Origin of the sequence: Nocardioides jiangxiensis (assembly GCF_030580915.1) — a bacterium.
Classification (GTDB): Bacteria; Actinomycetota; Actinomycetes; order Propionibacteriales; family Nocardioidaceae; genus Nocardioides; species Nocardioides jiangxiensis.
Map to the genome: position 1 here is coordinate 2,254,534 of NZ_JAUQTA010000001.1, position 41,890 is coordinate 2,296,423.

The 41,890-nt window shown below is 69.8% G+C and carries 44 protein-coding genes and 3 rRNA genes; 32 read left to right on the plus strand and 15 right to left on the minus strand.

The window, feature by feature from the left end; translation table 11 throughout:
* Positions 1-32: 32 nt before the first annotated feature.
* Positions 33-320 (plus strand): DUF1905 domain-containing protein, encoded by a 288-nt coding sequence (locus Q5722_RS11050; RefSeq protein ID WP_305028260.1) that lies wholly within the window; start codon positions 33-35, stop codon positions 318-320.
* Positions 321-460: 140 nt separating this feature from the next.
* Here the strand turns inward: Q5722_RS11050 and Q5722_RS11055 are convergent, their stop codons facing one another.
* Positions 461-1,102 (minus strand): dihydrofolate reductase family protein, encoded by a 642-nt coding sequence (locus Q5722_RS11055; protein WP_305028261.1) that lies wholly within the window; start codon positions 1,100-1,102, stop codon positions 461-463.
* Between the two features lie 9 nt (positions 1,103-1,111).
* Between Q5722_RS11055 and Q5722_RS11060 the strand changes: the two genes are divergently transcribed.
* Complete coding sequence (locus Q5722_RS11060) at positions 1,112-1,441, plus strand: TfoX/Sxy family protein (RefSeq protein WP_305028262.1); 330 nt, start codon at positions 1,112-1,114, stop codon at positions 1,439-1,441.
* A gap of 4 nt (positions 1,442-1,445) precedes the next feature.
* On the opposite strand, the gene Q5722_RS11065 is transcribed toward Q5722_RS11060, so the two are convergent.
* Both Q5722_RS11065 and Q5722_RS11070 read right to left on the minus strand, forming a co-directional pair.
* Positions 1,446-1,922: an SRPBCC family protein gene (locus Q5722_RS11065; protein WP_305028263.1), complete on the minus strand. Its 477-nt coding sequence runs from the start codon at positions 1,920-1,922 to the stop codon at positions 1,446-1,448.
* Between the two features lie 24 nt (positions 1,923-1,946).
* The gene (locus Q5722_RS11070; protein WP_305028264.1) at positions 1,947-2,150 is read right to left on the minus strand and encodes a hypothetical protein; all 204 of its coding nucleotides are present in this window, start codon (positions 2,148-2,150) and stop codon (positions 1,947-1,949) included.
* Between the two features lie 112 nt (positions 2,151-2,262).
* On the opposite strand from Q5722_RS11070, the gene Q5722_RS11075 reads away from it, so the two are divergent.
* Complete coding sequence (locus Q5722_RS11075; RefSeq protein ID WP_305028265.1) at positions 2,263-2,475, plus strand: PLDc N-terminal domain-containing protein; 213 nt, start codon at positions 2,263-2,265, stop codon at positions 2,473-2,475.
* Positions 2,476-2,502: 27 nt separating this feature from the next.
* On the opposite strand, the gene Q5722_RS11080 is transcribed toward Q5722_RS11075, so the two are convergent.
* Entirely contained in the window at positions 2,503-3,621 is a 1,119-nt protein-coding gene (locus Q5722_RS11080; protein ID WP_305028266.1) for an MFS transporter, read from the minus strand.
* A 119-nt stretch (positions 3,622-3,740) separates the two neighbouring features.
* Here Q5722_RS11080 and Q5722_RS11085 point away from each other — a divergent pair, with 119 nt between their 5' ends.
* Together Q5722_RS11085 and Q5722_RS11090 are read left to right on the plus strand one after the other, a co-directional pair.
* A complete protein-coding gene (locus Q5722_RS11085) occupies positions 3,741-4,019 on the plus strand; it encodes a hypothetical protein (protein WP_305028267.1) in 279 nt (92 codons plus the stop codon).
* A gap of 19 nt (positions 4,020-4,038) precedes the next feature.
* The gene (locus tag Q5722_RS11090) at positions 4,039-4,476 is read left to right on the plus strand and encodes a methyltransferase family protein (protein WP_305028268.1); all 438 of its coding nucleotides are present in this window, start codon (positions 4,039-4,041) and stop codon (positions 4,474-4,476) included.
* Between the two features lie 16 nt (positions 4,477-4,492).
* Here the strand turns inward: Q5722_RS11090 and Q5722_RS11095 are convergent, their stop codons facing one another.
* The 3 genes from Q5722_RS11095 to Q5722_RS11105 form a co-directional block, all read right to left on the minus strand.
* Entirely contained in the window at positions 4,493-4,999 is a 507-nt protein-coding gene (locus tag Q5722_RS11095) for a hypothetical protein (protein WP_305028270.1), read from the minus strand.
* 67 nt (positions 5,000-5,066) lie between these two features.
* Positions 5,067-6,563 carry an alkaline phosphatase gene (locus Q5722_RS11100; protein ID WP_305028271.1) on the minus strand — a complete coding sequence of 499 codons (1,497 nt, stop codon included), beginning with the start codon at positions 6,561-6,563 and terminating at the stop codon, positions 5,067-5,069.
* Between the two features lie 130 nt (positions 6,564-6,693).
* Entirely contained in the window at positions 6,694-7,797 is a 1,104-nt protein-coding gene (locus Q5722_RS11105) for a hypothetical protein (protein ID WP_305028272.1), read from the minus strand.
* Positions 7,798-7,816: 19 nt separating this feature from the next.
* On the opposite strand from Q5722_RS11105, the gene Q5722_RS11110 reads away from it, so the two are divergent.
* Genes Q5722_RS11110 through Q5722_RS11120 form a run of 3 tightly spaced genes read left to right on the plus strand, consistent with a single transcriptional unit; the run spans position 7,817 to position 10,746 of the window.
* On the plus strand, positions 7,817-8,110 hold the full coding sequence (locus tag Q5722_RS11110; RefSeq protein ID WP_305028274.1) for a hypothetical protein: 294 nt from the start codon (positions 7,817-7,819) through the stop codon (positions 8,108-8,110).
* A 30-nt stretch (positions 8,111-8,140) separates the two neighbouring features.
* On the plus strand, positions 8,141-9,058 hold the full coding sequence (mshB, locus tag Q5722_RS11115) for an N-acetyl-1-D-myo-inositol-2-amino-2-deoxy-alpha-D-glucopyranoside deacetylase (RefSeq protein ID WP_305028275.1): 918 nt from the start codon (positions 8,141-8,143) through the stop codon (positions 9,056-9,058).
* Entirely contained in the window at positions 9,058-10,746 is a 1,689-nt protein-coding gene (locus Q5722_RS11120) for a VanW family protein (protein WP_305028276.1), read from the plus strand. The genes mshB and Q5722_RS11120 overlap by 1 nt, the downstream gene beginning before the upstream one ends.
* A 25-nt stretch (positions 10,747-10,771) precedes the next feature.
* Here Q5722_RS11120 and Q5722_RS11125 read toward each other — a convergent pair whose 3' ends face one another.
* Both Q5722_RS11125 and Q5722_RS11130 read right to left on the minus strand, forming a co-directional pair.
* Positions 10,772-11,833 (minus strand): acyltransferase family protein, encoded by a 1,062-nt coding sequence (locus Q5722_RS11125; RefSeq protein WP_305028277.1) that lies wholly within the window; start codon positions 11,831-11,833, stop codon positions 10,772-10,774.
* 72 nt (positions 11,834-11,905) lie between these two features.
* Positions 11,906-12,799: a GNAT family N-acetyltransferase gene (locus Q5722_RS11130; protein WP_305028278.1), complete on the minus strand. Its 894-nt coding sequence runs from the start codon at positions 12,797-12,799 to the stop codon at positions 11,906-11,908.
* Between the two features lie 56 nt (positions 12,800-12,855).
* Here Q5722_RS11130 and fdxA point away from each other — a divergent pair, with 56 nt between their 5' ends.
* Together fdxA and dapC are read left to right on the plus strand one after the other, a co-directional pair.
* Positions 12,856-13,176 (plus strand): ferredoxin, encoded by a 321-nt coding sequence (gene fdxA / locus Q5722_RS11135; RefSeq protein WP_305028279.1) that lies wholly within the window; start codon positions 12,856-12,858, stop codon positions 13,174-13,176.
* On the plus strand, positions 13,173-14,279 hold the full coding sequence (gene dapC, locus Q5722_RS11140) for a succinyldiaminopimelate transaminase (RefSeq protein WP_305028280.1): 1,107 nt from the start codon (positions 13,173-13,175) through the stop codon (positions 14,277-14,279). Before fdxA ends, dapC begins: the two co-directional genes overlap by 4 nt.
* Positions 14,280-14,288: 9 nt before the next feature.
* Here the strand turns inward: dapC and Q5722_RS11145 are convergent, their stop codons facing one another.
* Complete coding sequence (locus tag Q5722_RS11145; protein WP_305028281.1) at positions 14,289-15,137, minus strand: hypothetical protein; 849 nt, start codon at positions 15,135-15,137, stop codon at positions 14,289-14,291.
* A gap of 33 nt (positions 15,138-15,170) precedes the next feature.
* On the minus strand, positions 15,171-16,115 hold the full coding sequence (dapD, locus tag Q5722_RS11150; RefSeq protein WP_305028282.1) for a 2,3,4,5-tetrahydropyridine-2,6-dicarboxylate N-succinyltransferase: 945 nt from the start codon (positions 16,113-16,115) through the stop codon (positions 15,171-15,173).
* Positions 16,116-16,180: 65 nt separating this feature from the next.
* On the opposite strand from dapD, the gene Q5722_RS11155 reads away from it, so the two are divergent.
* Positions 16,181-16,795, plus strand: a complete 615-nt coding sequence (locus Q5722_RS11155) for a TetR/AcrR family transcriptional regulator (protein WP_305028283.1) — start codon at positions 16,181-16,183, stop codon at positions 16,793-16,795.
* 26 nt (positions 16,796-16,821) lie between these two features.
* On the opposite strand, the gene Q5722_RS11160 is transcribed toward Q5722_RS11155, so the two are convergent.
* Complete coding sequence (locus Q5722_RS11160) at positions 16,822-17,616, minus strand: acyl-CoA thioesterase (protein WP_305028284.1); 795 nt, start codon at positions 17,614-17,616, stop codon at positions 16,822-16,824.
* 295 nt (positions 17,617-17,911) lie between these two features.
* Here Q5722_RS11160 and ileS point away from each other — a divergent pair, with 295 nt between their 5' ends.
* The 10 genes from ileS to Q5722_RS11210 all read left to right on the plus strand — a co-directional run bounded on the left by ileS (position 17,912) and on the right by Q5722_RS11210 (position 27,060).
* Positions 17,912-21,085: an isoleucine--tRNA ligase gene (ileS, locus tag Q5722_RS11165; protein WP_305028285.1), complete on the plus strand. Its 3,174-nt coding sequence runs from the start codon at positions 17,912-17,914 to the stop codon at positions 21,083-21,085.
* 86 nt (positions 21,086-21,171) lie between these two features.
* A complete protein-coding gene (locus Q5722_RS11170; RefSeq protein WP_305028286.1) occupies positions 21,172-21,294 on the plus strand; it encodes a hypothetical protein in 123 nt (40 codons plus the stop codon).
* 66 nt (positions 21,295-21,360) lie between these two features.
* Positions 21,361-22,269 (plus strand): TauD/TfdA dioxygenase family protein, encoded by a 909-nt coding sequence (locus Q5722_RS11175; RefSeq protein ID WP_305028287.1) that lies wholly within the window; start codon positions 21,361-21,363, stop codon positions 22,267-22,269.
* A gap of 91 nt (positions 22,270-22,360) precedes the next feature.
* Positions 22,361-23,431: a succinyl-diaminopimelate desuccinylase gene (gene dapE / locus Q5722_RS11180; RefSeq protein ID WP_305028288.1), complete on the plus strand. Its 1,071-nt coding sequence runs from the start codon at positions 22,361-22,363 to the stop codon at positions 23,429-23,431.
* Entirely contained in the window at positions 23,428-24,189 is a 762-nt protein-coding gene (locus tag Q5722_RS11185) for an LOG family protein (RefSeq protein ID WP_305028289.1), read from the plus strand. The genes dapE and Q5722_RS11185 overlap by 4 nt, the downstream gene beginning before the upstream one ends.
* Positions 24,186-24,452, plus strand: a complete 267-nt coding sequence (locus Q5722_RS11190) for a DivIVA domain-containing protein (RefSeq protein WP_305028290.1) — start codon at positions 24,186-24,188, stop codon at positions 24,450-24,452. Before Q5722_RS11185 ends, Q5722_RS11190 begins: the two co-directional genes overlap by 4 nt.
* A gap of 14 nt (positions 24,453-24,466) precedes the next feature.
* Positions 24,467-24,898, plus strand: a complete 432-nt coding sequence (locus Q5722_RS11195) for a hypothetical protein (protein WP_305028291.1) — start codon at positions 24,467-24,469, stop codon at positions 24,896-24,898.
* 115 nt (positions 24,899-25,013) lie between these two features.
* Positions 25,014-25,187 (plus strand): DUF3117 domain-containing protein, encoded by a 174-nt coding sequence (locus Q5722_RS11200; RefSeq protein WP_131585754.1) that lies wholly within the window; start codon positions 25,014-25,016, stop codon positions 25,185-25,187.
* A complete protein-coding gene (locus Q5722_RS11205) occupies positions 25,184-26,716 on the plus strand; it encodes a leucyl aminopeptidase family protein (RefSeq protein WP_305028292.1) in 1,533 nt (510 codons plus the stop codon). The genes Q5722_RS11200 and Q5722_RS11205 overlap by 4 nt, the downstream gene beginning before the upstream one ends.
* Positions 26,713-27,060 carry a hypothetical protein gene (locus Q5722_RS11210; RefSeq protein WP_305028293.1) on the plus strand — a complete coding sequence of 116 codons (348 nt, stop codon included), beginning with the start codon at positions 26,713-26,715 and terminating at the stop codon, positions 27,058-27,060. Before Q5722_RS11205 ends, Q5722_RS11210 begins: the two co-directional genes overlap by 4 nt.
* Before the next feature lie 132 nt (positions 27,061-27,192).
* On the opposite strand, the gene Q5722_RS11215 is transcribed toward Q5722_RS11210, so the two are convergent.
* Positions 27,193-27,846, minus strand: a complete 654-nt coding sequence (locus tag Q5722_RS11215) for an O-methyltransferase (RefSeq protein ID WP_305028370.1) — start codon at positions 27,844-27,846, stop codon at positions 27,193-27,195.
* Between the two features lie 141 nt (positions 27,847-27,987).
* Here Q5722_RS11215 and sigE point away from each other — a divergent pair, with 141 nt between their 5' ends.
* The 3 genes from sigE to Q5722_RS11230 are packed head-to-tail and all read left to right on the plus strand — an operon-like array spanning position 27,988 to position 30,280.
* Complete coding sequence (sigE, locus tag Q5722_RS11220; protein WP_305028294.1) at positions 27,988-28,578, plus strand: RNA polymerase sigma factor SigE; 591 nt, start codon at positions 27,988-27,990, stop codon at positions 28,576-28,578.
* Positions 28,575-29,009, plus strand: a complete 435-nt coding sequence (locus tag Q5722_RS11225) for a hypothetical protein (protein ID WP_305028295.1) — start codon at positions 28,575-28,577, stop codon at positions 29,007-29,009. The genes sigE and Q5722_RS11225 overlap by 4 nt, the downstream gene beginning before the upstream one ends.
* An 11-nt stretch (positions 29,010-29,020) precedes the next feature.
* A complete protein-coding gene (locus Q5722_RS11230) occupies positions 29,021-30,280 on the plus strand; it encodes a S1C family serine protease (protein ID WP_305028296.1) in 1,260 nt (419 codons plus the stop codon).
* Between the two features lie 11 nt (positions 30,281-30,291).
* On the opposite strand, the gene Q5722_RS11235 is transcribed toward Q5722_RS11230, so the two are convergent.
* On the minus strand, positions 30,292-30,537 hold the full coding sequence (locus tag Q5722_RS11235; RefSeq protein WP_305028297.1) for a helix-turn-helix domain-containing protein: 246 nt from the start codon (positions 30,535-30,537) through the stop codon (positions 30,292-30,294).
* Positions 30,538-30,642: 105 nt separating this feature from the next.
* On the opposite strand from Q5722_RS11235, the gene Q5722_RS11240 reads away from it, so the two are divergent.
* Entirely contained in the window at positions 30,643-31,284 is a 642-nt protein-coding gene (locus Q5722_RS11240; protein WP_305028298.1) for a hypothetical protein, read from the plus strand.
* A gap of 1 nt (position 31,285) precedes the next feature.
* Positions 31,286-32,554 (plus strand): CpaE/TadZ family protein, encoded by a 1,269-nt coding sequence (locus Q5722_RS11245; RefSeq protein WP_305028299.1) that lies wholly within the window; start codon positions 31,286-31,288, stop codon positions 32,552-32,554.
* Here Q5722_RS11245 and Q5722_RS11250 read toward each other — a convergent pair.
* Positions 32,517-33,821: a hypothetical protein gene (locus tag Q5722_RS11250; protein WP_305028300.1), complete on the minus strand. Its 1,305-nt coding sequence runs from the start codon at positions 33,819-33,821 to the stop codon at positions 32,517-32,519. The genes Q5722_RS11245 and Q5722_RS11250 overlap by 38 nt on opposite strands.
* Positions 33,822-33,954: 133 nt before the next feature.
* Between Q5722_RS11250 and Q5722_RS11255 the strand changes: the two genes are divergently transcribed.
* The 6 genes from Q5722_RS11255 to rrf all read left to right on the plus strand — a co-directional run bounded on the left by Q5722_RS11255 (position 33,955) and on the right by rrf (position 41,882).
* Complete coding sequence (locus tag Q5722_RS11255; protein WP_305028301.1) at positions 33,955-34,368, plus strand: DUF6912 family protein; 414 nt, start codon at positions 33,955-33,957, stop codon at positions 34,366-34,368.
* 23 nt (positions 34,369-34,391) lie between these two features.
* Positions 34,392-36,023 (plus strand): L-glutamate gamma-semialdehyde dehydrogenase, encoded by a 1,632-nt coding sequence (gene pruA / locus Q5722_RS11260; protein ID WP_305028302.1) that lies wholly within the window; start codon positions 34,392-34,394, stop codon positions 36,021-36,023.
* Positions 36,024-36,040: 17 nt separating this feature from the next.
* Positions 36,041-36,178: a hypothetical protein gene (locus tag Q5722_RS11265; RefSeq protein WP_305028303.1), complete on the plus strand. Its 138-nt coding sequence runs from the start codon at positions 36,041-36,043 to the stop codon at positions 36,176-36,178.
* Positions 36,179-36,699: 521 nt separating this feature from the next.
* Positions 36,700-38,214 (plus strand): 16S ribosomal RNA (locus Q5722_RS11270).
* Positions 38,215-38,563: 349 nt separating this feature from the next.
* Positions 38,564-41,664: ribosomal RNA gene (locus Q5722_RS11275) — 23S ribosomal RNA — on the plus strand.
* Between the two features lie 101 nt (positions 41,665-41,765).
* Positions 41,766-41,882, plus strand: a 5S ribosomal RNA gene (rrf, locus tag Q5722_RS11280).
* The 16S, 23S and 5S rRNA genes sit together here, the layout of an rRNA operon.
* Positions 41,883-41,890: the final 8 nt, after the last annotated feature.

A 41,890-nucleotide genomic window follows, 5' to 3' on the forward strand; every position in this document is an offset into this window, starting at 1 on the left:
TGCACGCGTCACGAGCGACTACCGTCGATGGCGTGGAGTGGGAGTTCGAGGGCGAGGTCATCGAGTGGCGCGGGCCGTCGCCGTACTTCTTCGTGGCGATCCCGCTCGACGAGAGTGACGAGCTGCGGGAGGCCGGGCGGGAGCTCGTCTACTGGGGCCAGGTGCCGGTCCGGGCGCGCATCGGCGAGACCGAGTTCCGCACCGCGACCTTCCCGTACGGCGAGCAGTACGCGCTGCCGCTGCGTGTGGCGATCCGGCGGGCAGAGGCACTCGAGGTGGGTGACCTCGTGCGGGTGTCGCTCCGGTTGGGGAGCCGCTGAGCCCCACGCGCAGGGCCGGTCCAGCGTGAGGAGCGTGGCGCTGCGGGCTGTCGCCGCCGGCGGCGCGCTGGCCGTGGCGGCGTCCACGTGGGTGGCCGCGGTGGCGGCGCCGCTGCTCGTGGTGGCGCGGCCGGGGCGCCCTAGCGGCTGAAGGTGAGGTGGACGGTGCCGCTCTCGGCGGTCTCGGCGGTCACCTCGTAGCCCGACTCCAGGCCGCGCAGGTCGTCCCAGAGACGGATGCCGCGGCCCAGGAGGATCGGTGCGATCGCCACGTGCAGCCGGTCGACCAGGCCCGCTGCCAGGAACTCGCGGGCCACCGTCGCGCCGCCGCCGACACGCACGTCCTTGCCGCCGGCCGCCTCGGTGGCCAGCGCCAGCGCCTGCTGCGGCGACGCGCTGACGAAGTGGAAGACCGTGCCGTTGGCGAAGCTGATCGACTCCCGCGGAGTGTGCGTCAGCACGAAGACCGGGCAGCGGAACGGCGGCTCGTCACCCCACCAGCCCCGCCAGTCGGGGTCGTCGGGGAAGGTGTGCAGGCCGAACATGCCGGCGCCCATGACCTCCGCGCCGATCTCCTCGAAGTACGTCGCGGCATAGCGGTCGTCGACGCCGGTGGTGCCCGACCCCGAGGTGTCGCCCAGGACCCGCTCACGGAAGGTCCGTGTGGCGACGTAGGCGCCGGTCAGGCGGGGCCAGTCGTCGCCGAAGGGCTTCTCCGGGGTCTGGTCGGTCGTCGTGGCGAACCCGTCCAGGGAGATGTTGAGGTCGACGCGGACTGCCATGCTCTGATCATGGCGTACGACGAGGTGCTGGCGGACCGGATCCGCGACGTGGTCGCGGGGACTCCGGACGTGTCGGAGAAGAAGATGTTCGGCGGTCTGGCGTTCCTCGTCGGGGGCACCATGGCGGTCGCCGCCAGTGGCCAGGGCGGGCTCATGCTGCGCTGCTCGCCGGAGGAGAGCGACGCCCTCGTCGCCCGCGGCGCCGAGCGCGTCGTCATGCGCGGCCGCGAGATGGCCAACTGGCTCCGCGTGGTCGAGGCCGTCGACCTGGACGAGGACACGTTCGGAGACTGGGTCGAGACCGGCCTGGCGTTCGCCCGGTCCCAGCCGCCGAAGTAGGTCCTCAGGACTTCTCGGCTGCTGCCTTGATCCGCTCGAGGGTCTCGGCCATGCCGGCGCGCATGGTCTCGCTGAACTGCTCGGTGCCACCCATGAAGCCGTCGGTCAGCTGCTGCGAGAGGTCGGAGATCCCGTCCGGGGCCTCGCGCTGCTGGTGCAGGAGGGTGCCGACCTCCGACGGCTCGAGCACGAAGCGCCAGGTCACCCAGTTCTCCTCGATCCGGAAGGCGACCTCGCGCGGCGCGTCGTACGCCGTGATGGTGGCGTGGGTCGTCCAGTCGAGGCCGTTGCCCAGCGTGTTGCGGTTGGTGAACTCTGCTCCGAGCGCGACCTCGTCGAACCCGCTGCGGAGCCGGACGGAGGTGACCTGAGGGCTCCACTCCGGCATGCGGATCACATCGCTGACGAGCCGCCAGACATCGTCGACGGGTGCGGCGATCTCGATCGCGGCGGACAGCTCGGGAACGTCGTTGCGGGTCACACGAGCACTGTAGGGAACCGGCGCTCAGGCAGATGACGGATCGAGCCACTCCGTGGGCGCGAACTCGCGGCCGTAGTCGGCGCACGCCTCGTTCTCGCAGCGTCCCTGCGTCTCGAAGGTGATGCCGGCGTTGCCCGTGCGGGCGACGAGGGCGGCGTCGTCGTCGGTGAGGTGTCCGCCGCGGCGCAGCGGCTGCCCACAGGTCGGGCAGAGGGGGTCGTCAGCCATGCCTCGACGGTACGCCGACAGCCGCCGGCGCGCATGACTGGCCAGCAGATCCAGGGGCCATCCGGTTCAGCGGCCACGCGTGGCGCTTGGGCCGCGGCGGCAGGATGGCCGCATGGCCAAGAAGACGTGGAACGACCTGAGCCCGACCCAGCAGAAGCTCGTCATCGCGGCGGGTGTGGTGGAGACGTTGCTGACCGGCTACGTGCTGCGCGACCTCGGCAAGCGGTCGAAGGAGCAGGTCCGCGGCCCGAAGCTGCTGTGGCGCGCAGGGTCGGTGGTCCAGCCGGTGGGGCCGCTGGCCTACCTGGCCTTCGGTCGTCGCTGACCGTCCCCTGCGTGCCGCGGCGGGCCGTCAGTCGCGCACCCGGCCGCGTCCCGGCGCCGGACGCCAGGGCGCGCGCGGCTCGGAGGGCCACCGGCGCGGCCCGGTCCACATCGACGGCGGTGCGTCGAGCTCGCGGCACAGCGCGAGGGCGGCGGCGTCGTAGTTGACCCGCCATCCGCGGAAGTGGGGCCAGGCCTCCTCGTCGGTCACGGTGACCGGGTAGTCGACCGAGCGCAGGGCTGCCGTCGCTGCGACGAACTGCTCGTAGGTCACCGAGACCGGCGTCGCCTCGGCGTCGATCGAGCGCTGCGACGGAACGGGGAGCTTGAGCGTGCGCGCCATGTCGTCCAGCGTCGTGAAGCCCATGCGGAGGGCCAGGCGCGCGTTGATCTTCGGCTCCGCGTCGGGCGAGAGGGCGAGGTGCAGCGCCGCTGCGTCCATGACGGCGATGAGGGAGGTCAGCCAGTGCGAGTCGACCCGGGGCGACCGCAGCCGCAGCAGTGCCGGGTAGGTGGCGTGCGACTCGGCGACCTCGGCAGCCCAGCGCTCCCAGCGCACGAAGAGGTCGTCCAGCACCTGTGCCGTGTCGCCGCCGCCCATGCCCCAGTGCGTGCGCAGCAGGATCTCCGGTCCCCACGCGGGCAGGCCGGCCCGGGAGACCAGCAGGCTCACCTCGGTCTCGCGCCGGTTGAACCCGGAGTAGAGCGTGGGCAGGTAGCCGATCTGGAGGCCGACGACGACCATGCCGGTGAAGCCCGCGAGGTAGGCGAGCACCTGGCCGTCGCCGCCGTGCGGGACGGCGAAGCCGAGCGTGAACATCGACGAACCGGCGTCGCGCAGGGCGTCACCGACGTGTCCGTCCGTGTCCGGCAGCATCATCAGCGCGTAGCCGAGGACGAGGAGCCCCATCCACACCGTCAGCCGTACGACGAGCGCGAGCGGCGCCTGCCAGCCGAGCACGCGGTCGCGTCGTTCGAACGAGCGGACCGGACCGAGCGCGGCCAGGAAGGCCCGGTCGAGGAGCCCGTCGACGGCCGAGGTGATCCAGGAGTCGACGCGCCGGGGCACGACGAGGGCGCCGATGATGCTGATCGACGTCCCCGCCACGAGCACGAGCCCCGCTGCGAAGCAGATCCAGACGGTCATGTCCGTATTCAACCGGAGGTGCAGCGTCCACCGGGCCGGGTCCGGCCGCCGCCGACCGGTGGGACGTCGCGCGGGGATTCGCTGTGGCGCCGGTCACGTCGCGTGCTTTGATGGCCGCCATGACCGTGCAGCACGAATCGACGGACGTCATCGAGGTCCGTCACATGCTCAGTGACTGGGATCCGATCGGCTACTTCGCCGCCAACGGCATCTACCCCGACGAGTACGAGGCCCTCATCCAGCCGCTCCTGACCCGGCTGTCGCACACCGCCAGGCGCGACGACATCGTGGCCTACCTCGACCACGAGCTGCACCACCACTTCGGCGCCTTCCCCGACGAGGCCCGTGTCGTGGAGTTCGCCGAGCGCCTCCTGCGCTGGTACGCCGCGCGCGGTTGACCGCGCTACCGTCGGATCCATGCCCGTCGTGCCCCCTCCGGTCATCGCCCTCGGCTTCGCCGGCGTCCAGCGCCTCCTCGCCCCGAAGGAGGACGCCGGAACGGCGCGCAAGCTCGCGGCCTCCGTGCTCGCGGCCGGCAGCGTGGCGCTGGCCGGCGCCGCGGCGCAGCGGTTCCGTGCGGCGCAGACGACGGTCCACCCGCTGCACCCGGAGCGGGCGACGACCCTGGTGACCGACGGCCCCTACCGGCGCACCCGCAACCCGATGTACGTCGGCATGGCCGGTGCCCTCGCGGCGCACGCGCTCGGCAGGGGCGGGCTGGCCACCTGGCTGCCGGTGGCGGCGTTCGTGGTGACGATCGACGAGCTCCAGGTCCAGCCCGAGGAGCGTGCGATGGAGCGCAACTTCGGCGCGGAGTGGGACGACTACGCGCTCCGCACCAAGCGTTGGCTCTGACCGGCGGAGCCAGCCCTCACTCGTTGACGAGCACCGTCACGCCGGCAGCGGCGGCGACGGCCTTCCCGGCGTACGCCGCCGGCACGCGGACGGTGAACCGGACGCGCTCGTCGGGGGAGCCGCTGTGGGGTGCTTCCTCCTCCTCGACGGTGTGCTCTGTCCAGCGTCCCTCGCCGAGGTAGGCGCCCTTCGCGTCGTAGAAGGCGGCGAGCACCTGGAGCTCGAGGATCTCGCTGACGTCGCTCGTGACGTCGAGCTCGCCGCTGGCCGCCCTGCCGTCGAAGCGCAGGTGGTGGGTGGCGAAGCGGTCGTCGAAGCGTCCTGCGACCCAGGCCAGGGTGCCGTGCGCCGGGTGGGCCTCCCGGAGGCCGGCCAGGTCCGGCTCGCCCGAGGGCGCCGGGAGACCGGGGAACGACGTCTGCACGGTCGGCGTGGTCTCCTCCGGTGCGCCGTCGGCCGAGGAGCAGGCGGTGGCACCTGTGGCGAGGGCGAGGACCAGGACGGTGGTGGCGAGCTTCTTCATGGTGTCCTCCGGGGGAAGCGCAGGTCCCGGGCCGGTGTGCGCCGGCCCGGGACCCATGGGTGCCTGGTCAGGGCTTGACCTTCAGGCCGGCCGCCTTGGCCATGATCGGGAAGAGGTCGGTGTTGTCGATCTCAGCCGCGATCGCCTTGCTGCCGGGGCCGTAGGCGAAGATCGGCACGTCCGCGCCGGTGTGGTTGCCCGAGAGGTAGGTCAGCCACAGGCTCGCGGCCGCCGACCCGTCGGTGACTCCGGCCGCGTCGTCCGGCGTGCGGAAGGTGGCGGGGGCGAAGTTGTTGGCGTTGGTCGCGCCGGGGGCGTTGAGGATCCCGGTCGAGCGCGTGGCGTCCTTCGAGCCGCCGGTCGGGCGGGCCAGCAGTGAGCTGTTGGCGGTGTTGCCGCCGTCGGCGTTGGCCGGCGGGGTGGTCGCCTCGGCGTTGGTGAAGGTGCCCTTCTCGATGATGTTGAAGCCGGCGCACTCGTGGTCGGCGGTGACGATCACGGTGGTGTTGCCGTCCGCCTTCGCGAAGTCGTACGCCGCCTTGACCGCGTCGTCGAACGCCTTGATCTCCTCGAGGGTCTGCGCGGCGTCGTTGGCGTGCGAGCGCTTGTCGATCAGTGCGCCCTCGACCTGCAGGAAGAAGCCCTTGCCGCCGGTGGCGGCACTCTTCGCCTGCAGCAGGTCGATCGCCTTGCGGGTCATGTCGGCGACGGTCGGCTCCTCGGCCTGGACCGAGGCCGGGTTGTCCTGCTTGAACTTCTCGATGGTCATGTTGCCCTTGTTGAACAGGCCGAACACCTTGCTCCCCGTCGCGCCGGCCAGGTCCGACTTCGTCGCGACGGTCTGCGACGCCGGCGACCCGAGGACGGAGTAGCCCGACGCCTTCAGCGCATCCTCGTCCGCTGCGTCGAAGCGGGCCAGGCCGCCACCGAGGATGACGTCGGCGGTGTTGTTGCGCGCGATCTGGTCGGCGATCGGGGTCACCCGTACGTCGCTGGTGGGCAGCGCGGTGCCGGTGATCGTGGTGTCCTGGCACGCCGCCGCGGAGTACGCCGGTCCCTGGCAGCCGCGGGCGAGGGCGTGGCTCATCTGGCCGGCCGGCGTGGCGTCGGTGACCTCCGCGGTGGAGACGTTGCCGGTGGCGAGCCCGGCCTGGTGCGCGGCCTCCATCAGGGTGGCCTTCACGGCGCCCTTGGCATCGACGCCGAGCGCGGCGTTGTAGGTCTTCACGCCCGAGGACCAGGCGGTGGCGGCCGATGCCGAGTCGGTCACGAGGTTGGGCGCGAAGTCGGCGGAGCCGGGCTGGCCCGAGTTCTTCTCGACCGAGTACGTCGACACCTGGCCGACGACCGGGAGCTTCTCCATGTTCAGCTTGCCGTGGGCGCCGTAGAAGCGCTCGCGGCCTGCGGTCACGTGGGTGCGGCCCATGCCGTCACCCAGCAGGTAGATCACGTTGTGCGGACGCGGCGTGGCCGCGTCGGCGCTGCCCACGGCGGCGAGGCCGGCGCCCGTGGTTCCCGCGACGAGCGCGAGCGAGGCCGAGGCGATGCGGAACGGGACGTGCATGTCGGTTCTCCCGGGATCACAGCCCGACCCGGATCTCGGGGCGGGACGTCCGGGACGTTAAGGATCGTGTGCAGGGTGCAGGTGCCCGCGGGGTGTCGCCTGCGGAAGAGGTTCGTGAACGGACGGTGGCCTACGCCGTCGGGCGCCGCAGCTTGTAGATCCAGCGGCGTCCGGGGTGCTCGGTGACCGACCAGAGCGAGTCCGTGGCCGGCACGTAGGCGATGTCCTCGGGGCCGATGGGGAGCGCCCAGCGCAGGGCGCGCCAGGCGCCCGGCCGACCGACGTACAGCGTGCCGAGGCCCCAGGGTCCGTGCGACGCGGTGAGGTACCAGGTGTCGCCGACGACGCAGGCACCCTGCATGCCACGCTGCCCGTCGCCCTCGAGCAGGAGTGGCCGGGAGAGGCCGTGCTCGTCCGCCGGGAGCAGGTACGTCGACGGGTCCAGGCCGAAGCGGGCCAGCCGGGTGGTCTGCTTGCGGCGCCCGTACTCGCCGACGACCAGCGCCGGCCCCGCCGCGCCTCGGTCGAGCGAGAGGAAGGAGTAGCGCAGCGGCTCCTCGCCCTCGTCCGCAGCGGCCCGGTAGGAGAAGCGCAGCGGCAGGACGTAGCGGTGGCCGAAGGTCGCCAGCCGGTCGCCGTGGCGCCCGATCCGGTCGGCGTCCTCGTCGTGGAGGTGGTCGGGCACGGCGACGATGTCGTCGAGCCGGAAGACGTGGATGCCCTTGGCGGTGCCGGCGACGTACAGCCACGGCCCGACCCACACGATGCCGCCGGCGTGCGCCTTGAGCGGAGCGAGGGTGACCTCGCCGTCGACGAGCTTCGGCACGACGAGGAGCACGTGCCGGTAGCGCCGGGCGTTGACGTCGACGAAGGAGATCCGCACACCCTTGGCGATGCCCGCGACCTGGTGGGCGTACCAGCTGGTGGCGACGACCTCGCGCCCGGCGACGAGCCCGCGCTGCGTACCCGTCGCATCGACCGAGGTGGTGATGCCCTGCGGCCACCAGCGCTCGCTGAACGCGTCGGCCCGGTCCCAGGCCCACTGGCGCCAGACCCGCAGTCCCGTCGGGACCGCGCGCCGCAGCCGGCGGTCGAGGTGGTCGAGCACGCCGGCCACGCCGACTGAGCCGCCGCACGCCGCGGTGAGGGCGGCCACCTCGTCGACCCGTTCCTCGGTGCGCCGCAGGTGCACGCCGTGGACGGCCTGCGTCCCGGGGGTGGTGCTGTCCGACATGTCTGGCACCGTAGCGTCCATGAGAGGGATCTTCTTCGAGGAGGACGACGCCCGCGCGGTCGTCGCCCGGCTGCGCAACGACGGCTTCGACGCCGACGTGGCCCGCGAGCACCTCGCCGGCGAGGACGACGACGAGGACCACCCCTGGTGCGTCACCACCGACGCCCCGCTGATCGCGCTCGAGCTCCTGGTCGACGAGTACGACGGCTGGCTCGACGTGGACGAGGCCGCGGCGGAGCCCACGCGGGTCGACCTGCCGCCGCTCAACCTCCCGGCCGCTCCGATCCGCGTGAAGCGTCCTGACCTCCAGTGAGCGTCGGCGCCGCTGGCTAGGGTTGCCGGCATGAGCCTCGTGCCCGCTGACATGCGCCTCCTGCTGGTCCACGCCCACCCCGACGACGAGACGATCCAGAACGGCGCGACCATGGCGCGCTACGTCGCCGAGGGTCGCCAGGTCACGCTCGTGACCTGCACCGCCGGTGAGCTCGGAGAAGTGCTGGTGCCGGAGCTGGCGCACATCGCCGCCGACCGGGACGACACCCTCGGCGAGCACCGCCGCGAGGAGCTCGCCGCCGCGATGGCGATCCTCGGAGTCACCGACCACAGGTTCCTCGGTGGCTTCGGCGCGTTCCGCGACTCCGGCATGAAGTGGCACGAGAAGGGCTACGCGATCGCGGCCGACGAGACCGACGACCGGGCCTTCGCCAACGCCGACCTCACGCAGGCGGCCGACGAGCTGGTGAAGGTGATCCGCGAGGTGCGTCCGCAGGTGCTGGTCACCTACGACGAGTTCGGCAACTACGGCCACCCCGACCACATCCAGGCCCACCGCGTGGCGATGTACGCCGCCCAGCTCGCCGCGGTGCCGTCGTACAAGCGCGACCTGGGCGAGCCCCACGACATCGCCAAGATCTACTGGTGTGCGATGAGCGAGGCGCGCATGCGGGAGAGCCTCCGGGCGCTGCGGGCCAGCGGCGACACCGAGACGTTCGCGGGCATGGATCCCGAGGGAGACATGGGGCCGTTCACCACACCCGATGCCTGGCTCGCCGCGGCGATCGACGGCGGGGAGTTCGGTGAGAAGAAGATCGACGCGATGAAGGCGCACCGCACCCAGATCGACCCCGACGGGCCGTTCTTCGCGATGGGCGGCTCCGTCGGCACGGCGTTCTGGAGCACGGAGTTCTACCGCCTCGCCAAGGGCGAGCAGGGCCCCGTGGGCGCTGACGGCTTCGAGACCGATCTCTTCGCGGGTCTCTGATGGGTCGCCGGCTCGGCGGCGGCGCTGTCGTCCTCTCGGTCCTCCTGGTGGGCCTGCTCGCCGGCGGTCTCTACGCGGTCGCGTGGGCCTTCGCAGCCGACCGCCTGCCGCGCGGCACGACAGTCGCGGGAGTGCCGCTCGGCGGCCTCGCGCCCGCGGCCGCCCGGGACAGGCTCGAGAAGGAGTTCGCCGGTCACGACCGCGTCGCGGTGACCGTGGCCGGCGCGACCGAGACCTTCACCGCCGCGCAGCTGGGCCTCCACTTCGACGCCGCCGCGACGGTCGAGGAGGCCGGGGGTGGGCGCTCGCTCGACCCGCGCCGGCTGTGGGACTACTACGCGGGTGCGGACGAGGTCGCCCCGGTGGTGGAGGTCGACGAGTCGGCGCTCGACCAGGTCGTGGACGGGCTCGAGGAGCGCCACGGCCGTGCGCCGGGCGAGGGGGCGGTCCGCTTCGTCGGCGGCCGGGCGAAGGCCGTCCCGGCCCGGGTCGGCCTCGGCCTCGACCGGGACGCGACCCGTGCGGCGATCGAGGCGGCGTACGTCGCGGGGGAGGGCGCGACCCTCCCGCTGACCGACGTGCAGCCCACGATCGGCGACGAGGAGGTCACAGCTGCCCTCGCCGAGTTCGCCAGGCCCGCGATGAGCGCACCGGTCACGCTGGTCTTCGACACGCAGGAGGTGCGGCTCCGTCCGGCGCAGTTCGCGCCGGCACTCGCCCTGGTCCCCAAGGACGGCGCGCTGGTCCCCCAGGTCGACGCGACGCGCCTGAAGGCGGCCGTCGACGCGCGGCTCGGGGACGCCGGCACGCCGGTCGACGCCACGGTGCGGCTGGTCCACGGGGTGCCGAGGGTGGTTCCCGGCAAGCCGGGGGTGGGCTACGACCCGAAGGACGTGACAGGCCCGTTCCTCGACGTGCTCACGAAGTCCGGCGCCGAGCGGCGGCTGGCGGTGCAGGCCACCGTGGCGAAGCCGCAGGTCACGACGGCCGAGGCACGGAAGTGGGGGATCCGGGAGAAGGTCTCGACCTTCACCACCTACTACCCGCACACCGACTACCGCAACATCAACATCCCGCGCGCGCTGAGCCTCATCGACGGCACCGTCCTGGCCCCCGGCGAGACGTTCTCGCTCAACGACACGGTCGGCGAGCGCACGAAGGCGAACGGCTTCGTCGAGGGCTACGTCATCGACGGCGGCGAGATCACCACCGCGCTCGGTGGCGGCGTCTCGCAGGTGGCGACGACGACCTTCAACGCGGCCTTCTTCGCCGGGCTGAAGGACGTGCAGCACAAGCCGCACAGCCTCTACTTCGACCGCTACCCGGTGGGGCGCGAGGCGACCGTCGCCTGGCCGTACGTCGACCTGAAGTTCCAGAACGACACGCCCTACGGGATCTTGATCGAGACCCACGTGCAGAAGTCCACCCCGTCGAGCTCCGGCGTCGTCACGGTCAGCATGTGGTCGACGAAGTTCTGGGACATCAGCGCCACCACGAGCGGCCGCTACAACGTCGTCGAGCCCGGCTCGCGCGTGTCGAAGGCGCCCGACTGTGAGCCCCAGGAGCCCAACACCGGCTTCGACATCGACGTCTACCGGCACTTTCGCCGCAACGGCGAGGAGGTGCGGGTCGAGAAGATGCACACGCACTACGACTCGGCGGACAAGGTGACCTGCACGTCGCCCTGAGGACGCCATCCCACAGTGGCGCCGGTCAGCCGGTGACCCAGCGTGGTGCCCGGAAGAGCGCGCCCAGGCGCGCTGCGCCGAGCGCCCGGTGGAGGACCAGGCAGATCGCGGTGACGGCCAGTGCGCCCACGATCGGGTACGCCGCGACGACGACGCCGTCGAGGGGCCCGGGGTCCGCTGCCATCCGCAGCGGCAGCGAAGCCAGGGCGCCGATCACGACGAGGTGCAGCACGTAGACCGGCAGCGTCCGGCTCCCGAGCCAGGCCAGCGGCCGCGCGGCGGCGGTCTGGCTCAGCCGGCGGGATGCGACCAGGCCGAGCGGAAGCCCCAGGAGGCTGAGGCCGGTGACGCTCACGCTCAGCGGCACCTCGAGCGCGGAGACGGCGAACGCGGCCAGGGCGAAGGTCGCCGCCAGCGGGAGGAGCGGGATGCGGGCATCGGCCACGCGACGGACGAGGTGGGGGTAGTGAGCGCCCGCGGCGAAGTAGACGAAGTGGCTGAGAACGGCGACCCGGTTGTTGGCGTCGATGCCCCACCACGAGACCGACGCGGAGATCGCGAACGCGGCCGCGACGACGAGGGCGGGCGGCAGGCCGCGCAGCGCGCGGGCGAGCAGCAGGTAGGCGGTCATCGCGTAGAGGAACCACAGGGAGGTCGACGGCAGCAGCAGCTCCGTCGCGAGCTCGCCGGGGGAGTGGACCCGGTTGGCCGGTGTGCGGGTCTCGACGAGGTAGAACGCCGAGAGCAGCAGCAGCCACACGACGTACAGCCAGGCAGGGGAGAGGACGCGCTTGCGGACCCGTGGCCAGGGCCGGTGCACCGCTCCGGCGGCGAACATGCCGCTGATCAGGAAGAAGAGCGGCATGCGGATCGGCTTCAGCGCCCAGGTGACCTCGGCCCAGGCGGCCTGCCAGTGCTCGTGCCCGGGAGGGACGACGAGGTGGAGCTGCTTGTGGACCAGGTGGTGCAGCACCACGAGCAGGATGCAGACGCCCTTGGCGACGTCGGCCCAGACCTGCCGGCCTGCGCCGGAGGTCGCCGGACCTCCCGACCCGGTCGGGTGGCGCTCGAGGACCTGCGACGTCACGGGAGCACTCAACGCGATGGGGAGCGTCGGGTGACGGGAAGGTGACCGAGCCGACAGGTGCCTCGCACGCGCTCAGGCGGGGAGTGTGAGGTAGCGCATGCGGTGGTGGGTGACGAACCCCAGCGACTCGTAGAGCGTCCGCGCCGGCACGTTGTCCGCCTCGACGTGCAGCCAGGCGGTCGAGGCACCCTGCTCGACGCCCCACTCCAGCAGGGCCGCGACGGTGGCCCGTGCCAGGCCCTGGCGACGGCGCGCCGGATCGACCAGCAGGTCGTGGATCCCGATCCAGTCGCCGTCGACGGCAGCCAGGCCCTCCGCGACCGCGTCGCAGGCGCTGCTGACCTCGGCGCTCGCGCGGCTGCCCGCGACCGAGAGCTCCACCGGTGCGGACGGGCGACCGGCGGCGCGCAGGGCGCGGGTGGCCCCGGCGAGCAGGAAGTCGGCCTCGCCGCCTGCAGGGGTGCAGCCGAGTGCGCCCAGATCGGCCTCCAGGTCGGAGCCGACCTCCACGTGCAGCAGCGCAGGACGGTCCTCGTACGCCGCCCGGACGGCCTCGACGGCTGCGGGCAGCGGGATCCCCGGGTCCGTGACCGCGAGGCAGGAGTTCGCCCGCCTGCGGCCCACCGTCGCCGATGTGCGGACCTGCCAGGCACCCACCCTCGTCGTCCGCACCGAGGACCAGAGTGAGGCGACGTGCGACTCGCACTCCTCGACCGTGGCGCGCAGCCGGACCGAGGGGCGCGGGGGCACGGGCTTGCCGGAGACGATCAGGTCGACCGGGATCTCGACGCGCTCGCCCGCGGCCGTGACGACGACACACGGGTCCCAGGCGATGCACTCCCCGAGCACGTCGGTGAACGCCGGACCTCCCGTCGGGCCGGTCTCGCCGGGCACCAGGCGACGTACGACGACGCGCTGGCCGACGACATGGGGGCCCAGATAGGGAGAGCGGATGCCGTCGGACATGGCGGGGATACTAGGCTGGCCCCGCAGGTTTCCGTTAAGCCCCTCTGGAGGACCAGATGACCTACGTCATCGCCCAGCCGTGTGTCGACGTCAAGGACCGCGCGTGCGTGGACGAGTGCCCCGTCGACTGCATCTACGAGGGCAAGCGGATGCTCTACATCCACCCCGACGAGTGCGTCGACTGCGGCGCCTGCGAGCCGGTGTGCCCGGTCGAGGCGATCTACTACGAGGACGACGTCCCGGCGGACCAGAAGTCCTTCTACGACGCCAACGTCCACTTCTTCGACGACCTCGGTTCGCCGGGTGGCGCTGCCAAGATGGGTGAGATCGACAAGGACCACCCGATCGTCGCCGCGCTCCCGCCGCAGGGCGAGTGACTCTCTCCTTCACGCCGGTCTCCGGGCGTCTTCCCGACTTCCCGTGGGACAAGCTGACGTCGTACGCCGCGATGGCGCGCGCGCACGCTGACGGCATCGTCGACCTGTCGATCGGCACGCCGGTCGACCCGACGCCGCAGGTCGCGGTCGACGCGCTGGTCGCGGCTGCCAACTGGCCGGGCTACCCGACCACGATCGGCCTTCCCGCGACCCGCCAGGCGATCAGCGACTGGTTCGCGCGCGTCCACGGAGTGGTGGGCCTGGGCCTGGACCAGATCCTCCCGGTCGTCGGCACGAAGGAGCTCATCGCGCAGCTGGCGCTCCACCTCGGGGTCGGCGAGGGCGACCTCGTCGCGTTCCCCGAGGCGGCCTACCCGACCTACGAGGTGGGAGCGGCGCTCGCCGGTGCGACGCCGATGGCGTCGGACTCGCTGACCGCGTTCGGTCCGCAGACGCCGAAGATCCTCTGGCTCAACTCACCCTCCAACCCGACGGGCCGCGTGCTGCCGCCGGAGCACCTGAAGAAGGTCGTCGACTGGTGCCGCGAGCGCGGGGTCCTGCTGGTCTCCGACGAGTGCTACCTCGACTGCGTCTGGGAGGGCGAGGCGGTCTCCGTCCTGCACCCGTCCATCAGCGGGGGCTCGGCCGACGGCATCCTCGTCGTCCACTCGCTCTCGAAGCGCTCCAACCTGGCGGGCTATCGCGCCGGCTTCGTCGCCGGTGACACGGCTGTCATCAAGGAGCTGCTGGCGGTCCGCAAGAACCTCGGCCTGATCGTCCCCGGTCCGGTGCAGGAGGTCATGACCGCCGTCTACGCCGACGACGCCCATGCCGAGGAGCAGCGCGAGCGGTACGCCGCCCGGCGTACCCGTCTCAAGGCGGCGCTGGAGGCAGCCGGCTTCACGGTCGACCACTCGCAGGCGGCGCTGTACCTCTGGTCCACCCGCGGCGAGGGATGCTGGGAGACCGTGGACTGGCTCGCGGAGCGCGGCATCCTCGTGGCACCGGGCGACTTCTACGGGCCGGCCGGCAAGGAGCACGTGCGCATCGCGATCACCGCGACCGACGAGCGCATCGACGCCGCGATCGCCCGCCTCGCCTGACGCGCGCCGTCAGCGGACCGTGATCCGCACGGCGTCACCCGGCGCGGTCGTGCTCCCCGCCGTGCGCCAGCCGGCCTCGCTGGCATCGCCGTCGTGCCAGGTCCGCCCGTCGTAGCTGACCTGGCTGATGCCCAGACGCTTGGCCTGCGCGACGGCGTACGACGCGATCGCCCAGCCGCGACGATGCGCGGAGGCCCCTACGCCGATCGTGACCGCGACGCGGCGGCTGTCGAGGTTCGACGGCGTCGCCCCGAAGACGTTGCCGAGCTCCTCGCGCAGCACGCTGCGGCGCTGGTCGTCGTAGGTCTTGTCGGGGCGGACGACGCAGCTGAAGGTGTGCGCGGACCAGCCGGTCAGCGCCGAGGCGAGGGCTCGGCCGTCCTCCGCGTGGTCCTCGTAGGCCTCCGGGTACGCCGAGCGCTGCACCTTCTGCGCGGCCTCGGTGATCCGCATCGACTCGTAGCCGTCGATCTTCACCAGCGCGTCGTAGAAGGCGTTGGTGGCGTGCACGGGGTCGAGGATCTGTGCCTCCGTGCCCCAGCCCTGGGACGGACGTTGCTGGAAGAGGCCGAGCGAGTCACGGTCACCGTGCTCCACGTTGATCATCTTCGACTCCTGGTACGCCGTGGCCAGCGCGATGCTGACGGCACGGGCGGGGAGCCGGCGGTGCACGCCGATGGCGGCGATCAGGGCGGCGTTCTCCGCCTGCTCGGTGTCGAGGGAGACCGTGTGGCGCTCGACGACCGCCGTGCAGCCCTCGGGGTCGGGGAGCGGGCCCGTGCCGCGGACGACCGCGACGACCCCGGCTCCTGCCGCTCCGAGGACGACGAGGGTCGTCACAGCGCTGCGGACCCGCACGCCAGCCTCCTCGTCGTCCTCGTGTGGGCCGGGTCAGTCGTTGGCGTGCAGCGCCGCGTTGAGGGCGATGCCCTCGCCCTTCCACGCGACGGCCTCGAGGGCGCCGGAGATGGAGTTGCGGCGGAACAGCACGTTGGAGGCCCCCGAGAGCTCGCCGGCCTTCACGACCGAGCCGTCGGCCAGGGTGACCTTGGAGCCGGCGGTGATGTAGGTGCCCGCCTCGACGACGCAGTCGTCACCGAGGGAGATGCCGAGGCCCGAGTTGGCGCCGAGGAGGCAGCGCTGGCCGACCGAGATGACCTGCTTGCCGCCGCCCGACAGGGTGCCCATGATCGAGGCACCGCCGCCGATGTCGGAGCCGTCGCCGACGACGACGCCTGCGGAGATGCGGCCCTCGACCATCGAGGTGCCGAGCGTGCCGGCGTTGAAGTTCACGAACCCCTCGTGCATGACGGTGGTCCCGGAGGCGAGGTGCGCGCCCAGTCGGACGCGGTCGGCGTCGGCGATGCGGACGCCGGACGGCACGACGTAGTCGACCATGCGCGGGAACTTGTCCACGCCGTAGACGGCGACCGGGCGCCCGGCGGCCTTGAGGCGGGCACGGGTCAGCTCGAAGCCCTCGACCGCGCACGGGCCCTGCGAGGTCCACACGACGTTGGCGAGCAGGCCGAAGATGCCGTCCAGCGAGAGGCCGTGCGGCTGCACGAGGCGGGTCGAGAGCAGGTGCAGGCGCAGCCAGGCGTCGGCGGCGGAGGCCGGGCCGGCGGCCAGGTCGGCGATCTCGACCGTGACGACCTCACGGGTCACCGCTCGCGCGCCGTCGGCGACCGCGAGCTCGGACAGGGTGGCGAACACCTCGGAGGCCTCGGCGTCGGCGGGCTTCGCTCCGAGCGCGGGGGCCGGGAACCAGGCGTCCAGGAGCGAACCGTCAGCGGCGTACGTCGCGAGGCCGTGGCCCCAGGCAGAAGTCTCAGTCACGTCGGCGGATTCTACGGGTCCGCGTTGGAGAGGTGCGCTCGCGGCCGAGGACCTACACTGCGTGCATGAGCGCGGTCACCCTTCCCGTTCCCCGCGCCGTCGCGAAGTCCGATGCTCGCCGGGCGGAGCTGGCTGCGTCGGCGCTGCAGACCCTGGGTGAGCTCGGCTACGCGCGCACCTCGCTGCGCGAGATCGCGCAGAACTCGCCGTTCTCCCACGGTGTCGTGCACTACTACTTCGACTCCAAGGTCGAGCTGATCATCCACGCCGTCCGGGAGTACAAGAAGGTCTGCGTCACCCGCTACGACGACGCCGTCATCGAGTCGCAGAGCGCCGAGGAGCTGGGGCGGCGCTTCAGCGAGCGCCTCGTCGAGACGCTCCACGACGACATCGCCATGCACCGGCTCTGGTACGACCTGCGCACGGCGGCGATGTACGAGCCCGAGCTGCGCGACGACGTCGCCGAGATCGACCTGACGCTCGAGGCGATGGTCTGGCGGATCGTCACCCGGTTCGCCGAGCTGGCCGGGGCGAAGCCGGCGTTCGACGAGCCGACCACGTACGCCCTGATCGACGGCCTCTTCGAGAAGGCCGTCTTCGCCCACCTGGCGGGCGACCCGAAGGCCGGAGCGGACCTCCAGTCCCGTGTCGCCGGCCTGGTGCCTGCGTTGCTCGGCTGACCCGTCCGGCGCGTACCGACGAACGCTCAGCCGGCGAGGATCGCCAGCTGGCGCGACTGCGCGATCAGGCGGCCCTGCTCGTCCCAGAGCTCGACGTCCTCGTCGGCGTACCCGTCGATGACATGACGGGTCACGACGTGGCCGAGCGCCCACGTGGTCTCGGGGCGCCGACGGAAGTGCACGGTGAGCTGGATCGTCGCCGACGCCAGGTGCCCGATCTCGGCCGTCACCGGAGGGAACGCGTCGGTCATCGCACCCGCGAGCATGGCGTCGACGGGCCGGGCGTCGCTGGTGCGGATCCAGCACAGCGACTCCGTGGTGCCGCTGGGGGAGCCCTCGAGCCACCCCGGGATGGCGGCCGCGCGGTAGGTGTAGCGCTCCAGGATCGGCACCATCCCCGCCGGGATGACGGTGCTCAGGTCGGCGCAGGCCTCCGGGCTCGGCATGGCCGGGGCGGGGTGGGGTGTGTTGGTCACCGACCCGGCGTGGTCCCAGTCGTGCGTCGACACCACCGCGTGCGCGACCTCCTTGTCGCCCTGCACCACGAGGGCGTCGTACGTGGAGACCCGGCGGCCTGCGCGCACCTGTCGCACCTGGATCACGGCCTCGCCGGCCTGGGCCGGACGGAAGTAGGTGATGGCGATGCTGAGCGGGTCCGGCTCGCTCGCCTCCTGCATCACCGCGTGGAGGACGAGGGCCAGGATGTAGCCGCCGTTGGGGGTGCCGTTCGCGGTGTTCCAGTCGGTCGTCACGATGACCCGGTGGGCGCCGCCCCCGAGCGGGGTGGAGGCGACGGCGGTGTCGAGGGCGTAGGTGCTCACGCCCGCCATCCTCGCGCCCGGTGAATCCGATTGCCACGAGACGCGCACCACGCCGTACGATTGCGCCCAAGGCGTCTGAGCCGTCATCAGCGGCGAGCCTCCGGAAGAACATGGAATGTTCGCGGCCCAGCTTGCGAGGTCGCCGAGCGTTTCACCAGTAGAACCGGACGGGTGGCCCGTCACAGCCAGAACGAAGCGGCCGGCGCAGCCGGCAAGCGAGGTGGTACCGCGGTTCCCGCCAGGGAGTCGTCCTCGTGGAGAGAGACCCGAGACGACGTACCCCGCAGGAGCCGAGATGACCTATCCGAAGGTCAGCCACACCGACGCGACGAGCGTGCCCGCGAGCCCGCGCTTCCCCTCGATCGAGGAGGCCGTGCTGGCCTACTGGGAGCAGGACGGCACCTTCCAGGCCTCCATCGACCAGCGCCCGACGCGCGCCGACGGCGGTGACGAGTTCGTCTTCTACGACGGTCCGCCGTTCGCCAACGGCCTGCCGCACTACGGCCACCTCCTGACCGGCTACGTCAAGGACCTCATCCCGCGCTACCAGACGATGCGCGGCAAGCGCGTCGAGCGCCGCTTCGGCTGGGACACCCACGGCCTGCCCGCCGAGCTCGAGGCGATGCGCCAGCTCGGCCTCAAGACGACCGACGAGATCCACGAGCTCGGCATCGAGAAGTTCAACGAGGCCTGCCGCGCCTCGGTCCTGAAGTACGCCGACGAGTGGCGTCGCTACGTCACCCGCCAGGCGCGCTGGGTCGACTTCGACAACGACTACCGCACCATGAACCCCGAGTTCATGGAGTCGGTCATCTGGGCCTTCAAGCAGCTGCACGAGAAGGGCCTGGTCTACGAGGGCTTCCGGATCCTGCCCTACTGCTGGAACGACGAGACGCCCCTCTCCAACCACGAGCTGCGGATGGACGACGACGTCTACAAGATGCGCCAGGACCCGGCGCTGACGGTCGGCTTCCGGTTCGGCGACGCCGGCGACGCCCTGGACGGTGCCAACGTCCTGATCTGGACGACGACCCCGTGGACGCTGCCGTCGAACATGGGCGTCGCGGTCGGTCCTGACGTCACCTACCTGCTGGTCGAGTCCACGGGTGCGGTCGAGGGCCGCTACCTCGTGGCGCAGTCGCGGGTCGCGGCGTACAAGAAGGAGCTGGGCGAGGAGCCCACGGTGGTGGCCACCTTCGCGGGCTCCGAGCTGGCCGGTCGCCGCTACCTGGCGCCGTTCGACTACTACGCGGGGGCGGACAACGCGCACCAGGTGCTGGTCGCGGACTTCGTCACGACCGAGGACGGCACGGGCATCGTGCACCTCGCCCCGGGCTTCGGTGAGGATGACAAGGCCGTCCTCGACGCCGCCGGTGTCGAGACGGTCGTGCCGGTCGGCAAGGACGGCAAGTTCACCTTCCCCGTCGAGGAGTACGCCGGCCTGCAGGTGTTCGAGGCCAACAAGCCGGTCATCGCCGACCTGAAGGCGGGCACCGGTCGTGTCACGGCCGGCACCGTGCTGCTGCGCCAGGAGACCTACGACCACAGCTACCCGCACTGCTGGCGCTGCCGGCAGCCGCTGCTCTACATGGCGGTCTCGTCGTGGTTCGTCGAGGTCACGAAGTTCAAGGGCCGCATGGGCGAGCTCAACGAGCAGATCTCGTGGACCCCGGACCACATCAAGCACGGCCAGTTCGGCAAGTGGGTCGAAAACGCCCGCGACTGGTCGATCACCCGCAACCGTTTCTGGGGCTCGCCGGTCCCGGTGTGGAAGTCCGACAACCCGGAGTACCCCCGCGTCGACGTCTACGGCTCCTTCGCCGAGCTCGAGGCGGACTTCGGCGTCGAGGTCACCGACCTGCACCGCCCGTACGTCGACGAGCTGACCCGCCCCAACCCGGACGACCCGACGGGCCAGTCCACGATGCGCCGCGTGACCGACGTCCTCGACGTGTGGTTCGACTCCGGCTCGATGTCGTTCGCGCAGAACCACTATCCGTTCGAGAACGCCGACTGGTTCGAGGCGAACTTCCCGGCCGACTTCATCGTCGAGTACATCGGCCAGACCCGCGGCTGGTTCTACACGCTGCACATCCTGGCCACCGCGCTCTTCGACCGCCCGGCGTTCAAGAGCTGCGTGAGCCACGGCATCGTGCTCGGTTCGGATGGCCAGAAGATGTCGAAGTCCCTGCGCAACTACCCCGACGTCGCCGAAGTCTTCGACCGTGACGGCGCCGATGCGATGCGCTGGTTCCTCATGTCCAGCCCGATCCTGCGCGGCGGCAACCTCGTCGTCACCGAGCAGGGCATCCGCGACTCGGTCCGCCAGGTGCTGATCCCGCTGTGGTCGTCCTGGTACTTCTTCTCGCTCTACGCCAACGCCGCAGGCTACGAGGCGAAGCGACGTACCGACTCCACCGACCCGCTCGACCGCTACCTGCTCGCCAAGGTCCGCGACTTCGTCGGCGAGGTCACCGAGCAGCTCGACTCCTACGACGTGGCCAACGCCTGCGAGTCGACGCGCGGCTTCATCGACGTGCTGACCAACTGGTACATCCGCCGTTCGCGCGAGCGGTTCTGGGTGGCCGACGGCGTCGTCACGGCCGACAACGAGGCCGCTTTCGACACGCTCTACACCGTGCTCGAGACGGTCTGCCGCGTGCTCGCCCCGCTCGCTCCGCTGACCGTGGAGGAGATCTGGCGCGGCCTGACCGGCGAGCGTTCGGTGCACCTCGCGGACTGGCCGTCGGTCGACGAGCTGCCCGCAGACGACGACCTCGTCGCCGCGATGGACGTGGTCCGTGACGTCTGTTCCGCCACCTCCGCGCTGCGCAAGGCCAACAACCTGCGCAACCGCCTGCCGCTGGCCGGCCTGACCGTGGTCTCCGACCTCGACCTCAGTGCCTTCGCGGGCATCGTGGCCGACGAGGTCAACGTGAAGTCGGTGCGGCTGGTCGCTGCCGACAGCGACGAGGCCTCGGCGTACGGCGTCGAGCAGAAGCTCACCGTGAACGCCCGCGCTGCGGGCCCGCGCCTGGGCAAGGACGTGCAGCTCGCCATCAAGGGCTCCAAGACCGGGGACTGGTCCGTCGACGCCGCCGGGGTCGTGACGGCCGGTGGCCTCGCGCTGGTCGAGGGCGAGTACACGCTCGAGACGGTCGCGGGCGACGCCGACGGCGGCACCGCGACGGGCGTCCTTCCGGGCGGTGGCTTCGTCGTCCTCGACACCGTGCTGACCGACGAGCTCGAGGCCGAGGGTGCGGCCCGCGACCTGATCCGCACCATCCAGCAGGCGCGCAAGGACGCGGGTCTCGAGGTCTCCGACCGGATCCTGCTCTCCATCACCGCTCCGCTCCCGCTCCTCGAGGCCGCGCAGGCCCACCAGGAGCTGGTGGCGGGGGAGACGCTCGCGCTCGCCACCGAGTACGCCGAGGGGCCCACCCTCGCGGTCATGGTCGCGAAGGCCTGATCCCCCGGAGTACGCCGAGACGGGCCTCGTGCCGCGCCGAGACGGGCCTCGTGCCGCGACTTCCGCGGCACGAGGCCCGTCTCGCCATGTCAGCAGGGCGTTGCAATACAAAAGTAATACAACTAAGTTACTCAACAATTATGAACGTCCTCCTGACCCAGCGCGTGCACGTCGACCTGATGCGCGTGCACAGCTCCCTCTGTCGCTGACGCCGCCCCGCGCCCACGTACCCGGGCAGCAGCCCGTCATCCGAGACAGACCCAGGAGAAGCACCCATGTCCCTCGACATCCAGAAGATCAGTTCCCACATCGGCGCACGCGTCACCGGCGTCCAGGCGAAGCCCGACCTCGACGCTGCGACCGTCGCCGAGCTCCGCGCCGCGCTCCTCGCGCACAAGGCGATCGTGCTCGACGCCCCCGACCTCGACGCGGAGGGTCACGCCCGGTTCGCCGGCCTCTTCGGCGACCTGACCACTGCGCACCCGACCGTCCCCGGTCTCGAGGGCGCGCCCCACGTCCTCGACGTCGACAGTGAGCGCGGCACCGCCAACGTGTGGCACACCGACGTCACCTTCGTGGTCAACCCGCCGGCGATCAGCACGCTGCGCAGCATCACCATCCCGCCGTACGGCGGCGAGACGCTCGTCGCCGACACCGCGGCGGCGTACGCGAGCCTGCCGGAGCCGCTGCGCGCCTGGGCGGACACCCTCTGGGCGGTCCACACCAACGTCTACGACTACGCCCGTGCCGAGGAGGACACCCCTCGGCAGAAGGAGTACCGCGACATCTTCCAGTCCACGGTCTTCGAGAGCCTGCACCCGGTCGTCCGGGTGCACCCGGAGACGGGGGAGAGGGGGCTCTTCATCGGTGGCTTCACGCGCCGCATCCAGGGCCTCTCGGAGACCGAGTCGCGCGACGTGATCCGCCTCCTCCAGGCCCACGTCACCAAGCCGGAGCACATCCTGCGCTGGTCGTGGCAGCCCGGCCAGGTGCTCGTCTTCGACAACCGGATCACGCAGCACTACGCGATCGACAACTACGACCAGCAGCCGCGCAAGCTCGCCCGGATCACCGTCGCCGGTGACGTCCCGGTGGCCACGAACGGCGACCGGAGCCGGTCGATCACCGGCGACGCGAGCCACTACACGCCGTCCGGGGACGCGACGGCCCACCGGGCCGCCTGACCCCCAGGGGTACGCCGGTGCAGGCGCGACGCACCGGCGTACCCCTCAGCCCTGCCGCCGTGGTGTGACCACACCTGATTGGATGGGCGGCATGAGCCTCGACCTCGCCGCCGACGTCGTGGAGCTGACCCGTCAGCTCGTCGACTTCCCGTCCGAGAGCCTCCAGGAGGAGGCCCTCGCCGACGCCGTCGAGGCGGCGCTGCGCGGGCACGCCCATCTCGAGCTCACTCGCGTCGGCAACACCGTGGTCGCCCGCACGGACCTGGGCCGCCCCGAGCGGGTCGTCATCGCCGGCCACCTCGACACGGTCCCGGAGAACGGCAACCTGCCGAGCCGCCTCGAGGACGGTGTCCTGCACGGCCTCGGCAGCGTCGACATGAAGGGCGGCGTGGCGGTCGGCCTCAAGCTCGCGGCCTCCCTGACGCAGCCGGTCCGCGACGTCACCTACGTCTTCTACGACGCTGAGGAGATCGCCGCGATCCACAACGGGCTGGGCAAGCTCAGCGTGACCCACCCGCACCTGCTGGAGGCTGACTTCGCCATCCTCATGGAGCCGTCCAACGCGCTGGTCGAGGCGGGCTGCCAGGGCACGATGCGCATCGAGGTGACGACCACCGGCGAGCGCGCCCACACGGCGCGCGCCTGGATGGGCTCCAACGCCATCCACAAGGCCGCCGGCATCCTCGACCGCCTCAACGCCTACCAGCCGCGCAAGCCGGTGATCGACGGCCTGGAGTACCACGAGGGGCTCAACGCGGTCTTCGTCAGCGGCGGTGTTGCCGGCAACGTGCTGCCCGACGCCTGCACCGTCACGGTCAACTACCGCTTCGCTCCCGACCGCAGCGTCGAGGAGGCCGAGGCCTGGCTCCGCTCCTTCTTCGACGGGTACGCCGTCACGGTCACCGACGCCAGCCCCGGAGCCCTCCCCGGGCTGACCCGGCCCGCCGCCCAGGCGTTCCTCGAGGCCGTCGGCGGCGAGCCGGCGCCGAAGTTCGGCTGGACCGACGTCTCCCGCTTCAGCGCCCTCGGCGTGCCCGCGGTGAACTTCGGCCCCGGCGACCCGCTGCTCGCGCACAAGGCCGAGGAGCACGTGCGGGTGGAGGAGATCGTGCGCTGCGAGCAGCAGCTCGTCGCGTGGCTCAGCGAGGAGGACGCGGGATGACCGAGATCCTGAAGGGCCAGCCGGAGAAGCAGAAGGGTCCGGTCCGGCTGCGGCGCAGCCAGGTCGACCACTCGACCACCGACCAGCGCCTGCTCGACTCGCGGGGGCCCAGTGACTGGGTGCACACCGATCCCTGGCGCGTGCTCCGGATCCAGGCCGAGTTCGTCGAGGGCTTCGGGTCGCTCGCCGAGCTGGGGCCGGCGGTCGCCGTGTTCGGCTCGGCGCGCACGAAGCCCGAGCACGCGCACTACGCGCAGGCGGAGGAGACCGGCCGCAAGCTCGCCGAGGCCGGCTTCGCCGTCATCACCGGTGGCGGCCCCGGCACCATGGAGGCGGCCAACAAGGGTGCCAGCCAGGCCGGTGGCGTCAGCATCGGCCTGGGCATCGAGCTGCCCTTCGAGACCGGCCTCAACGCATGGGTCGACAAGGGCATCAACTTCCGGTACTTCTTCGCCCGCAAGACGATGTTCGTGAAGTACTCGCAGGGGTTCATCGCGCTGCCGGGCGGCATCGGCACGCTCGACGAGCTCTTCGAGCTGCTGACCCTGGTGCAGACGGGCAAGAAGACCCAGTTCCCCGTCGTCCTGATCGGGGTCGCGTTCTGGAGCGGCCTGCTCGACTGGATGCGCGAGACCGTGCTCGCCGACGGCAAGATCTCGGCCCGTGACCTCGACCTGATCATGCTCACCGACGACGTCGACGAGGCCATCGCCGTCATGGTCGAGGCGCGCCGTGTCCGGGAGGCCGAGGACGCATGATGTGGTTCTTCGCGATCCTGGTCGTCCTCGCCCTGGGTGGTGTCGCACTGGTGGCCTCGGGCCGTGGTGAGCCGCTCGCTCCGGCGTACGACGACCGGCCCGACGTGACGCTGCCGGCGGGACGCCGGCTCGTGGGCGCGGACCTGCGCCGGGTCCGCTTCGGGGTCGTGCTGCGGGGCTACCGGATGGCGGAGGTCGACGCACTCCTCGCCCGGCTGGCTGACCAGCTGGACGACACGCGCGACATCACGTCCGGGGAATAGGGCAGACTCCCGCTGTGTCCACTGCGCTCCTCGTCTACCTGCTGACGCCCCTGCCGGGCATCGTGGTGATCCTGACCCGGGTCCGTCTCGGTGGTGCGCAGGCCCGCTCGGGCCGGCTCGAGATCTCGCGTCTCGTGCTCAACACGCACACGGTCGTTGGCCTGCTGGCAGGCCTCACCTGGATCGCGTTCCTCCTCACGGGCATCGGCAACGAGCACAAGGGCAACCCCATCGTCGGTGTCGTCGCGCTGGCCATGCTGTGGGTGACGGCCGTTGCCGGGCTGATGATCCTGGCGCGCTGGCTGCGCCCGCGCGGCAAGCGTGCGGCGCAGGTGATCAACGAGGACGGCTGGGGTCGCGGCCCCGGCCTCTCGCTGCTGGCCCACCTGGGTCTGCTCGCGATGGTCCTCGTCTTCACGTGGGCCTACCTGGTCACCGCGGTCTGAGCGCCACCAGGCGCACCGGCGTGCAGGATCCCCTTCTGCTCATGGGATAATGGTCACTCGGTGTCGTTCGGCGACGCCTTGTCAGAGCCTGAAGATCAAGGAAGAGGTGTCGCGGATGGCGGCAATGAAGCCCCGCACCGGCGACGGTCCGATGGAGGTCACCAAGGAGGGTCGCGGCATCGTCATGCGCGTCCCGCTCGAGGGTGGCGGCCGTCTCGTCGTCGAGCTCAACGCGGAAGAAGCCGGCAACCTGCGTGACGCCCTGGCGGGCGTCGTCGGTCCTGCGTGACCCTCGCCTCCACTGATCTGGTCGGCCTGCCCGCCCAGATCGCACCGCCCGCCTTCGTGCTCGAGGAGCACGATGCCGGGCGCCTGCCCGCGGGCGCCTTCGTGGCGCTCGCCGTGCTTCCGGCCGAGGACGGGACCGATGGTCCCGTCCTCGGCCCGGGCGCGTCGGCGCTGGCTGACAGCCTCGATGTCGACCTGCTGGAGGTCCTCGCCTTCCACGGCGCCTCCGGTGCCGCCGGCGAGCTGACCCAGCACGTCCTCCCGGGCGGGGGAGCGGTGCTGCTGGTCGGTCTCGGCGCGTCGCGGCCCCGTGACTTCCGCGACGCCGGAGCCGCCCTGGCGCGTGCGAGCAAGGGGCGCGAACGCCTCCACGCGGGGCTCGCCTCGCTCGCTGACGACGCCGCCCTGCGGGCCCTGGTCGAGGGCCTCGTGCTGGGCTCGTTCGAGTTCCACTGGCGCTCCGCCGGCGCGACTGCCCAGCCGGTCGGGACGGTCGTCCTGGACACCGCGCCCTCGCGGCAGCCGCTCGTCGACACCGCCGCCGCCATCGCGCTGGCCGGCTGGCGTTCGCGCGCCCTGGCGACCACGCCGTCCAACCTCAAGAACCCCGCGTGGCTCGCCGAGCAGGCCACGGTCTGGGCGGCAGAGGCAGGCCTGGACCTGCGGGTCTGGGACGAGGCCCAGCTGCGTGCCGGTGGCTTCGGCGGCATCCTGGCCGTCGGCCAGGCCTCGGCCACACCGCCGCGGCTGATCCAGCTCGACTACGTGCCGCCCAAGGCCCGACGCAGGACCCCGCACCTCGTGCTCGTCGGGAAGGGCATCACCTTCGACTCCGGCGGCCTCTCGATCAAGCCCGCCGACTCCATGGTCACGATGAAGCGCGACATGACCGGCGGCGCGGTCGTCCTCGCGACGATGGCCGCGCTCGCCGCGGTCGGCTGTCCCCTCCGTGTCACCGGCCTGGTCGCCGCTGCGGAGAACGCGGTCTCCGGCTCGTCGTACCGTCCCGGCGACGTGATCCGCCACTACGGCGGCCGCACCACGGAGGTCACCAACACCGACGCCGAGGGCCGGCTGGTCCTCGCCGACGCGCTCGCCTACGCGGTGTCCGAGCTGAAGCCGGACGCCGTCGTCGACATCGCGACGCTGACCGGTGCCGCCAAGGTCGCGCTCGGCCTGAAGACGGGGGCGCTCTTCGCCAACGACGACGCGCTCGCGGCGCGCATCGCCGACGCCGGTGATGCGGCCGGTGAGCGGCTCTGGAGGCTTCCGCTGGCCGCTGCCTACGAGGAGCGCCTGTCCTCGAAGATCGCCGACGCGGACAACGCGGCCGGTGGCCCGGGCGCGATCACCGCGGCGCTCTTCCTGCAGCACTTCGTCGGTGGCATCCCGTGGGCGCACCTCGACGTCGCTCCCGTCGGCGACACCGTCGCCGATGACGGCATCTGGACCACCGGGCCGAGCGGCTTCGGCGCCCGGCTCCTGCTCCACTGGCTGGAGCAGGAAGCGCCCCTGGAAGGAATCTCGTGAACAACCTCAACGGCCTCACCGTCCGCTGGTCCCTCGCCGATGCGCCCGCCGACATCGCCGACCGGCTCCGTGACTACGTCGAGGAGCCGTCCCACGCACGCTTCACGGGCAAGCCCGGGCTGCGCTTCAAGTCGTGGCGCATGGTGCCGGGGCAGTGGTTCGAGGGCTGCTACGTCTTCGAGACGGGTGAGGCTCGCGAGGCGTTCCAGACCGAGTTCGCCGCGATCGCGGACAAGGCTCCCGTCTCCGAGCTGACCGGTGCGGGGCCGCTCTACCTGGAGCCGTGCGAGGTCGTCGCGGTCGCCGAGGGCGGCGCTGGCTTCACGCCGTACGCCCGCTACTGAGGCACGACGACGAAAGGGCCCGCTCCCCTCGGGGAACGGGCCCTTTCGTCGTTGGTCAGTGGGTCAGCCGCCTTCGGCGCGCCTCCCTCGGTGGGTTCGCGTCCACGAGCAAGGTCGCGACCCGGCCTTCACTCAGTCGGCCTCGGGGGCCCAGACCTTCTTGGCGCACAGCAGACCGTCGCCGACCGGCAGCAGCACGGGGATGAGGTCGTCGTTCTCGGCGACGGCGCGGCCGAGGTCGCGGATGGCGACCGTCTGGTCGTCGCGCTGGGCGGGATCCGCGACGCGGTCGTGCCACAGGGCGTTGTCGAAGCAGACGACGCCGCCCGGACGCAGCAGGCGCAGCGCCTCCTTGAGGTACGCCGAGTACTCGCGCTTGTCGCCGTCGCAGAAGACGATGTCGTAGTGACCGTCCGTGAGGCGGGGGAGCACGTCGAGGGCGGAACCCGGGATCGTGCGCACGCGGTTGGAGGCGATGCCCGCCTCGGTGAAGGTCTTCTTCGCGAGGCGCTGGTGCTCGGCCTCGACGTCGACGGTGGTCAGGACACCGTCCGAGCGCATGCCGCGGAGCAGCCAGAGGCCGGAGACACCCGTGCCGGTGCCGATCTCGACGGCGGCACGTGCGTCGAGCACGGCGGCGAGGAACCGGAGGGCTGCGCCCACGCCCGAGCCGATCGGCACGACGCCGACCTCCTGGGCACGTTCGCGCGCAGCGCGCAGGACATCGTCCTCGCCCACGAACTCCTCGGCGTAGGTCCAGCTCGTGGTGCTGATCGGTGCAGTGATGACGGCCTCCTCAACCGGTGTGGCACGACCCTACCGTCTGCTTTCGTGGGAACACACGGGGTGAACGGGTCGTTCGCCTTCACAGTCAGCACCCTGCAACACCTCAGGGTTCTTTCAGATCGGATGCCTAGCGTGACTGCCATGACCGAAGTGAGCCCCGTCCAGGCCGACGCCGTCCCCACCTGGGACGAGATCGTCGACCGGCACAGCGACCGCGTCTACCGGCTTGCCTACCGGCTGACCGGCAACGCGGCGGACGCCGAGGACCTGACCCAGGACGTGTTCGTCCGCGTGTTCCGGTCGCTCGACACCTACACGCCCGGCACGTTCGAGGGATGGCTGCACCGCATCACCACCAACCTCTTCCTCGACGGTGCCCGCCGCCGGCAGCGGATCCGCTTCGACGCGCTCTCCGACGAGCGCGCCGAGCGGCTGCGCTCCAGCCTCGCCGCGCCGCACGAGGCGTACGCCGACCGGACCTTCGACGCCGACGTCGAGCAGGCACTCGCTGCCCTCCCGCCCGACTTCCGCGCAGCTGTGGTGCTGTGCGACATCGAGGGGCTCACCTACGAGGAGATCGCGGACATCGTCGGTGCCAAGCTCGGCACGGTGCGCTCGCGCATCAGCCGTGGTCGCGCGATGCTCCGCGCGAGCCTCGCCCACCGCGCGCCGTCCGCGGGACGCACGCGGTACGCCGGTCCGCTCACCGTCGCGACGGGAGTTGCCCGGTGATCGGCCACGTCGGCAACCGCGTCGGTGCCCTCGTCGACGGCCAGCTGCCGCGCGAGGACGCCGAGCGCCTCTGGCACCACGTCCACGGCTGCCGCCGCTGCAGCGCCCGCGTCGAGCGGGAGGGCTGGGTGAAGATGCAGCTGGCAGGCCTCGCCTCGTCCTGGCCCGAGAGCGCGCCGCTCGGGCTGCGTCAGGGCCTCGCCGACACCCCGGCCTACGGCATGCCGCTGCCGGCGCTGACGCGTGCGTCCGACCACCGCGGCATGCTCACGGTCGCCGCCCTCGGCGCCGGTTCGCTCGGCGCGGCGATGATCGGTGTCATCGCCCTCCAGGTCGCGGACCACCCGGCCGACCGGCGTCCGCCCGTGGCGACCTCCCTCCAGACCCGCATCTCCGACCCCGCGGCGCCCCGCACCCGCACCGAGCCGTGAAGGACCACCACATGAGCGACCAGCACGACGAGCAGCCGACCACCCCGATTCCGCCTGCGCCGCCCGCGCCTCCGGCGCCGCCGGTCCCGCCCGCGGCGGCGCGGCCCGAGCCGACCACTGCGCTTCCGGCCTACGGCGGCGGCGTGTTCGGTGCCGCCCCCGAGCCGGAACGCCGTTCCCGGGTCGCCGGCTGGGTGTGGCCGTCGGTCGCCGTGCTCGCCCTGCTCGCTGGCCTCGTCGGGGGTGCGGTGGGAGGCGCGGCCTACCAGAACCTCAACCCGTCGTCCTCGTCCGGCGACGGGCTGGGAGCGGTCTCGATCGAGACCAAGGCACCGCTCCCGGCGGACAACGGAAGCGTCTCGGCGGTCGCGCAGAAGGTGCTGCCGTCGACGGTGCAGATCGTCGCCGACACCGAGTCCGAGGAGCAGGGTGCGACGGGATCCGGATTCGTCCTCGACCGCGAGGGCCACGTCGTCACCAACAACCACGTCATCGAAGGTGCGGACCACCCGGGTGGCAAGGTGACCGTGGTCAGCTCCGACGGCAAGCGCTACTCCGCTCAGATCGTCGGCCGCACACAGGCCTACGACCTGGCGGTCCTGAAGGTGAAGGGCCTCGAGGGCGCGCAGCCGGCCGCGCTGGGCACGTCGACCGACCTCCGCGTGGGCGAGGGCGTCGTCGCGATCGGCTCGCCGCTCGGCCTGGCCAACACCGTGACCGCCGGCATCGTCTCCTCGCTCAACCGACCGGTGTCGACCAGCGGCGACGCCGAGGACACCACGTCGTTCATCAACGCCGTCCAGACCGACGCGGCCGTCAACCCGGGCAACTCGGGCGGTCCGCTGGTCGACATGCGCGGCCGGATCGTCGGCATCAACAGCGCGATCGCCACCGTCGCCGGCTCCTCGACGGGGCAGGGCGGCAACATCGGTGTCGCCTTCGCGATCCCGGTCGAGCAGGTCCGCGTGTCCGTGGACGAGATCCTGCGCGACGGTCACGCGAGCTACCCCGTCATTGGCGCGACTGTCAGCAGCGGCCCGGACGAGGACGGCGCCCACGTCGAGGACGTGACGCCGGGCAGCCCCGCCGCGGGCGCGGGCCTCGAGAAGGGCGACGTGATCAGCGCCATCAACGGCCACACGGTCTCGGACAACGCCTCGCTGATCGTCGCGATCCGTGCGCAGATGCCCGGAGACACGGTGAAGCTCACGGTCGAGCGCGACGGCACGTCGCGCACCGTCCAGGTCAAGCTGGCGTCGAAGGTCGGCTGACCCGCCGCACGTCAGCCCAGCTCGTCGGCGCCCTCGTCCACCTCGGTGAACGGATGGGCGTCGACGAACTGCCGCGTCGCCACGTACTGCTGCTGGATGTAGGTCTCGAGCTGCTCCGTCTCGACCCGCCACTGGCCGCGTCCACCGATCTTGATGGCCGGCAGCTCTCCGCGCCGGACCAGCGCATAGACCTGTGCTGTCGAGGTGTTGAGGACTTCTGCCACATCGGCGAGGGTCAGGAAACGGGGGCCGGACATGGCTCCCACTCTGCCACCCCGACCCTGACCGTCCGCGCCGCACCACGAGCTGCCTGTGGACGGCAGGGGTGACGAAATCGCCCCCTCACGCGCATGATGTGCCGCGTGACCAAGGATCTCGGGACCTCGGGCACGCCGGCCGCTGCACGTTCGCTGCGGACGCCCTGGCGTGATCCCCGGCTGTGGACAGGCGTGGCGCTGGTGGCGGCCTCGATCGCGGTGGGCGCGCGCGTGATGGCGGGCGCCGACGACCTCACGCCGGTGTGGGCGGCGCGCTCGGACCTGCAGCCCGGTGTCACGATCCGCAGCTCCGATGTCGTCGCTACCTCCGTGCACCTCGACGACCGCGCCGCGCGGCGCTACCTCCGGGCCGACCGTCCCCTCCCGCACGACCGGAGGGTCCTCCGGGCTGTGGCGGAGGGCGAGCTGGTGCCGGCGGCGGCGCTCGGTGCCGAGGCGGCCGGTGTGGTCTCGGTGCCGGTCTCCGTCCCGGCCGGCGCCGTCCCGCCGTCCCTCGTTCCCGGTGCGGTCGTCGACGTCTGGGTCGCCTCCGGCGACCGTGGCGAGGCGGCTTCCCCCGTGCTCGACGACGTCGTCGTGCTGGAGGTGCCGGCCCCCGATGAGCTGCTGGGAGCCGGGTCGGACCGCGAGGTCGTCGTGGGCGTCCCTGCCACGGCACGCGACGGAGTGGGCCGGGTGCTCGCCGCGGCCCGCGATGGCCGGGTCTCCATCACGCGGGAGGGCTGACGTGGCCGTCGCCGTCAGCGTCCTGGTGGTCGGGTCGGGCGCCGACTGGGAGCCAGCGGCGCTCGCGGCCCTCGACTCCGCCCCGGGCGTGGTCGTGCTCCGCCGCTGCATGGACGTGACGGACCTCCTCGCCCACGCGGCAGCAGGAGACGCCCGCGTCGCCGTCGTCGCGGCCGAGGCCCCGGGCCTCGACCAGGACGCGATCACCCGGCTGCGCCGTGACCTGGTCGAGCCGGTCGTCGTGCTCGCCGACGGTCGGGTCGACATCGTCGACCGCGCCCTCAGGGCCGGCGTCCGCCACCTGGTGACGGCCGCGGACGTGGGCACCCTTCCCCAGCTCGTGCGCGCAGCGTCCGACGGTTCCCCGGGCCCGCGCGCAGCCGGCCCGGGCGCAGAGGTCAGCGGTCCGCCGTCCGCGGACGCTGCCGTGTCGCGCGGCGTCTCGGTCGCCGTCTGGGGTCCCTGCGGCGCCCCCGGGCGGACCACGGTGGCGCTGGGCATGGTGGGGGAGCTGGCCGCTCGGGGAGCCAGCCCGCTGCTCGTCGACGCGGACCCCTGGGGCGGCTCCGTGGCCCAGCGCCTCGGAGTGCTCGACGAGGTGTCCGGTCTCCTCGCAGCCGCGCGTGCGGTGGGGCGCGGTGACCCGCCTGCGACCGCACCGGGGGCCGTGAGGCGGGTCGGGGGCTTTCGCGTGGTGACCGGGCTCCCGCGAGGGGACCGGTGGGCCGAGGCCGGGCCGGAGGTCGTCGAGGCCCTCCTCGCCGACGCGGGTGGCGACATCGTCCTCGACACCGGGTTCAGCGTCGAGGACGACCCGGTCTCCGACTTCGGTGGCCGTCCGGGCCGCAATGCGCTCACGCACGCGGCGCTCTCCGGCTCCGACGTCCTGGTCGTCGTCGGCACGCCGGACCCCGTGGGGCTCACCCGCCTGGCACGTGCCCTCGACGACCTCGGCGAGCGCTCCAGCGGCCAGCCGCTGCACGTCGTCCTGAACCGGTGGCGGCCGCGGCTCGGCATCGACGAGACGGAGGCGGAGCGCCTGCTGTCGGGGTTTGCGGAGGTGACCGCCTTCCACCAGATCCCCGACGACGGGCTGGCCGCCGACCGGGCGATCGTGACCGGCCGCACCTATGTCGAGGCAGGCCCGAGTCCGCTCTCGCGGGCGTTCGCGCCGCTCGTCGACGCGCTCTTCCCGGGCTCGCGCGAGCCCGTGGCCTCCCCGCGGCGCGGCGTCAGGCGCCGAAGAGGAGGAGCAGGCCGCCGGCGGTGAAGCCGACCATCAGGAAGAGCAGCGCCAGCTGACCCGAGAGCTGGTCGCGCTTGGGCAGCAGCCGCATCGCGGCGTCGTGGGCCGCGATGACCGCGACGACGTGTCCCGTCAGGACGCCAGACACCTTGGCCACTGCGAGGAACGTCGGGTGCTCGGAGAGCCAGTAGTTCACGCCACGGTCGGACAGGCCGAGCACGTTGCTGCCGTTGCTCAGCGGATCGCTCAGCTGGATCAGGGTCTGCTGGCCGCTCTCGACGAGCATGCTCAGGTAGTGCGCGAAGACGTAGCCGATGATGATCGGCACGAGCGTGTGCGCGTACGCCGCGGGCAGCTGCCGGCGGTCGTGCCCCTGGTGGATCCCGGTGAGCATGGTCGCCCCGGAGAACAGCAGGCCGACGACTCCGATCAGCCCGATCAGCCCGAGGGTCCCCACGACCTCGCGAGGTCCCAGCGACTCGGTGTGCACCAGCCACCACGAGGAGCCCCCGAGGGAGTCGAAGGCAGTGCTGCCGAGGAGGACCGCGCAGACGGCGAGGACCCCGGGACGGATCTCGAGCGAAGCCAGGTGACGGAACGGGTTCACGAGGACGACCCGACCGTCGACACGGCGCAGCGGCGACAGGTGTCCGACGAACGTCGAGTAGACCTCGAACGGGTCGGCGCGCGCGAAGAACGTGTTGCCGTAGACCGCTCCGCCGATGACCATCGCTCCGATGTAGACCGCCAGCCAGAGCCGGACGTTGCCGAGCTCGGCGTTGCCGGCGAACACGAGCTCCATCCACACGAACGCCAGCAGCCCGAAGGCCGCCGGCCAGTAACCCAGCCGCTCGGGATAGTCACGCAGCCCCGTCGCAGGGTCGGCTCCGGACACCCGCGCGAGCAGTGCGTTGACCGTCCGGACCGGGCTCAGGGCGCGGTAGACGGGGCCGAAGGCGAGCGACAGGGGCACCATGCCGGTCCAGAGCAGCACGTAGAAGACGCCGAAGACCGGGTTGATCAGCGTGTCCTGGCCGAAGAGGGCCGCCACGGCGACGTACAGGAAGAAGGCGAAGCCGAGGACGCGCAGCACCGGGCCGATGACCGGGCCGCCGGGTGCGCCGGCTTCGTCGACGGCGCCGGTGGTGGTCTCGGCGAAGTGCGGCTTGCGCCAGGCGACCGCGAGGACGACGAAGGAGACCGTGAGCGCAGCGCACGCACCTGCGATCGCGTACTCGGCCGGGATCGGGAGGTCCTTGGCGCCGCCGACGCCGTGCATGCTGATGAACATCTGTCAGCCGTCCTGCTCTGCCGTGCACCTGTGCACACGGTCCTCGAAGTCATCCGGAGGCGCCTGCGCAGCAGGTGCCTCCGGCTCTGGGAGACTTCCACAGGATCCCAAGAACTTGATGAAAGAGGTCGCGATGGCCGTCCGTGTGTACGTCCCGTTCACCCGCGACGGCCTGGCGCGCGCTCTCGCCGCGGGCCGGGTCGGCGCCCCTTTCCCGGCCCATGCCGTCACGGCGGCGTTGGTCGCAGCATGGCCGGAGGGCGACGAGGAGGAGCTGGAGTACGCCGCGATGGCGGCTGCCGCGCATGCTTCCTGGGAGCTGCGTGCCGACGATGACGTCCCGCGCCGCTTCGTCCTCGCCGGCGACGTCGACGCCGTGACACCCGAGGACTCCGAGGACCCCACGCTGGTGACGGTCGCCGCAGACCTGCCGTGGTCTCGGGTCGCCTCGGTACACGCGGACCTCAGCGACATCGGTGAGGACGACCTCGACGAGGCCGACCTGGCCTGGCACGCCACGCAGGAGATCGCCGGCCTCGTCTCCTGAGGTCCCCGTGGCACGATCGTGGAATGGACGCCACGACGCATCCACCCACACCCCGCAACGAGCCGGTGCTCGACTACGCGCCGGGCACGGCGGAGCGCGCACAGCTCGCCGCCGAGCTGGCACGGCAGTCCGCCGAGGAGCGTGACCTGCCGGCCTACATCGCCGGGGAGTGGCGCGCTGGCGGTGGTGCCGACGGCCGGGTGGTGGCGCCCCACGACCACCAACGGGTCCTCGGCCACTTCCGGCACGCGACGACGGAGGACACCGCCCGGGCGCTGGCCGGCGCGAAGGCAGCTGCGCCCGGCTGGCGCGAGCTCCCGTACGACGAGCGCGCAGCCGTCTTCCTCCGCGCTGCCGAGCTCCTCGCGGGGCCATGGCGCCAGCGGCTCAACGCCGCCACGATGCTGGGCCAGTCCAAGACCGTCGTCCAGGCGGAGATCGACGCGGCCTGCGAGCTGGTCGACTTCTGGCGCTTCAACGTCCTGTTCGGCCGCCGGATCCTCGAGGAGCAGCCCGAGCTCCAGGCGCCGGGTGTGTGGAACCGCCTCGACCACCGCCCCCTCGAGGGCTTCGTCTATGCCATCACGCCCTTCAACTTCACCTCCATCGCCGGCAACCTGCCGACAGCGCCGGCCCTCATGGGCAACGTCGTCGTCTGGAAGCCCTCGGTCACGCAGCAGCTCGCGGCCAGCCTCACCATGGAACTCCTGGTGGAGGCGGGGCTCCCGCCGGGCGTGATCTCGATGCTGCCGGGGCACGGGACCCCCGTCTCCGAGGTGGCGCTGGCCGACCCCGACCTGGCCGGGATCCACTTCACCGGATCCACCGCGACGTTCCGGCACCTCTGGTCGACCGTGGGGGAGCGGATCGCCTCCTACCGGTCCTACCCCCGTCTGGTCGGCGAGACCGGTGGGAAGGACTTCGTGGTGGCACACCCGTCCGCGGATGCCGAGGCGTTGCGGGTCGCCCTCCTGCGCGGTGCTTTCGAGTACCAGGGTCAGAAGTGCTCGGCAGCGTCGCGTGCCTACGTGTCCCGCACGGTGTGGGAGCGGATGGGCGAGCAGTTCCTCGCGGATGTCGACGCGCTCGGCATGGGAGACCCCGCGGAGTTCGAGCACTTCATGGGTGCCGTCATCGACCAGCGGGCGTTCCGGCGGGTCACCGAGGCGATCGAGCGTGCTCGGCGCACGCCGGGCCTGAGGATCGCCGCGGGCGGGGAGTACGACGACCGAGTCGGGTGGTTCATCCGGCCGACCGTCGTCCTCGCCGATGCCCCCACCGACCCGATGTTCGGGGAGGAGTACTTCGGCCCGCTCCTCGCCGTGCACGTCTTCGAGGACGACCAGTACGACGCGGTCGTCGACCAGCTCGAGGGCTTCGCGCCGTACGCCCTGACCGGTGCGGTCTTCGCGACGGATCGGGCCGCCATCGCGCGCACGGCGGCCAGGCTGCGGTTCGCAGCCGGCAACTTCTACGTGAACGACAAGCCGACCGGTGCCGTCGTCGGGCAGCAGCCCTTCGGTGGGGCCCGGGCGTCCGGCACCGACGACAAGGCAGGCTCCGCGGAGAACCTCCGCCGATGGACCTCCACGCGCACGGTGAAGGAGACGCTCGTGCCGCCGCGTGATCACCGGTATCCCCACATGGGTACCTGAGACACAATGTCCGCACCATGATCCCGATGCACCTGGGGCACCTGAACCCCGCCGAACAAGTCCTCGTCCTGCTCATCGCCTTCGGGCCATTCCTGCTGGCCGCCGGAGTGGTCGTCTACCTGCGCCGGCATGCCGTCGAGGACGAAGAGGACTGAGCCGTCGGCCGTCTGAGCGTGAAAAGGCGCTGCAGAGGCCGGGAAACCACCCCGTTTTGCATTCGTCGGCCAACGTGCCCTAATGTTTCACCTGTCAGCGCGGGACGCCCCCGGCGCCGCGACGCGGAGGATCTCCTCCCCACTGCGGACCGCCTGACCACCTTCCCCACCAGGATCTGAGCATGCGCGCTGAAGCGGCTGCGAGGAACCCAACGGGGCAGTGTGCCCCGGGGAGCCGCATCGCGGAGGCCAGTTTGACAGGCCGAAACGAAGCCGGTAAGTTTGATCGAGTTGCCCCAAGCGGAGCCGAGAGGCCGAGCGAGGTGCGCGCTGGATCCTTGAGAACTCAACAGTGTGCCAAAAGTCGACGAATTAATTTTACCCGTCCGACGTCTGCGCCTTCGGGTGTGGGTTGGATGGTTCCTTTGGTAAGTAATCGATAATTCTGACAATTTTGTCAGGGTTCGGTCTCTTGCCGGGATCTCTTTTTCCTGCATGGTTTTTCTGTGTGGGTGTTGTTTTCAACGGAGAGTTTGATCCTGGCTCAGGACGAACGCTGGCGGCGTGCTTAACACATGCAAGTCGAGCGGTAAGGCCCTTCGGGGTACACGAGCGGCGAACGGGTGAGTAACACGTGAGCAATCTGCCCTTCACTCTGGGATAGCCACCGGAAACGGTGATTAATACCGGATATGACCCTGCCAGGCATCTGGTGGGGTGGAAAGTTCTGGCGGTGAAGGATGGGCTCGCGGCCTATCAGCTTGTTGGTGAGGTAATGGCTCACCAAGGCTTCGACGGGTAGCCGGCCTGAGAGGGTGACCGGCCACACTGGGACTGAGACACGGCCCAGACTCCTACGGGAGGCAGCAGTGGGGAATATTGGACAATGGGCGAAAGCCTGATCCAGCAACGCCGCGTGAGGGATGACGGCCTTCGGGTTGTAAACCTCTTTCAGCAGGGACGAAGCGCAAGTGACGGTACCTGCAGAAGAAGCACCGGCCAACTACGTGCCAGCAGCCGCGGTAATACGTAGGGTGCGAGCGTTGTCCGGAATTATTGGGCGTAAAGGGCTCGTAGGCGGTTGGTCACGTCGGGAGTGAAAACTCGGAGCTTAACTCCGAGCCTGCTTCCGATACGGGCCGACTAGAGGTATGCAGGGGAGAACGGAATTCCTGGTGTAGCGGTGAAATGCGCAGATATCAGGAGGAACACCGGTGGCGAAGGCGGTTCTCTGGGCATTACCTGACGCTGAGGAGCGAAAGTGTGGGGAGCGAACAGGATTAGATACCCTGGTAGTCCACACCGTAAACGTTGGGCGCTAGGTGTGGGACACATTCCACGTGTTCCGTGCCGCAGCTAACGCATTAAGCGCCCCGCCTGGGGAGTACGGCCGCAAGGCTAAAACTCAAAGGAATTGACGGGGGCCCGCACAAGCGGCGGAGCATGCGGATTAATTCGATGCAACGCGAAGAACCTTACCTGGGTTTGACATATACCGGAAACACCTAGAGATAGGTGCCCTTTTAGTCGGTATACAGGTGGTGCATGGCTGTCGTCAGCTCGTGTCGTGAGATGTTGGGTTAAGTCCCGCAACGAGCGCAACCCTCGTCTTATGTTGCCAGCACGTAATGGTGGGGACTCATAAGAGACTGCCGGGGTCAACTCGGAGGAAGGTGGGGATGACGTCAAGTCATCATGCCCCTTATGTCCAGGGCTTCACGCATGCTACAATGGCCGGTACAAAGGGCTGCGATACCGCGAGGTGGAGCGAATCCCAAAAAGCCGGTCTCAGTTCGGATTGGGGTCTGCAACTCGACCCCATGAAGTCGGAGTCGCTAGTAATCGCAGATCAGCAACGCTGCGGTGAATACGTTCCCGGGCCTTGTACACACCGCCCGTCACGTCACGAAAGTTGGTAACACCCGAAGCCGGTGGCCTAACCCTTGTGGAGGGAGCCGTCGAAGGTGGGACGAGCGATTGGGACGAAGTCGTAACAAGGTAGCCGTACCGGAAGGTGCGGCTGGATCACCTCCTTTCTAAGGAGCTTTCACTGGCCGAATCAATCGGTCCAGGGCGCAGGCTTTCGAGGCCGAATGTGTCTCGGGTCTGCACTGCTCACTAGTGGAACGTCGATTAGTTGGTCATCGTTGAGAACGATGCCTCCTCAGTACTGCTCACCGTGTGGTGGGCGTGGAACCTGGGGGTTGGTTGTCTCGGGGTGGCTTGGCACACTGTTGGGTCCTGAGGGATCGAGCTTCGGACGTTGGTCCGGGATTGATCTTCTCTACGTATGGACCACTACCGAGGTCGCACTGATGTGTGGGTGAGGGGTGGGGCCGCCCGTATCTTGAGAACTACACAGTGGACGCGAGCATCTTTGTAGCAAGACAAGCTACTAAGGGCACATGGTGGATGCCTTGGCACCAAGAGCCGATGAAGGACGTAGGAGCCTGCGATAAGCCCTGGGGAGTTGGCAACCGAGCGTTGATCCGGGGATGTCCGAATGGGGAAACCCAGCTGGAGTCATGTCCAGTTACCCGCATCTGAACACATAGGGTGCGTGGAGGGAACGTGGGGAAGTGAAACATCTCAGTACCCACAGGAAGAGAAAACAAAAGTGATTCCGAGAGTAGTGGCGAGCGAAATCGGAACAGGCCAAACCTCATGCGTGTGATAGCCGGCAGGCGTTGCGCTTGGGGGGTTGTGGGATCATTCTTTCCTCGACTGCCGTCGTGGAGCAGAGTAAGAAACCGGTGTTGAAGTCGAAGTGGTCTGGAAAGGCCTGCCGTAGAGGGTGATAGCCCCGTACATGTAAGACACCGGCTCTGTTGAGTGACACCCAAGTAACACGGAACCCCTGAAATTCCGTGTGAATCTGGCGGGACCACCCGTTAAGCCTAAATACTCCTTGGTGACCGATAGCGGACAAGTACCGTGAGGGAAAGGTGAAAAGTACCCCTGGCGGGGAGTGAAATAGTACCTGAAACCATGTGCCTACAATCCGTTGGAGCCCCTACGTGGGTGACAGCGTGCCTTTTGAAGAATGAGCCTGCGAGTTTGCGTTGTGTAGCGAGGTTAACCCGTGTGGGGAAGCCGTAGCGAAAGCGAGTCCGAATAGGGCGTTTGAGTTGCACGATCAAGACCCGAAGCGAAGTGATCTATCCATGGGCAGGTTGAAGCGCGGGTAAGACCGCGTGGAGGACCGAACCCACTTAGGTTGAAAACTGAGGGGATGACCTGTGGATAGGGGTGAAAGGCCAATCAAACTTCGTGATAGCTGGTTCTCCCCGAAATGCATTTAGGTGCAGCGTTGCGTGTTTCTTGCCGGAGGTAGAGCACTGGATAGCCGATGGGCCCCACAAGGTTACTGACGTTAGCCAAACTCCGAATGCCGGTAAGTGAGAGCGCAGCAGTGAGACTGCGGGGGATAAGCTCCGTAGTCGAGAGGGAAACAGCCCAGACCATCAGCTAAGGTCCCTAAGCGATAACTAAGTGGAAAAGGATGTGGAGTCGCACAGACAACCAGGAGGTTGGCTTGGAAGCAGCCACCCTTGAAAGAGTGCGTAATAGCTCACTGGTCAAGTGATTCCGCGCCGACAATGTAGCGGGGCTCAAGTTATCCACCGAAGCTATGGTATTCATGCGTAAGACAGGCCTTCGTGGTCCAGTTGCATGGATAGGTAGGGGAGCGTCGTGTGCGGGTTGAAGCGGCGGAGTGATCCAGCCGTGGACAGCACACGAGTGAGAATGCAGGCATGAGTAGCGAATGAGGAGTGAGAAACTCCTCCGCCGAATGATCAAGGGTTCCAGGGTCAAGCTAATCTGCCCTGGGTAAGTCGGGACCTAAGGCGAGGCCGACAGGCGTAGTCGATGGACAACGGGTTGATATTCCCGTACCGGCAAAATAGCGCCCATGCTGAACCCAGTGATGCTAAGTGCCCGAAGCACCCTTTCTTCCCTTCGGGGGAGTCTGGGATTGTGGAGCGCACGACCCGACCTGGTAGTAGGCAAGCGATGGGGTGACGCAGGAAGGTAGTCCAACCGTGGCGATGGTAGACCACGGCTAAGGGTGTAGGGCTGATGATAGGCAAATCCGTCATCTATGTGCCTGAGACCTGATGGGGAGCCATATTGGTGAAGTGGATGATCCTATGCTGTCGAGAAAAACCTCTAGCGAGCTATGCGCCGCCCGTACCCCAAACCGACTCAGGTGATCAGGTAGAGAATACCAAGGCGATCGAGTGAACCATGGTTAAGGAACTCGGCAAAATGCCCCCGTAACTTCGGGAGAAGGGGGGCCGGATCCGTCAAACTCCTTGCGAGTGGCAGCGGTGATGGCCGCAGAGACCAGGCCCAAGCGACTGTTTACTAAAAACACAGGTCCGTGCTAAGTCGTAAGACGATGTATACGGACTGACTCCTGCCCGGTGCTGGAAGGTTAAGGGGACCGGTTAGACGTAAGTCGAAGCTGAGAACTTAAGCCCCAGTAAACGGCGGTGGTAACTATAACCATCCTAAGGTAGCGAAATTCCTTGTCGGGTAAGTTCCGACCTGCACGAATGGAGTAACGACTTGGGCGCTGTCTCAACCGTGGACTCGGCGAAATTGCACTACGAGTAAAGATGCTCGTTACGCGCGGCAGGACGGAAAGACCCCGGGACCTTTACTATAGTTTGGTATTGGTGTTTGGTTCGGCTTGTGTAGGATAGGTGGGAGACTGTGAAGCATTAACGCCAGTTAGTGTGGAGTCATCGTTGAAATACCACTCTGGTCGTACTAGATGTCTAACCTAGGTCCGTTATCCGGATCAGGGACAGTGCCTGATGGGTAGTTTAACTGGGGCGGTTGCCTCCCAAAATGTAACGGAGGCGCTCAAAGGTTCCCTCAGCCTGGTTGGCAATCAGGTTTCGAGTGTAAGTGCACAAGGGAGCTTGACTGTGAGAGTGACAGCTCGAGCAGGGACGAAAGTCGGAACTAGTGATCCGGCGCTGGCATGTGGAAGCGGCGTCGCTCAACGGATAAAAGGTACCCCGGGGATAACAGGCTGATCTTCCCCAAGAGTCCATATCGACGGGATGGTTTGGCACCTCGATGTCGGCTCGTCGCATCCTGGGGCTGGAGTAGGTCCCAAGGGTTGGGCTGTTCGCCCATTAAAGCGGCACGCGAGCTGGGTTTAGAACGTCGTGAGACAGTTCGGTCCCTATCCGCCGCGCGCGCAGGAAACTTGAGAAAGGCTGTCCCTAGTACGAGAGGACCGGGATGGACGAACCTCTGGTGTGCCAGTTGTTCCGCCAGGAGCACGGCTGGTTGGCTACGTTCGGAAGTGATAACCGCTGAATGCATCTAAGCGGGAAGCACGTTTCAAGATGAGGTTTCCCACCGGGTTAACCGGGTAAGGCCCCCAGTAGATGACTGGGTTGATAGGCCGGAGGTGTACAGCAGTAATGCCCAGCCGACCGGTACTAATAGGTCGAGGGCTTGTCCCTCAAAGATGTTGCGCGTCCACTGTGTGGTTCCCGAGTTACGGTCGGGAACCAGATCCAAGCCCAGAAACGGCTTGGAGTTGGTTGATCTAACTCCATAGAGTTTCGGCGGCCATAGCGTCAGGGAAACACCCGGCTCCATTCCGAACCCGGAAGTTAAGCCTGACAGCGCCGATGGTACTGCAACCGGGAGGTTGTGGGAGAGTAGGACGTCGCCGGACAAATTTTC

What these genes read in the sequence shown, in the direction of transcription:
- Q5722_RS11055 (WP_305028261.1), bottom strand. Translation starts at nt 1,102, where the DNA reads ATGGCAGTCCGCGTCGACCTCAACATCTCCCTGGACGGGTTCGCCACG.
- Q5722_RS11060 (WP_305028262.1), top strand. Translation starts at nt 1,112, where the DNA reads ATGGCGTACGACGAGGTGCTGGCGGACCGGATCCGCGACGTGGTCGCG.
- Q5722_RS11070 (WP_305028264.1), bottom strand. Translation starts at nt 2,150, where the DNA reads ATGGCTGACGACCCCCTCTGCCCGACCTGTGGGCAGCCGCTGCGCCGC.
- Q5722_RS11075 (WP_305028265.1), top strand. Translation starts at nt 2,263, where the DNA reads ATGGCCAAGAAGACGTGGAACGACCTGAGCCCGACCCAGCAGAAGCTC.
- Q5722_RS11080 (WP_305028266.1), bottom strand. Translation starts at nt 3,621, where the DNA reads ATGACCGTCTGGATCTGCTTCGCAGCGGGGCTCGTGCTCGTGGCGGGG.
- Q5722_RS11085 (WP_305028267.1), top strand. Translation starts at nt 3,741, where the DNA reads ATGACCGTGCAGCACGAATCGACGGACGTCATCGAGGTCCGTCACATG.
- Q5722_RS11090 (WP_305028268.1), top strand. Translation starts at nt 4,039, where the DNA reads ATGCCCGTCGTGCCCCCTCCGGTCATCGCCCTCGGCTTCGCCGGCGTC.
- Q5722_RS11095 (WP_305028270.1), bottom strand. Translation starts at nt 4,999, where the DNA reads ATGAAGAAGCTCGCCACCACCGTCCTGGTCCTCGCCCTCGCCACAGGT.
- Q5722_RS11100 (WP_305028271.1), bottom strand. Translation starts at nt 6,563, where the DNA reads ATGCACGTCCCGTTCCGCATCGCCTCGGCCTCGCTCGCGCTCGTCGCG.
- Q5722_RS11105 (WP_305028272.1), bottom strand. Translation starts at nt 7,797, where the DNA reads ATGTCGGACAGCACCACCCCCGGGACGCAGGCCGTCCACGGCGTGCAC.
- Q5722_RS11110 (WP_305028274.1), top strand. Translation starts at nt 7,817, where the DNA reads ATGAGAGGGATCTTCTTCGAGGAGGACGACGCCCGCGCGGTCGTCGCC.
- mshB (WP_305028275.1), top strand. Translation starts at nt 8,141, where the DNA reads ATGAGCCTCGTGCCCGCTGACATGCGCCTCCTGCTGGTCCACGCCCAC.
- Q5722_RS11120 (WP_305028276.1), top strand. Translation starts at nt 9,058, where the DNA reads ATGGGTCGCCGGCTCGGCGGCGGCGCTGTCGTCCTCTCGGTCCTCCTG.
- Q5722_RS11130 (WP_305028278.1), bottom strand. Translation starts at nt 12,799, where the DNA reads ATGTCCGACGGCATCCGCTCTCCCTATCTGGGCCCCCATGTCGTCGGC.
- fdxA (WP_305028279.1), top strand. Translation starts at nt 12,856, where the DNA reads ATGACCTACGTCATCGCCCAGCCGTGTGTCGACGTCAAGGACCGCGCG.
- Q5722_RS11155 (WP_305028283.1), top strand. Translation starts at nt 16,181, where the DNA reads ATGAGCGCGGTCACCCTTCCCGTTCCCCGCGCCGTCGCGAAGTCCGAT.
- ileS (WP_305028285.1), top strand. Translation starts at nt 17,912, where the DNA reads ATGACCTATCCGAAGGTCAGCCACACCGACGCGACGAGCGTGCCCGCG.
- Q5722_RS11170 (WP_305028286.1), top strand. Translation starts at nt 21,172, where the DNA reads ATGTCAGCAGGGCGTTGCAATACAAAAGTAATACAACTAAGTTACTCA.
- Q5722_RS11175 (WP_305028287.1), top strand. Translation starts at nt 21,361, where the DNA reads ATGTCCCTCGACATCCAGAAGATCAGTTCCCACATCGGCGCACGCGTC.
- dapE (WP_305028288.1), top strand. Translation starts at nt 22,361, where the DNA reads ATGAGCCTCGACCTCGCCGCCGACGTCGTGGAGCTGACCCGTCAGCTC.
- Q5722_RS11185 (WP_305028289.1), top strand. Translation starts at nt 23,428, where the DNA reads ATGACCGAGATCCTGAAGGGCCAGCCGGAGAAGCAGAAGGGTCCGGTC.
- Q5722_RS11190 (WP_305028290.1), top strand. Translation starts at nt 24,186, where the DNA reads ATGATGTGGTTCTTCGCGATCCTGGTCGTCCTCGCCCTGGGTGGTGTC.
- Q5722_RS11200 (WP_131585754.1), top strand. Translation starts at nt 25,014, where the DNA reads ATGGCGGCAATGAAGCCCCGCACCGGCGACGGTCCGATGGAGGTCACC.
- sigE (WP_305028294.1), top strand. Translation starts at nt 27,988, where the DNA reads ATGACCGAAGTGAGCCCCGTCCAGGCCGACGCCGTCCCCACCTGGGAC.
- Q5722_RS11230 (WP_305028296.1), top strand. Translation starts at nt 29,021, where the DNA reads ATGAGCGACCAGCACGACGAGCAGCCGACCACCCCGATTCCGCCTGCG.
- Q5722_RS11235 (WP_305028297.1), bottom strand. Translation starts at nt 30,537, where the DNA reads ATGTCCGGCCCCCGTTTCCTGACCCTCGCCGATGTGGCAGAAGTCCTC.
- Q5722_RS11250 (WP_305028300.1), bottom strand. Translation starts at nt 33,821, where the DNA reads ATGTTCATCAGCATGCACGGCGTCGGCGGCGCCAAGGACCTCCCGATC.
- Q5722_RS11255 (WP_305028301.1), top strand. Translation starts at nt 33,955, where the DNA reads ATGGCCGTCCGTGTGTACGTCCCGTTCACCCGCGACGGCCTGGCGCGC.
- pruA (WP_305028302.1), top strand. Translation starts at nt 34,392, where the DNA reads ATGGACGCCACGACGCATCCACCCACACCCCGCAACGAGCCGGTGCTC.
- Q5722_RS11265 (WP_305028303.1), top strand. Translation starts at nt 36,041, where the DNA reads ATGATCCCGATGCACCTGGGGCACCTGAACCCCGCCGAACAAGTCCTC.